Source organism: Mesorhizobium sp. M1307 (assembly GCF_040318155.1).
Classification (GTDB): domain Bacteria; phylum Pseudomonadota; class Alphaproteobacteria; order Rhizobiales; family Rhizobiaceae; genus Mesorhizobium.
The window spans coordinates 1-51308 of record NZ_JAMYLR010000041.1 but is presented as its reverse complement, the minus strand read 5'-3'; the positions used below and the strand labels follow the sequence as shown (position 1 = coordinate 51308).

Annotated in this window: 45 protein-coding genes and 1 pseudogene; 20 read left to right on the top strand and 26 right to left on the bottom strand. The window is 63.2% G+C overall.

Annotation, left to right across the window (positions count from 1 at the left end):
* Positions 1–281: 281 nt before the first annotated feature.
* The gene (locus tag NKH16_RS28590; RefSeq protein ID WP_352877481.1) at positions 282–1001 is read right to left on the bottom strand and encodes a helix-turn-helix domain-containing protein; all 720 of its coding nucleotides are present in this window, start codon (positions 999–1001) and stop codon (positions 282–284) included.
* A 259-nt stretch (positions 1002–1260) separates the two neighbouring features.
* Here NKH16_RS28590 and NKH16_RS28585 point away from each other — a divergent pair, with 259 nt between their 5' ends.
* Positions 1261–2619 (top strand): trimethylamine monooxygenase, encoded by a 1359-nt coding sequence (locus tag NKH16_RS28585; RefSeq protein WP_352877484.1) that lies wholly within the window; start codon positions 1261–1263, stop codon positions 2617–2619.
* Positions 2620–2645: 26 nt separating this feature from the next.
* On the opposite strand, the gene NKH16_RS28580 is transcribed toward NKH16_RS28585, so the two are convergent.
* A complete protein-coding gene (locus NKH16_RS28580; protein ID WP_352877487.1) occupies positions 2646–3983 on the bottom strand; it encodes an aminotransferase-like domain-containing protein in 1338 nt (445 codons plus the stop codon).
* A 109-nt stretch (positions 3984–4092) separates the two neighbouring features.
* On the opposite strand from NKH16_RS28580, the gene NKH16_RS28575 reads away from it, so the two are divergent.
* The 5 genes from NKH16_RS28575 (at position 4093) to NKH16_RS28555 (ending at position 8886) form a co-directional block, all read left to right on the top strand.
* The gene (locus NKH16_RS28575; protein WP_352877490.1) at positions 4093–5067 is read left to right on the top strand and encodes a substrate-binding domain-containing protein; all 975 of its coding nucleotides are present in this window, start codon (positions 4093–4095) and stop codon (positions 5065–5067) included.
* 72 nt (positions 5068–5139) lie between these two features.
* On the top strand, positions 5140–5970 hold the full coding sequence (locus NKH16_RS28570) for an ABC transporter substrate-binding protein (protein WP_502895024.1): 831 nt from the start codon (positions 5140–5142) through the stop codon (positions 5968–5970).
* Positions 5971–5978: 8 nt separating this feature from the next.
* Positions 5979–6899: an amino acid ABC transporter permease gene (locus tag NKH16_RS28565; RefSeq protein ID WP_352455187.1), complete on the top strand. Its 921-nt coding sequence runs from the start codon at positions 5979–5981 to the stop codon at positions 6897–6899.
* On the top strand, positions 6886–7659 hold the full coding sequence (locus NKH16_RS28560; protein ID WP_352835183.1) for an amino acid ABC transporter ATP-binding protein: 774 nt from the start codon (positions 6886–6888) through the stop codon (positions 7657–7659). Before NKH16_RS28565 ends, NKH16_RS28560 begins: the two co-directional genes overlap by 14 nt.
* 45 nt (positions 7660–7704) lie before the next feature.
* On the top strand, positions 7705–8886 hold the full coding sequence (locus NKH16_RS28555; protein ID WP_352455185.1) for a M20 aminoacylase family protein: 1182 nt from the start codon (positions 7705–7707) through the stop codon (positions 8884–8886).
* A 122-nt stretch (positions 8887–9008) separates the two neighbouring features.
* Here NKH16_RS28555 and NKH16_RS28550 read toward each other — a convergent pair whose 3' ends face one another.
* The 4 genes from NKH16_RS28550 to NKH16_RS28535 form a co-directional block, all read right to left on the bottom strand.
* Positions 9009–10571 carry a hypothetical protein gene (locus NKH16_RS28550; protein ID WP_352877500.1) on the bottom strand — a complete coding sequence of 521 codons (1563 nt, stop codon included), beginning with the start codon at positions 10569–10571 and terminating at the stop codon, positions 9009–9011.
* A 158-nt stretch (positions 10572–10729) separates the two neighbouring features.
* Positions 10730–12712, bottom strand: coding sequence for an ABC transporter permease (locus NKH16_RS28545; RefSeq protein ID WP_352903037.1), 1983 nt, complete (start codon positions 12710–12712; stop codon positions 10730–10732).
* Positions 12709–13785, bottom strand: coding sequence for a quaternary amine ABC transporter ATP-binding protein (locus NKH16_RS28540; RefSeq protein ID WP_352877503.1), 1077 nt, complete (start codon positions 13783–13785; stop codon positions 12709–12711). The genes NKH16_RS28545 and NKH16_RS28540 overlap by 4 nt, the downstream gene beginning before the upstream one ends.
* 74 nt (positions 13786–13859) lie before the next feature.
* Positions 13860–14831: an ABC transporter substrate-binding protein gene (locus NKH16_RS28535; protein WP_352877505.1), complete on the bottom strand. Its 972-nt coding sequence runs from the start codon at positions 14829–14831 to the stop codon at positions 13860–13862.
* Between the two features lie 399 nt (positions 14832–15230).
* Between NKH16_RS28535 and NKH16_RS28530 the strand changes: the two genes are divergently transcribed.
* Both NKH16_RS28530 and NKH16_RS28525 read left to right on the top strand, forming a co-directional pair.
* Positions 15231–15359: a hypothetical protein gene (locus tag NKH16_RS28530; RefSeq protein WP_352452539.1), complete on the top strand. Its 129-nt coding sequence runs from the start codon at positions 15231–15233 to the stop codon at positions 15357–15359.
* Between the two features lie 32 nt (positions 15360–15391).
* Positions 15392–16468 carry a D-alanine--D-alanine ligase family protein gene (locus NKH16_RS28525; protein ID WP_352452540.1) on the top strand — a complete coding sequence of 359 codons (1077 nt, stop codon included), beginning with the start codon at positions 15392–15394 and terminating at the stop codon, positions 16466–16468.
* A gap of 57 nt (positions 16469–16525) precedes the next feature.
* On the opposite strand, the gene NKH16_RS28520 is transcribed toward NKH16_RS28525, so the two are convergent.
* The 5 genes from NKH16_RS28520 to NKH16_RS28500 all read right to left on the bottom strand — a co-directional run bounded on the left by NKH16_RS28520 (position 16526) and on the right by NKH16_RS28500 (position 21824).
* Positions 16526–17311 (bottom strand): SDR family oxidoreductase, encoded by a 786-nt coding sequence (locus NKH16_RS28520; protein ID WP_352452541.1) that lies wholly within the window; start codon positions 17309–17311, stop codon positions 16526–16528.
* Positions 17312–17319: 8 nt separating this feature from the next.
* On the bottom strand, positions 17320–18084 hold the full coding sequence (locus tag NKH16_RS28515; protein ID WP_352877508.1) for an SDR family oxidoreductase: 765 nt from the start codon (positions 18082–18084) through the stop codon (positions 17320–17322).
* 125 nt (positions 18085–18209) lie between these two features.
* Entirely contained in the window at positions 18210–19718 is a 1509-nt protein-coding gene (locus tag NKH16_RS28510; RefSeq protein WP_352877511.1) for a sugar ABC transporter ATP-binding protein, read from the bottom strand.
* Between the two features lie 33 nt (positions 19719–19751).
* Positions 19752–20690: a sugar ABC transporter substrate-binding protein gene (locus NKH16_RS28505; RefSeq protein ID WP_352877513.1), complete on the bottom strand. Its 939-nt coding sequence runs from the start codon at positions 20688–20690 to the stop codon at positions 19752–19754.
* A 150-nt stretch (positions 20691–20840) separates the two neighbouring features.
* Positions 20841–21824 (bottom strand): ABC transporter permease, encoded by a 984-nt coding sequence (locus NKH16_RS28500; RefSeq protein WP_502895025.1) that lies wholly within the window; start codon positions 21822–21824, stop codon positions 20841–20843.
* Positions 21825–22132: 308 nt separating this feature from the next.
* Between NKH16_RS28500 and NKH16_RS28495 the strand changes: the two genes are divergently transcribed.
* A complete protein-coding gene (locus NKH16_RS28495; protein ID WP_031211026.1) occupies positions 22133–23095 on the top strand; it encodes a sugar-binding transcriptional regulator in 963 nt (320 codons plus the stop codon).
* Here NKH16_RS28495 and NKH16_RS28490 read toward each other — a convergent pair.
* The 4 genes from NKH16_RS28490 to NKH16_RS28475 all read right to left on the bottom strand — a co-directional run bounded on the left by NKH16_RS28490 (position 23092) and on the right by NKH16_RS28475 (position 28025).
* A complete protein-coding gene (locus NKH16_RS28490) occupies positions 23092–24585 on the bottom strand; it encodes a xylulokinase (RefSeq protein WP_352877519.1) in 1494 nt (497 codons plus the stop codon). The two genes, NKH16_RS28495 and NKH16_RS28490, sit on opposite strands and share 4 nt — an antisense overlap.
* A gap of 20 nt (positions 24586–24605) precedes the next feature.
* Positions 24606–25928 (bottom strand): NAD(P)H-dependent oxidoreductase, encoded by a 1323-nt coding sequence (locus NKH16_RS28485; protein WP_352877522.1) that lies wholly within the window; start codon positions 25926–25928, stop codon positions 24606–24608.
* Between the two features lie 214 nt (positions 25929–26142).
* On the bottom strand, positions 26143–27249 hold the full coding sequence (locus tag NKH16_RS28480; RefSeq protein WP_352877525.1) for a mandelate racemase/muconate lactonizing enzyme family protein: 1107 nt from the start codon (positions 27247–27249) through the stop codon (positions 26143–26145).
* Positions 27250–27299: 50 nt separating this feature from the next.
* Entirely contained in the window at positions 27300–28025 is a 726-nt protein-coding gene (locus NKH16_RS28475; protein ID WP_352877528.1) for a GntR family transcriptional regulator, read from the bottom strand.
* 252 nt (positions 28026–28277) lie between these two features.
* On the opposite strand from NKH16_RS28475, the gene NKH16_RS28470 reads away from it, so the two are divergent.
* A complete protein-coding gene (locus tag NKH16_RS28470; protein ID WP_352452550.1) occupies positions 28278–28898 on the top strand; it encodes a TetR/AcrR family transcriptional regulator in 621 nt (206 codons plus the stop codon).
* On the top strand, positions 28885–29358 hold the full coding sequence (locus NKH16_RS28465; protein ID WP_352452551.1) for a cupin domain-containing protein: 474 nt from the start codon (positions 28885–28887) through the stop codon (positions 29356–29358). Before NKH16_RS28470 ends, NKH16_RS28465 begins: the two co-directional genes overlap by 14 nt.
* Before the next feature lie 319 nt (positions 29359–29677).
* Here the strand turns inward: NKH16_RS28465 and NKH16_RS28460 are convergent, their stop codons facing one another.
* Genes NKH16_RS28460 through NKH16_RS28450 form a run of 3 tightly spaced genes read right to left on the bottom strand, consistent with a single transcriptional unit; the run spans position 29678 to position 34294 of the window.
* Positions 29678–30832, bottom strand: coding sequence for an efflux RND transporter periplasmic adaptor subunit (locus tag NKH16_RS28460; RefSeq protein WP_352540141.1), 1155 nt, complete (start codon positions 30830–30832; stop codon positions 29678–29680).
* Positions 30833–30848: 16 nt separating this feature from the next.
* Entirely contained in the window at positions 30849–34028 is a 3180-nt protein-coding gene (locus tag NKH16_RS28455; protein ID WP_352877533.1) for an efflux RND transporter permease subunit, read from the bottom strand.
* A complete protein-coding gene (locus tag NKH16_RS28450; protein ID WP_352452554.1) occupies positions 34022–34294 on the bottom strand; it encodes a hypothetical protein in 273 nt (90 codons plus the stop codon). The genes NKH16_RS28455 and NKH16_RS28450 overlap by 7 nt, the downstream gene beginning before the upstream one ends.
* A 253-nt stretch (positions 34295–34547) precedes the next feature.
* Here NKH16_RS28450 and NKH16_RS28445 point away from each other — a divergent pair, with 253 nt between their 5' ends.
* A complete protein-coding gene (locus tag NKH16_RS28445) occupies positions 34548–35129 on the top strand; it encodes a TetR/AcrR family transcriptional regulator (protein WP_031211029.1) in 582 nt (193 codons plus the stop codon).
* Positions 35130–35677: 548 nt separating this feature from the next.
* Here NKH16_RS28445 and NKH16_RS28440 read toward each other — a convergent pair.
* From NKH16_RS28440 to NKH16_RS28415, 6 genes and pseudogenes are all read right to left on the bottom strand, one after another.
* Positions 35678–36700, bottom strand: a complete 1023-nt coding sequence (locus NKH16_RS28440) for a LacI family DNA-binding transcriptional regulator (RefSeq protein ID WP_352877537.1) — start codon at positions 36698–36700, stop codon at positions 35678–35680.
* Positions 36701–36759: 59 nt separating this feature from the next.
* A complete protein-coding gene (locus NKH16_RS28435) occupies positions 36760–37554 on the bottom strand; it encodes an ATP-binding cassette domain-containing protein (protein ID WP_352569415.1) in 795 nt (264 codons plus the stop codon).
* A 3-nt stretch (positions 37555–37557) separates the two neighbouring features.
* Positions 37558–38544, bottom strand: coding sequence for an ABC transporter permease (locus NKH16_RS28430; RefSeq protein WP_352877540.1), 987 nt, complete (start codon positions 38542–38544; stop codon positions 37558–37560).
* A 107-nt stretch (positions 38545–38651) separates the two neighbouring features.
* The gene (locus NKH16_RS28425) at positions 38652–39584 is read right to left on the bottom strand and encodes a substrate-binding domain-containing protein (RefSeq protein WP_292659924.1); all 933 of its coding nucleotides are present in this window, start codon (positions 39582–39584) and stop codon (positions 38652–38654) included.
* Between the two features lie 251 nt (positions 39585–39835).
* Positions 39836–40620: pseudogene (locus NKH16_RS28420) on the bottom strand (SDR family oxidoreductase).
* Between the two features lie 78 nt (positions 40621–40698).
* On the bottom strand, positions 40699–41856 hold the full coding sequence (locus NKH16_RS28415; protein ID WP_352452558.1) for a fumarylacetoacetate hydrolase family protein: 1158 nt from the start codon (positions 41854–41856) through the stop codon (positions 40699–40701).
* Positions 41857–42081: 225 nt separating this feature from the next.
* On the opposite strand from NKH16_RS28415, the gene NKH16_RS28410 reads away from it, so the two are divergent.
* The 7 genes from NKH16_RS28410 (at position 42082) to NKH16_RS28380 (ending at position 49618) form a co-directional block, all read left to right on the top strand.
* On the top strand, positions 42082–43365 hold the full coding sequence (locus NKH16_RS28410) for an NAD(P)/FAD-dependent oxidoreductase (RefSeq protein WP_352743436.1): 1284 nt from the start codon (positions 42082–42084) through the stop codon (positions 43363–43365).
* Between the two features lie 84 nt (positions 43366–43449).
* Entirely contained in the window at positions 43450–44337 is an 888-nt protein-coding gene (locus NKH16_RS28405; protein ID WP_352903023.1) for an ABC transporter permease, read from the top strand.
* On the top strand, positions 44334–45212 hold the full coding sequence (locus NKH16_RS28400) for an ABC transporter permease (RefSeq protein ID WP_352903020.1): 879 nt from the start codon (positions 44334–44336) through the stop codon (positions 45210–45212). The genes NKH16_RS28405 and NKH16_RS28400 overlap by 4 nt, the downstream gene beginning before the upstream one ends.
* Complete coding sequence (locus NKH16_RS28395) at positions 45197–46267, top strand: ABC transporter substrate-binding protein (RefSeq protein ID WP_352835142.1); 1071 nt, start codon at positions 45197–45199, stop codon at positions 46265–46267. The genes NKH16_RS28400 and NKH16_RS28395 overlap by 16 nt, the downstream gene beginning before the upstream one ends.
* A 205-nt stretch (positions 46268–46472) precedes the next feature.
* Complete coding sequence (locus tag NKH16_RS28390; protein WP_023674050.1) at positions 46473–47081, top strand: cupin domain-containing protein; 609 nt, start codon at positions 46473–46475, stop codon at positions 47079–47081.
* On the top strand, positions 47071–48156 hold the full coding sequence (locus NKH16_RS28385) for an ABC transporter ATP-binding protein (RefSeq protein WP_352452562.1): 1086 nt from the start codon (positions 47071–47073) through the stop codon (positions 48154–48156). Before NKH16_RS28390 ends, NKH16_RS28385 begins: the two co-directional genes overlap by 11 nt.
* Positions 48157–48190: 34 nt before the next feature.
* On the top strand, positions 48191–49618 hold the full coding sequence (locus NKH16_RS28380; protein ID WP_352903016.1) for an aldehyde dehydrogenase family protein: 1428 nt from the start codon (positions 48191–48193) through the stop codon (positions 49616–49618).
* A 125-nt stretch (positions 49619–49743) separates the two neighbouring features.
* Here the strand turns inward: NKH16_RS28380 and NKH16_RS28375 are convergent, their stop codons facing one another.
* Together NKH16_RS28375 and NKH16_RS28370 are read right to left on the bottom strand one after the other, a co-directional pair.
* Positions 49744–50229, bottom strand: coding sequence for an SRPBCC family protein (locus NKH16_RS28375; RefSeq protein WP_502895022.1), 486 nt, complete (start codon positions 50227–50229; stop codon positions 49744–49746).
* Complete coding sequence (locus tag NKH16_RS28370) at positions 50226–50576, bottom strand: ArsR/SmtB family transcription factor (protein ID WP_352452564.1); 351 nt, start codon at positions 50574–50576, stop codon at positions 50226–50228. Before NKH16_RS28370 ends, NKH16_RS28375 begins: the two co-directional genes overlap by 4 nt.
* A gap of 155 nt (positions 50577–50731) precedes the next feature.
* On the opposite strand from NKH16_RS28370, the gene NKH16_RS28365 reads away from it, so the two are divergent.
* A complete protein-coding gene (locus NKH16_RS28365; RefSeq protein WP_352903013.1) occupies positions 50732–51085 on the top strand; it encodes an ArsC family reductase in 354 nt (117 codons plus the stop codon).
* Positions 51086–51308: the final 223 nt, after the last annotated feature.

Sequence of the window (51308 nt, the reverse complement as noted above, 5' to 3'; positions counted from 1 at the left end):
ATTGGTCATGGCACTTCCCCTTCCACGGGAATCGGTGATCGCAACGTCACCACCGTGCCATGGCCGCTCGCCCCTCAGAGCAAGCGCCGTTCTCTCTCCAAACCTTTTTGCAGAACCTTCAGCACACTATCGACATCCGCGATTAGCCTTGGACCCCACGCCTTCGTCATCCTAGGGCGAAGCAGGAGCGAAGCGACGTAGCGGAGACCCTAGGATCCATGCCGTTACCGTGGCCGTGGAGTGCAGCGATCCAGGATTGCTTGGGCGCCCTCATCTCCGGCTCACCCCGCGCTTTGCGGGTAGCAGATGATCGACAGATAGCGCATCGGCAGAACGCTCAGCACTTCCGGTCCGTGCGGCGCATCGGCGTCGAAGAACAGGCTGTCGCCGGGCTTCATCGGGTAGAGATTGCTGCCGTGCCGGTAAACCACCTCGCCCTCGAGCATATAGAGGAACTCCATGCCCTCGTGCTGGAAGGTCGGGAACACGTCGGAATCCTCGGTCAGCGTGATCAGATAGGGTTCGACGACGACGCCGCTGGTGTTGGAACCGATATGGCCGAGCAGATTGTACTGGTGGCCGGCGCGCGTGCCGCGGCGTTCGACGTCGAGGCCTTCGCCGGCCTTGACGAAGACGGCGCTGCGCTCTTCCTCGAAGCGGCGGAAGAAGGCGGTGACGGGAACGCCGAGTGCCCGCGACAGCGCCTGCAACGTGGTCAGCGATGGCGAGGTAATGCCGTTCTCGATCTTCGACAGCATGCCAAGCGAAATGTCGGTGGCGGCAGCCAGATCGGCGACGGTGATGCCGAGCTTCTTGCGGAAGGCCCGCACCTCGCGGCCGATGGCGACCTCCAGGACCTTTTCGCGGGTGTCGCGAATGGCGTGCGGGTTCTGGGTGAGCGGCGCGCGTATCTTGCGCGGATCGACTGCAGCGACCGACGGCTTGGCCTTGGCGGCGACGACGGCCGCAGCGGGCTTTAGACTGGATGCTTTTTTCGCCATGTTGCCACCCCGGACCTTGCCGATTCATTTCACTCACGGTGAACATATTCGGTGCCGATACAGAAGCGCAACTGCCACGGCAAGCCACCCGTGTCGAATTGCGCAATGTCTGGATTTCGCCCGAGCTACTGCGTCGCTTGGAAATCCAGCTGGGCGAAACGCGGTTTCGCGACAAGCCCTGTTGACAGCATCGAAGGGGCAATTACTGTCCTGTCAGTGAAATTTGTTTCGTTAGGGAAATGAGATCGGGAGGCCCGCAATGAAAGATCGTGTTGCCGTCATCGGAGCCGGGCCGTCCGGCATGGCCCAGCTCAGGGCCTTCAAGTCGGCCGCCGACAAGGGCGCCGACATTCCCGAAATCGTCTGCTTCGAAAAGCAGTCCGACTGGGGCGGCCTGTGGAACTACACCTGGCGCACCGGCCTCGACGAGCATGGCGACCCAGTGCACGGCTCGATGTACCGTTACCTCTGGTCGAACGGCCCGAAGGAATGCCTCGAATTCGCCGACTACACCTTCGAGGAGCATTTCGGCCGGCCGATCGGCTCCTATCCGCCGCGCGCCGTGCTGTGGGACTACATCAAGGGCCGCGTCGAAAAATCCGGCGTGCGCCAATGGGTGCGCTTCAACAGCCCGGTGCGCATGGTCACCTTCTCCGAAACGACAAAAAAATTCACCGTCACCGCGCATGACCGCACCAGCGACGTCACCTACTCGGAAGAGTTCGACCATGTCGTCGTCGCCTCGGGCCATTTCTCCGTGCCCAACGTTCCCTATTTCGAGGGCTTTTCGACCTTCAACGGCCGTATCCTGCACAGCCACGATTTCCGCGACGCCATGGAATTCAAGGGCAAGGACATTTTGATAATCGGCCGCTCCTATTCAGCCGAGGACATCGGCTCGCAATGCTACAAATACGGCGCCAGATCGATCACCTCCAGCTACCGCTCGAAGCCGATGGGCTTCAAATGGCCGGAGAACTGGAAGGAAGTGCCGCTTCTGCAGAAGGTCGTCGGCAAGACGGCGCATTTCAAGGACGGCAGCACCAAAGACGTCGACGCCATCATCCTGTGCACCGGCTACCTCCATTCCTTCCCGTTCCTCACCGAGGATTTGAAGCTGAAGACCGCCAACCGCATGTGGCCGGACGGGCTCTACGAGGGCGTCGTCTGGGAGAAAAACCCGAAGCTGTCCTATATCGGCATGCAGGACCAGTTCTACACCTTCAACATGTTCGACGCGCAGGCCTGGTTCGCCCGCGACGTCATCATTGGCCGCATCAATCTGCCCTCGGCCGAAGCCATGGCCGAGCACGGCCGGAAATGGCGGGCACGCGAGGAAACGCTTGAAGACGCCGAGCAGATGATTTGGTTCCAGGGCGACTACACCAAGGAGCTGATGGAGCAGACCGACTATCCAGGCTTCGACGTCGAGGCTGTCAATCAGACCTTCATGGAGTGGGAGCACCACAAGGCGCAAGACATTATGGGCTTCCGCGACCACGCCTACCGCTCGCTGATGACCGGCACGATGGCGCCGCTGCACCATACGCCGTGGCTGCAGGCGATGGACGATTCAATGGAAAGCTATCTCGAGATGAAGGGCGTGGCGGCGGAGTAGGCAGTCCGAACGGCGATTGACTTGCCTCAGACAACCTCCCGCGCCGGATCGGCTGCCAGCGCCAGGGAATTTGCGGCGTGCTCGAGGTACTCCTCGCTCAGGATGCTGGTCGCGACGCGCACGGCGCTGGTCTTTCCGGTCGAAAACTTCGCCCCGGCATGGACCGCGATACCATGTGCAGCCAGCGTGACCATCGCGTAAGGTTCCGAGGCAACCGGAATGAGGACGCTGAGCCCATGTCCGGCGTCGATATCGACATTGCGTTTGGCCAGTTCGCCAGCGAGCCGTTCGCGACGGCCGCGGTATACCTCCTTCGCCTGCTCCACCAGGGCGGCCGTGGCCGGGTCTTGCAGCAGCCAGGCGGTGGCTGCCTGCAGGATGCGGCTGGTCCATCCCGAGCTGAAGCTGCGGTAGGACTGGATCTGCTCGACGATCGTCGCCGATCCGGACAGCACGGCGAGCCGCAGGTCCGGGCCATGGGTCTTGGAATAGGACAGGATATGGACGACGCGATCGGGAAAACGCCGGCCAAGCGAGATGCGCGGCGCCGAGGCAATATCGCCGACGCCGTCATCTTCGACAATCAGCACGTCGGTGCCGGCGAGCAGGTCGCCGATGACTTCCAGCCGCGCCGACGACATGCAGGCGCCGGTAACCGAATGGACGCGCGGCTGGAACAGGAACGCGACGGGCCGCTGCCGCAGAGCGTTGGCAAGTGCATCCGGTAAGGGACCATCGCTGTCGCAGTCTACCGGGATGATCGGCACGTCGAGATCCTCGAGGATGTCGAGCAGGCGAAGCGCCGTCGGGTTCTCGATGGCCACCGGCGCCCCCGGCGGGACCAGCGCATGCAGCAAGGTGTAGATGGCGTTGTAACCGCCATTGGTGGCCAGGAACGCGCCGGGATCGTACGGCCATGACGGGCGCACTGCGGCCTCCAGCTCGGGCAGGATGCGCACCCGCTCGTAGCTGTTGAGCTTTTCGGCGCGCGCACCATGCGCCAGCGCGATGTCGAGCGGCGGCAAGAGCCTCACATCGGGCTCCGCGATCGCCAGGTTCAGAACATCCTGTCCGTAATTGCCGCCGCTCATGTGGCGCTCGGGCCGGGCGGCAAAGCGGTTGCCCATGATCCAGGTGCCGTTGCGTCCGCGGCCGCCGATGATCTTGTAGCGCCGCAACTCGCTCCACGCCTGCGAGACCGTCGCCGGGCTGACGCCAAGCACATAGGCCAGATCGCGCACCGGCGGAAGCTTTGCGCCGACAGGCAGCGCGCCGCTTCTGATCAGCGCACTGGTCTCGCGCGCGATGCCGCGCATCGTGCGGTCGCCAAGGCGATCAGCGAACCATCCTGCATCGAAATCCATCGGCACCCGCGACCATCAAAGCTAATGTTCAATAACATAATAACATTTGATCGGTCAAAAATAAACATTTACCAATCGCCGGTCAAACATAGCGTTGAAGTTCATGCCGATGCCCGTTTCCATCACTGTAGCCACCCGCGATTGGGACTATCTCACCCCTTTGGTGCTGGGTGACGTCACTTCGAGCCGCTTGTCGGTGAAGGTTGATCGCGTCGCCACGCTCATTCCGGACCTCGGTACCGATCCGAACTACGATGCGGCGGAGGTCTCATTCAGCCGTTATGTGTCGGCCATGGCTTCGGGCGTCGATACGGTGGTTGGATTACCGTGCTTCATCATGCGCGGCTTTCGCCATCGCTGCATCATAACGGTCGAGACCAGCCCGCTGGAACGGCTTTCCGACCTTGCCGGCAAACGCATCGGCGTGACCGGCTGGCGCGATTCCGGTAACACATGGACGCGCGCGGCGCTTCGCCGGGAAGGCGTCGGCGTCGAGGATGCCTATTGGTTCGCCGGCAGGCTGACATCGGGGCACCCGATCGCCGACCGCCTCGACGGATTCGGCAGGCCGGGGCGCATCGAAGCAGCACCAGGCGAGCGCCCGATGATGGAGCTGCTGTCGCAAGGCGAGCTCGACGCCGTTTTCACGCCCTTCATGCCGGACGGCTTTTTCGGCCCGGCTTCCGGCTTCCGGCAAGTGCTGCGCGATTTTCGCGCGGCCGAACGCGCCTATTTCGCCGACGTCGGCTATATCCCGGGCATGCATCTGGTCGCCGTCAAGGCCGCCCTGGTCAGGGAGCACCCCTGGCTGCCGCAGGAACTCGCCAGGCTGATCGACGAAAGCCAGCGCGTCTGGACGGCAAAGCGCCGAAAATATGCCGATACCTCGCCCTGGATCCTCGAGGAGCTGCTTCATGCGGGGCGCGACCTGCCTGCCTCCTGGAACGCCAGCGGCCTGCCGGCCAACCGGCGCATGATCGAGGATTTCGTCACCGAGCTCCATGCCCAGGGCATTCTGGCGGAACCGATTTCCGCCGAAGCCTTGTTTCCTTTCGAGGCCAGATCGCGGGCCACCGCAGCCTGACAACGCACAACGAAGAACACGAAGGAGAATGCCATGAGGACAATCAGCTTCATATTCGCCTCACTCGTCACCATGCTGGCGCAGGCCAGCTTTGCCCAGGATATCCAGAAGCAATCGGTGAACGAGGATTTGCGGGCCCGGCTGCCGGAAGAGATCCGCACGGCGGGAAAGATCACAGCCGTCAACAACGGCTCGTTCCCGCCCTATGAGATCGTCACCGGCACCGAACTGTCGGGGGCGACCAAGGACATTTCGGACGCCATCGGCCAGTTGCTCGGCATCGAGGTCGATCATGCCTCCGTCGCCGGCCTGCCGGCTTTGCTGAGCGGCATCAATGCCGGCCGTTATCAGTTCGCGATGGGGCCTGTCGGCGACTATCCCGACCGCCAGAAATCCAACGACTTCGTCGATTGGGTGCGCGAATACGTTGTCTTCGCCGTCGAGAAGGGCAACCCGCAAGGCATCACCTCGCTCGACACCGCGTGCGGGAAGCGCATCGCCGTCATGTCGGGTGGTTCGGCCGAAAAGGTCATCAAGCAGCAGGCGCAGAAATGCACCGAGGGCGGCAAGCCGGCCGTCGAGGTGCAATCCTTCACCGACCAGCCGAGCTCGATACTGGCCGTCCGGTCGAAACGCTCCGACGCATTCTTCTCCTCGCAGGCGCCGCTGACCTATTTCGTCGAGCAGGCGAAGGGCCAGCTGGAACTCGCCGGGGTCGGCCAGGCCAACGGCTTCAAGGACATCTATCAAGGCGCCGTCGTCAAGAAGGGCTCGCCGCTGGGCGGCGTGCTGCTCGACGCCTTCAATATCCTGATGAAGAACGGCACCTACGCCGCGGTCATGAAGAAGTGGGGCCTCGAGAAGAACATGATCGACGCGCCAGGCATCAACCAGGGCAAGTAGAGGCTGCCATGACCGACGCCACCGCTGCCTACGCGGCCGGGCTGCCGCGACGTCCCGACGACGCGCTGCGCGACGTCAAACGAGCCCACCGGCCGTTTCCGCTCGTCCGGCTGGCGCTCTGGGCGTTCACCGTCGCCGTGGCAGCCGGCTTCGCCTATATCGTCGCGGTCAACCCGAATTTCGGCTGGCCGGTCGTCGCCCAGTATTTCTTCGATCCGACGGTCATGCAGGGGCTTTCCGTAACGCTCGGCCTGACGGTGGTGGCGATGATCCTGGGTATCGTGCTCGGCCTGCTGCTCGCCATCGCGCGCATGTCGAACGACAGGCTGGCATCCCTTCTCTCCGGCCTGTTCATCTGGTTCTTCCGGGGAACGCCGCTGCTGGTGCAACTGATCCTGTGGTACAACCTTTCGACGCTGTTTCCGCGCATTTCCATCGGCTTCGCCAGTTGGAACACCAACGACCTGATCACGCCTTTGACGGCCGCCGTTCTTGGTCTGGCGCTGAACGAGGCCGCCTATATGGCCGAGATCATCCGTGGCGGGCTGCTGTCGGTGGACAAGGGACAGGCCGAAACGGCTGAAGCCTTCGGCATGACCCGCGCGCGGGCCTTGCGGCGCATCATCATCCCGCAGGCGATGCGGTCGATCGTGCCGCCGACCGGCAATCAGCTGATCAGCATGATCAAGGCGACGTCGCTTGTCAGCGTCATCGCCATGGCCGACCTGCTCTACTCGGTGCAGTCGATCTACAACCGCACCTTCGAAATCATTCCGCTGCTGATGGTTGCAGTGCTGTGGTACCTGCTGATCACCTCGGTCCTCAATGTCGCGCAAGGCGCGATCGAACGCCACTACAGCCGCGGCGACCGCGGCGCGCGCGAGAAGACCGCGACCGCCACCCTCGAGGCCGCCAATGAGCGCGCATGACATGCCCCTGGTCCGGGCGCGCAACGTTCACAAGGCCTTCGGCCCGCTCGAGGTGCTGAAGGGCATTGATCTGGACGTCGCGCCTGGCGAGGTGGTGGTCATTCTCGGACCGTCCGGCTCCGGAAAGTCGACCTTCCTGCGATGCATCAATCATCTCGAGGCGATCGACCAGGGGTCGATCGAGGTGGACGGCGAGCAGATCGGTTACCGGTTGCACGACGGCCGCCTCGACAAGCTTTCCGACCGGGCGATCGCCGCGCAGCGGCGCAAGATCGGCATGGTGTTCCAGCAGTTCAATCTCTATCCGCACATGACGACCCTGCAGAACGTCATCGAGGCTCCGGTCGGCGTTCACCGGGAGAACCGCAAGGAGGCGATCGGCTACGCCCGCGAACTGCTGACCCGTGTCGGTCTTGCCGACAAGATCGACGCCTATCCGCGCCAGCTTTCAGGCGGCCAGCAGCAGCGCGTCGCCATCGCCCGTGCGCTCGCCATCCGCCCGAAATTGATGCTCTTCGACGAGCCGACCTCGGCGCTCGATCCGGAACTGGTCGGCGAGGTGCTCGCCACCATGCGCGATCTCGCCAGGCAGGGCTTGACCATGATCGTGGTCACGCATGAGATCGGCTTCGCCCGCGAAGCGGCGGATCGGGTGGTGTTCATGGACGACGGTAATGTGATCGAGGCCGGGCCTCCGGACGAGGTTCTCGCCAAACCCAGGCACCCGCGCACGCGGGCTTTCTTGAGCCGTTTCATCTAAAAGCAAAGCCGGCGCGGCACCTGCTCGGCCGGCAAAGGACCTCCCATGCCAAAGACCTCCAACCAGTTCGCCGATATTTCCGACTTCGCCGACAAGGCCGCCGAGCTTGCAGCGGCCCGCCAGCACCTGCACGCGCATCCCGAGCTTTCATTCCAGGAGCACGAAACGGCTGCATACGTTGCCGAACGGCTCGAAAGCTGGGGCTATGAGGTGACGCGCAATGTCGGCGGGCTCGGCGTCGTCGGTCGCCTGCGCCAGGGCAGCGGCCGCAGCATCGCCATCCGTGCCGACATGGACGCCCTGCCGATCACCGAAGCTACCAATCTCCCTTATGCCAGCCAGGCCAGCGGCAAGATGCACGCCTGCGGTCATGACGGCCACACCACGATGCTGCTCGGCGCCGCCGAATACCTGGCGCGCACACGGCATTTCAACGGCACGGTGAACCTCATCTTCCAGCCGGCCGAGGAAGCCGGCAAGGGAAGCGGGGCGCAGGCGATGATCGCCGACGGCCTGTTCGAGCGCTTTCCCTGCGATGCGATATTCGGGCTGCACAACCACCCGGGCGCGCCGACGGGTTCGTTCCTGATGCGCGCCGGGCCGCTGATGGCGGCGAGCGATACCGTCACCATCAGGATCGCCGGGCGTGGCGGCCACGCCTCGCGTCCGCACCTGACGGTCGACCCGATCGTCGCTGCCGCCAACATCGTCATGACCCTGCAGACGGTTGTGTCGCGCAACGTCAACCCGATCGAGACGGCTGTCGTCACCGTCGGCACGATTCACGGAGGCACGGCCTCCAACGTCATCCCGGAACACGCCGAAATCACGCTGAGCGTCCGCTCCTTCTCTGCCGAGATCCGCGACACGCTCGAGCAGCGTATTCGCAATATCGCAGCACTTGTGGCGCAGGCGCATGGCGCAACGGTCGAGATCGATTACGAGCGCGGCTACCCGGTGGTGGTCAATTCCGAGCGCGAGACGTCCTTTGCGACAGACATCGCTGTCGAACTCGTCGGTCAGGACAAGGTGTCCGTCTGCCCATTGATCCCCGGCAGCGAAGACTTTTCTTATTTCCTCGAACACAAACCCGGTTGCTTCCTGCGCCTCGGAAACGGCGAGGATTCAGCCATCCTGCACAGCTCGAAATATGATTTCAACGACGGCAATCTGACCGTCGGCGCAGCGCTCTGGGCTCGTTTGACCGAGAGATTCCTGGCCGCCTGATCCATGACTGCGGCTGGGATTGTCGATCGGCCGGTCGAGCAGAATTTGGCGACCGGCCGCGCGACGATGCTCAACGAATTCTCACGCATTCCCCCTCTTCGAATGCGATAAGAGCTTCGCTTTCAGACAAACAAAAAGTCACTCGTCGTCAGCGGGCTTGTAAAGTTTGCGAGAGTAACTTGATCGACTCCTGCGGTAATGATGGTGTCGGTTCCACTTTGAGCAATTGTGAGATCATCGAACGATTGCACGCCCTCCACGCCACTAAATACAATGGTGTCGTCTTGGGTCTGGCTGAAATCGTAGATGGTGTTTTGGGTTCCGACCGTCATTGAACCATCGTCCTTGAATATGAATTGATCTCTGCCGCCCTGAGCCAGTTCGCTCAGTTGCCCGTCACCCCACATGTCGTTGACGACGGTGCAGCCGGGTGCCGCGCTCCCGGCGTACAGGGTATCGTTTCCGCCCAGAGCCGAACCGGACATTTGCAGAGCGTCGCCGCACAGGAAGTTGCGGACCTGGCCGCTTTCGCTGTTGTGGCCCCCGGTAAGAATGTCGTTGCCGCCCGTGGCGGACCCGGACATAGCGAATGCGTCGCCGTACAACTCGTTTAGAACATCCGGACCAGAGCTCCTGTCGCCACCAGTCAGGGAATCATTGCCGCCCACAGCGCTGCCGAGCATCGTGACCGCATCGCCATACCCCAAATTATGAGCGCCTTGCAGCACGGCCGTGTCGTCGCCACCGCGAGCGTGGTCGGACATGTTGGCGCCCGCGTCACCGTAGAAACTTATCTGGGACCCGCCAGCGCTCGTGAAGGTGTCGTTGCCGCCCTCGGCGAAACCGGAAAGATCACCGCCCGCATCGCCATAGAGAGTTTTGCTCAGAAGCGCCCCACCCGTATCCGTGTAATGGTCGTCGCCGCCCTGAGCATGGTCAGACATGTTGCCGCCGGCATCGCCGAAGAAAGTGTTGGTGGAAAAGAAGCTGCTCGTGAAGGTGTCGTTGCCGCCCTTGCTGTGGCCTGACATATCGCCGCCGGCATCGCCGTAGAAAGTGTTGAGCGAGTCGGTACGGCTCGTATAGCTGTCGTCGCCGCCCTGGGCATTGCCGGACATGTTGCTGCCGGAGTCACCGAAGAAGGTGTTCGTGGCCTGTCTGGAGCCCTGGAAGGTGTCGTTGCCGCCCTTGCTGTGATCCGACATTTCGCCGCCCGCATCACCGTAGAAGGTGTGGGTAGCTCCTTGTACAGTGCTGGTCAGGAAAGTGTCGTCCCCGCCCCGGGCATAGCCGAACATCTTGCCGCCGGCGTCACCGTAGAAGGTATCGACTACCTGCCTTGCCACTCCACTGTTGAAGGTATCGTTGCCGCCCCTGCTATGGTCCGACATATCGTCGCCCGCGTCACCAAAGGCAGTGGTGGTGGAGGATGACAGCCCCGTGGTGAAGGTATCGTCACCGCCCCGAGCAAAATTGAACAAGCTCCGAGCCGCGTCGCCGTAGAAGGTGTAGGTCGACGGTGCGGTTTCCGTAAAGGTGTCGTTGCCGCCTCTTGAGAAATCGAGCAGGCTGCCGCCAGCGTCGCCAGTCAAGATATTGGTATTCGGATCGCCTGTGAGGGCGTCATCGATACCCCGCTGATGATCTGCCAGATCACCGGTAGTAAAGGGAACGCGTTTAGACATTATCCGCTCTCCTGTTGAGCCTACCCGTCCCATGGCAGCCGTACGATGTGAGGCAAAAACGAGCAATAATCCCGAATGGCTATGTCTTTAGGCGTAGGGATCGGTGCCTCGTTAACGGCGCGCTTGGCGGCAGCTTCCTGAGGCCGTCCTATTCCGGACTATCCCAGCCTTGCCCGAGCCTTCGCCGTCCAGGCGTTGAACAGCCGGTCTGCGACGATGCCGATGAAGGCGATGGCCAGGCCGGCGACGATGCCGCGGCCGGAATCGGCCTTGGACAGGGCGATGAACACCTCCTGGCCGAGATCGCGCGTGCCGACCATGGCGCAGATGATGATCATCGCCAGCGCCATCAGGATGGTCTGGTTGACGCCGAGCATGATCTCGGGCAACGCCAGCGGCAGCTGCACGCGAAAGAAGGTCTGGCGCCTGGTGCAGCCCGAAACCTTCGCCGCCTCGATCAGCGCCGGCGGCACCTGCCGGATTCCGTGATTGGTGTAGCGGATCGCCGGCACCACGGCGAAGGCGACGGTGGCGATCATCGCGGTGACGTCGCCGACCCTGAACAGCATCACCACCGGAATGATGAAGCAGAACGACGGCAGCACCTGCAGCGTGTCGATGACCGGCGTGACGGTCTTTTCGAAGCGGTCGCTGCGCGATGCCATCAGCCCAATCGGGATGCCGATCAGGCAGGCGATAAAGGCCGAGATTCCGCACAAATAGACGGTCGCCATGGTCTTTTCCCAAAGTCCGGTGACGGCGCAGAACGCTGTCAAAGCCGCGACCAGGGCGGCGAGGCGCAAGCCGCCGAGCTGGTAGCCGGCAAGGCCGAGGAGACACACCGCGCCCAGCCACGGAAAACCCTCGCAGAAGGCGCGCACCGGGTTCAGCACGTTGAGGATAAGCGCCACGCGGAACGCTTCGATAGTGTCGAAGAAGTTGATGGTGATCCAGTTCACCGCCGCCTTCCACAAAGGCGCGGTGGTGAAGGTGATCGCTTTCGGCACCGCGGCGAACGCCGGCACGAACAGGCCGAGCAGCGTGGCGACGGCGAGGATGGCAACAGCCAGCGCCAGATTGGGATAGCGCCGCCAGAAACTGGTGCAGGCCTGGTGGCGGACATTGCCCTTGGCGTGATTGTGCGCGATCGCCTGGCTCAGCCGGTCGAGTGCAATTGCCAATGCGACAATGGCGAGGCCAGCTTCCATCGCCTCGCCGACCTTGAGTGCGCGCAACGCCAAAAGCACGTCATAGCCGAGCCCACCGGCACCGATCATCGAGGCGATGATCACCATGTTGAGCGCCAGCATGATGACCTGGTTGACGCCGACCATCAATGTCGGCCGCGCCGACGGCAACAGCACCCGCCACAGCTTCTGCCGTGCCGTGCAGCCGGCCATCTCGCTGAAATCGTCGATCTCCGACGGCACCCGCGACAGGCCGAGCATCGTCGCCCGCACCATTGGCGGCGTCGCGAAAATTGCCGTCGCGATCATTGCCGAGACCGGGCTGTTGCCGAACAGAAGCAGCATCGGGATCAGATAGGCGAAGGTCGGGATCGTCTGCATCAGATCGAGGGCAGGGGAGATCAACAACCTCTCCGCCCAAGGCTTGCGCCATGCCCAGATGCCGGCGAACAGCCCAGTGACAATGCAAAACGGCACGGCGATCGAGATCAAGCCCAGCGTCAGCATGGCGCTGGTCCACTGCCCGAACAGCGCGATGTAGAGAAAACAGCCGCCGGCCAGCGCACCCAGCTTCCAGCCGCCGGCGGCGCGTCCGGCAAGGTAGGCGGCAGCGCAGACGCCGACCCAGGACAGGCGCGGCAAGACGATCATATCCGCGCCATGGCCGATCTTGAAATTCTTGGCCAGAACAGCGAGCGCGAAATCGAGCGGCACGCCAAGCACCGCGGTGATCGAGCGGGTCAGCCAGGAGAAGTTCGACTTCACCCAGTTCATCAGCGCACCGACCCAGTCAGCGACAGGAACGATCGCGCCGGCCGGGTAATTGACCGCCCAGGGCAGGCTTTCCTGCAGCAGGAAGACAATAAGCACGGCGGCGAGCGCACAGGCCCAGATCGCCAGCCAGGTTTGAACCGGCCGGGGCCTCGCTGCGCTGGCGCTTGCCGTGACGGTCATGCGCCGGCCCCACGACGCTCGATGCCGGCGAGAAGATCGATCACCGCCTGCGGCGTGACTTCGCCGATCGGCTTGCCGGTGCCGTTGACCACCGCGAAGGGCTTGCCGGCAGAGACGATATCTGCCGAAAAACTTGATATCTTGGCATCCGGCGCGACCGTGCCGCCGTACTCGGCGCCGTCGCAGGCGCGCATCAGGCGGCGCGCCGAGATCACCTTGGCGCGATCGACATCGCGGGTGAATTCGGCGACATAGTCGGTCGCCGGGTTGACCACCAGCTCTTCCGGCGTGCCGATCTGGATGACCTCGCCGTCCTTCATGATGGCGATCCGGTCGGCCAGCCGGATGGCCTCGTCGAAATCATGGGTGATGAAGACGATGGTCTTGTGCAGCATGGTCTGCAGCCGCATCAGCTCGTCCTGCATCTCACGGCGGATCAGCGGATCGAGAGCCGAGAACGGCTCGTCGAGGAACCAGATTTCCGGCTTTGTGGCGAGGCTGCGGGCGATGCCGACACGCTGCTGCTGTCCGCCGGAAAGCTCGCGCGGATAGAAATGCTCGCGGCCGCGCAAGCCAACCAGCTCGATGACTTCACGGGCCCGCTTCTCGCGCGTCGGCCGGTCCTGCCCCTGGATGCCCAAGGGAAAGGCGATGTTCTCCAGTACGTTGAGATGCGGCAGCAAGGCAAAATTCTGGAACACCATGCCCATGCGATGGCGTCGCAGCTCGATCAGCGCGGCATCGGAAATCTTGAGCACGTCCTTGCCTTCAAACTCGACCTTGCCGTGGGTCGGCTCGATCAGCCGCGACATGCAGCGCACCAGCGTCGACTTGCCGGACCCCGAAAGTCCCATGATGATGAAGATCTCGCCCTGGCGGATTTCGAGATCGACGGCGCGCACCGCGCCAACCAGTCCGGCAGCGGCGATGTCCGCCAGGCTGGCCTTGCCGTCGCGCCGGCGGATGAAATCGGCCGCGTCCGCCCCGAACAGCTTCCAGACATTGCGACAGGCAAGCTTTGTCGGGCGGGCATCGTTGCCCGCTTTCGCCGCCTGTTCAATCGTATCGGTCATGCGATCGTCCTTCTGGAACACGGGATCGAGACCCGGCCACGGATGGCCGGGTCGTCGGATTTCCAGTCAGACGGTCACTCGGCCCAGGCTTTCCAGTCGGCTTCGTGGGCGGCGATCCAGGCGGCGACGACGTCTTCCGGCGTCTTGCCTTCGAGATCGATCTCGCCGCTCATCTTGTTGAGCTCGTCGGTATCGACCGTGTAGTTTTTCGCGACCTTGTAGGCGACCGGCCATTTGTCCTTCATGCCGGCCCAGGAATATTTCCAGATCTCGCCATGCGGCTTGCCGCAGTCATATTTCGCGTCGGGGTTCACGCCCCATTTCGGGTCGGTGTAGCACTCTGTCGTATAGTCGGGGAATTCGACCCATTCGCCCTTGTATTTGGCCGGCGCCCAATGCGGCGAATAGATCCACAGCATGATCGGCGCCTTGCGCTGATAGGCCGAGTCCAGTTCGGCGAACATCGCCGCATCGGTACCGGCATGGATGACGGTGAAGGGCAGTTTCAGCGCCTCGACGCGTTCGTCGTCAAAGCCTTCCCATGTCACGGGTCCGCCGAGATAACGCCCCTTCGGCGCGGTTTCGGCCGTCGAGAAGGCCTCGGCGCATTTCGGGTCTTTCAGCGCTTCCCAGTTCGGCAGGCCGGGGCATTTCTCTTTCATATATTCGGGAAACCACCATTCTTCCTTGGCCTTGGGTCCGAGCTTGCCGAGGCGTTCGGTCTGGCCCGTCGCGTCCGAGGCCTTCATCGCCTCGCCGGCCGTCGTGTCCCAGAATTCCAGGCCGACATCGATGTCGCCATTGGTCAGGCCGGTGGTCAGGCTGGAGAGATAGTCGGCGGTCGGATACTCGACGGTATAGCCGAGCTTTTCGAGGATGCCGCCGAGGATCTTGGCGTTCAGATTGACGCTGGTCCAATCGAACAGTGCGATCTTGATCGGGTCGTTGGATTCCGGCGCTGCCGCATAGGCCGAAGATGTCAGTGCGGCTGCGGCAAGTGTTAAGGCTCCCATTGAGAAATTCGAAATCATGCTCCGAAGTGACATGCTTGTTCTCCTGTCAAGCTCTGGTGGACGTTATCGTTCGTTCCCTTCTTGCGTCTTTTTTGATTGTGTTGGAAAAGCTTGTCGTTGCGCAAGGCCGTAGGCGCCACAATGCTGCCGAAGCGGATGCCGGCGCAAAACGGGGATGGTGCCCAAATTGGTGAAGATGTGGCGGGACCGGCCGCGTCATGACTGCCGAAGGATTGCTGCCGAAGCAGTCATCCACGGATCGATCGCCGGTCTTGAGGGGCACACCATCAAAGTCCCATGATCTCGGCTGTCGGCTCGGCAACTCGCCCAGAGCCACTTTCATGGGATGAAATTATATATACCAACGTTCACGTCGCGCAACGATTAACGCCGGTGCCAATTTCACGGCCCGTCTTTCTGCGGGACCCGTAGATGAGTTTGAAAAAAGCCAAGATTGCCGGTCATCCCGTGTGCGAGCCGCAAGGACAGGGTACCGACACAATGCAGCAGACCAAAATGCCTTACGTCTTCGCCAAACGCGGGATCGCCGCCGGCTTGTGACCTTTCAACACCAGATCATATCCGAGGCTTTCATGACCTCTTCCTTGAACAGACTGCGAATTGCCGTGCTCTTTGGCGGACGTTCCGCCGAACATGACGTTTCGGTGCTTTCAGCAACCAATGTCATGCGTGCGCTGCTGTCCGCCAAATACGATGCCCTCCCAATCTTCGTCACGAGCGAAGGACAGTGGCTGCTGAGCAGCTTCCAGGATGGTACGCTCGCAAAACCTGCGGCCGGCACGGAAGTTTGCCTGGTTCCGGGTGGGCGCGGACGGATGATGGCGATCCCGGCCGACGGCACGCCCTATGATCTGCCGAAGATCGACATCCTGTTTCCTGTCCTGCACGGCCCTCATGGCGAAGACGGCTCGGTACAGGGGGTGGCCGAGGTGGCTCGGGTGCCGCTCGCCGGCTGCGGCATCCTGGGTTCGGCAACCGCGCTGGACAAGGACATCGCCAAACGGCTCCTGGAAGCGGCGGGGCTGCCAATCGCGCGCTCAGTGACGATCCATGAAGGTGCGGCGCCCGCCCTCGCTGCACTGGAAAGCGAACTCGGCCTGCCGTTCTTCATCAAACCGGCGCGTCAGGGATCGTCTGTCGGCGTCGGAAAAGTCCATGCCAGCCAGGAATTCGATGGAGCGCTTGCTGAAGCCTTCCGGCACGATTGCAAGCTGTTGGCTGAGGAATTCATTCGTGGGCGCGAGATCGAATATAGCGTGTTGGAGGACCCGGGAGGCGACCTGTTCGTCTCGCGGCCAGGCGAGATCGTGCCGGCCGAAAGCCACGATTTCTACAGCTACGATGCCAAATACATCGACGAGAACGGCGCGGCGCTAAGAGTGCCGGCCGAACTGCCGCCGGAGGTCGAGGCAGCCATGCGGGACGTGGCCGCAAGGGCTTTCAGAGCCGTCGGCTGTGACGGGATGGCGCGCGTCGACTTTTTCCTGACACCGGACATGCAGTTCTTGGTCAATGAAATCAACACCATCCCCGGCTTCACCGATATCAGCATGTATTCCAAGGCAATGGCGGCGAGCGGCGTCAGCTATTCCGAAATCATCGACCGGCTCGTGGAGCATGGATTGGCACGGGCCGGCCGACCAGTCTGAACGCAGCGAGGCGGGCTTTCAGATCCCGGTGGATGGTACGTTGGCCCGCGCCGCCGCTCACGACATGATCAGGCCGCCATCGACATTGATGGTCTGGCCGGTGATGTAGGCCGCATCGTCGCTGGCCAGAAAGCTGACCAGGCCGGAGACATCTTCGCCGCTGCCGGCGCGGCCCATCGGGATGTTCTTCACCCATTCGGCCATCAGCTCGCCGGGCTTGTAGTCGCCCATCAACTTGCCCCATGCGGCATCGTTATAGGCCCACATATCGGTGTCGATGATGCCGGGGCAGATCGCGTTGACGGTGATCTTCTCCTTGGCCACTTCCTTGGCCAGGCTCTGGGTGACGCCGACGACGCCGAATTTCGAGGCCGCATAATGCGGCGTGTAGATAAAGCCCTGCCGCGCCTGGCCGGATGCGGTGTTGATCAGCCGGCCGCCGTCGCCATGCTTGCGAATGCGCGCGATCGCCTCTTGGCAGCACAGGAACACGCCCTTGGTGTTGACCGCCATCACCTTGTCCCATTCGGCCTCGGTCATCGCCTCGATCCTGGCGATGGTGATGACACCGGCATTCTGTACGGAGATGTCGACGCGGCCGAACTGTTGCTCGGCTAGGTCATAGAGGGCGACGACCTCGTCCTTTTTGGTCACGTCCATGCGCAGCGATGCGACCCTGGCGCCCGTAGCCTTGAGATCGGCGGCGACCTCTTCGACGCGCGGGTCGATGGCGCTGACGACGACCGCGGCACCTTCCGCCGCGAAGCGCCTGGCCATTGCCGCGCCAATGCCGCCGCTGGCGCCGGTGATGACCGCCGTTTTTCCTAGGAATCGCTTCTGCATCTTTTCTCCTACCAGCAGACAAAGCCGCCATCGACGATCAGGTCGATGCCGGTGACGAAACTCGCGGCGCGGCTGGCCAGGAACACGGTCGGGCCGACCATCTCTTCCGGCGCCGCCATGCGGCCCATCGGCGTGTCGCGCTCAAAGATCCTGACCTGGTCGGCGACCTCCGGCCGCTTGTTCATCGGCGTCAGCGTGTAGCCGGGGCTGACGACATTGACGCGCAGGCCGCGATTGGCCCATTCCATGGCGAGGCTTTTCGACATGTGGATCACCGCGGCCTTCGACGAATTGTAATGCGCCTGGGTCAGGCCGCGATTGACGATTGAGCCCGACATCGACGCGATGTTGATGATCGAGCCCTTGCGCCGCGTCAGCATGGCGCGGGCCTCGGCCTGGCAGGACAGGAACACGCCGCTGACATTGACGTCATAGAGCTTCTGCCATTTTTCCAGCGACAGCGTCTCTGCCGGCTCAGCTCCGGCGACGCCGGCATTGTTGACGGCGATGGTCAACGCGCCGAGTTCCATCTCCGTACGCTCTATCGCGGCCGCGAGATCGGTCTCTGAAGTCACTGTGCCGTTCAGCACCAGCGCCTTGCGGCCGAGTGCCGTGATCCGGTGCGCGGTCTCCTCCAGCCCGCCTTTCGAGGCGTGGCCGAAGCAGGCTATGTCGGCGCCGGCTTCGGCCAGCCCAATGGCGATTGCTTGCCCGATGCCGCTGCCGGCGCCTGTCACAAGTGCCACGTCACCATGAAGGTCGAATAATTTCATCGTCGGTCCCTCTGCTCCAACCGCCGTCCTCCGGAAATAAAGGGGCGCCAACTCTGTTGCTGGCGCCCCGCGCGGTCTGGTGCCCGGGAGGATACCACCTGCTGCGCTTTGTTTCGATGGGCGTCCTAGCTCGTGGCTAGTTCCATCACGGCGATATTGCTTGCTTCGCTGCGGTCGAGAATGCCGCGTTGCCGGCCGCGGCTCAGCACCAGCACGCGATGTGACAGGCCGAGCACTTCCTCGAGGTCGGAGCTCACCACCACCACCGCCATGCCGGAGCGGGCAAGGTCGGCGATGACATCATAGATCGCGGCGCGTGCACCGACGTCGATGCCGCGCGTCGGCTCGTCCAGGATGAATACCTTGGGCGGGCGCGACACCCATTTGGCGATGATCACCTTCTGCTGGTTGCCGCCTGAAAGCTTGCTGACCGCCTGGTTCGGCCGGCCCTTGACGCCGAGCCGGCGAATGCCGGCCTCGGCGAATTTCTGCACCGCCTTCGGGAACACCCAGCCATTCGGCGCGACATGGTCGAAATTGCCGATCGCCAGGTTCTCGCCGATCGTCTGGTCGAGCACCACGCCCTGCGTCTTGCGGTCTTCCGGTACCAGGACGACGCCGGCCTTGATCGCCGCCGCCGGGCCATTGAGATGCACCGGCTTGCCGGCGACGCGCACCGATCCCGATGAGATCGGATCGGCACCGGCGATCGCCCGCACCAGCTCCGTGCGTCCGGCGCCGATCAGCCCGGCAATGCCGAGGATTTCGCCGGCCCGCACTGAAAAGCTGACATTTTGAAAGCTGCGTTCCGGCGAGGACAGGTTCTCGACCTCGAGCAGCGTGTCGTTGCCCGGCGCCGATATCGTAGGGAACATCCGCTCGACACTGCGGCCGACCATTTGTTCGACGACGGTGCGCACCGGAATGTCGGCGCGCTCGTGCCGGGCGACGATGCGCCCGTCGCGCATCACCACCACGCGATCAGCGATCTGGGCGATCTCGTCCAGCCGGTGGCTGATATAGATGAAGGACATGCCTTCCGCCTTGAGCTTGCGGATCTGCTGGAACAGGAGCTCCGTTTCCTCGCCGCCAAGGGCGGCCGTCGGTTCGTCGAAGATCAGCAGCTCGGCATTGAGCGTCAGCGCCTTGGCGATCTCGACCTGCTGCTGGGCGGCGATACGCAGCGTGCGCACCTTGCGCTCGGGCGAGACATCGAGGCCGAGGCGCTTCAACTGGGCCGATGCCCGTGCATTCATTGCCGCGCGGTCGATGCGGCCGCCACGCATCGGCAGGCGGCCGACATAGACATTTTCGGCGACCGACAGATCGGGCAAGAGCTTCAGCTCCTGGTGGATCATGCCGATGCCGGCGTCGATCGCCGCGGCAGGATTGGCGGGGGAATAAGGGTTCCCCCGCCAGGTGATGGTGCCAGCATCGGGTTTGGTCGACCCGGCGATGATGTTCGAGACGGTGGACTTGCCGGCGCCGTTTTCGCCAAGCAGCGCCACGACCTCGCCCGGCCGCACCTCGAAGCTCGCATCGGCCAGGACCTGCACCGGCCCGTAGCTTTTGCAGAGGCCGCTGACGACGAGCCCGTTATTGGGGCTGTGCGTGTGGCGAGGATCGGTGGACATCGTTGCGCTCGTCGACTGCCGGACTGGTCTCAATCAGGGATGCTTGGCGATGAACTGCTCGACATTGTCCTTGGTGGTCAGCGTCGCATCCTGCAGCTGTTCGGCGGGAATGGTCTCGCCGGCCACTAGCTTGATTGCTGCATCGACGGCGAGCCGGCCCATGCCCTGGGTTTGCTGCGTCGCGGTCACGTCGAAGACGCCGTCCTTCAGTGCCTTGAGCGCCGCCACATCGCCGTCGAAGCCGGCAACCCAGACCTTGTGGCCGGGATTGGCGACCTTGACCGCCTGCGCCGCACCGAGCGCCAGCGCGTCGGCCTGGCCGATGACGATCGACACGTCGGGGTGCGACTGCAACAGATCCTGCGTCAGCTTGAAGCCTTCGTCCTGGTGCCAGCCTTCGCTCCACAATTCTCCGACAACCTTGATGTCGGGATAGCCTTTCAGCGCTTCGCCGCAGCCCTTCGAGCGGTCGACTTCGGGCGTCGTGCCCTTCTGGCCGTGGATGATGATCAGCTCGCCCTTGCCGGCGGCCTGCTTGGCGATGTAGTCGCAAACCGCCTTGGCCGATGCCACGCTGTTGGTTGCGATGAAGGTATCGCCGGGCGCGCCATCGGCGTTGCGGTCGACATTGACGACTGGGATGCCGGCAGCCTTGGCGGTCCTGGTCGGCACGGTGGCGGCGGTGGCGCCGGCTGGAATATAGATCAGCGCATCGATGTTCTGCGTGATCAGGTCCTGCACCTGGCTGACCTGGGTCGCCGAATCGCCCTTGGCGTCGACGGTAACGACCTCGATGCCCTTTTCCTTGCCGTAGGCTTCGACGGACTGCTTGATCTGGTTGAAGAAGTCGGCCTGCAGATTAGCGACGGCGAGGCCGAGCTTTTTGGCCTCCTTGGCCGAGGCCATGTCGGACAGGCCAAGCAGCGGGATGACGGCCGCGGCGGCAAGCAGCAATGAACGTTTGGTCAGCATGTTTATTCCTCCGTTGATGTTCAATCTGTCCTGCCCGCGCATCGCGGCGCCCCTTGGCCGAACAACTCCCAGTTTCGGATCACCGATCCGTTTTCGCCCGAATATCGGGGCGAATCTCATTGAGCCCAATTCTTCATTGTGCCCCATTCTTCATTGTGCTCGGCGCCGCCAAGTGTCGGTGGCCACCGCCAGCGCGATCACCACGCCGATAACCACTTGCTGGATGAAGGGCGAGACACCGAGCAGGTTCAGCCCGTTGCGCAGCACGCCGATGATGAGGACGCCGATGGCTGTGCCGCCGATCGAACCGACGCCGCCCGACAGGCTGGCGCCGCCGATCACCACCGCCGCGATGGTGTCGAGTTCGTAGCCAAGGCCGGAGCTCGGCTGGACGGAATCGAGTCGGGCGGCAAGCACGATGCCGGCGAGACCGGCCAGCACGGCGCAGATCGCATAGACCCAGTTTGTCAGCGACTTGACTGGTATGCCGGACAGCCGGGCGACTTCGGCGCTGCCGCCGATTGCGTACAGGCTACGGCCGGTAGCGCGATAATTCAGGAAGATCGCGAAAATGACGGCAAGCACGATCATCAGCCCGACGGTGACCGAGAGGAAGCCGAAATGGCGGATGATCGACAGGCTGGTGAACCAGTCGGGAAAGCCGACGATCTGCGAGCCGTCGGTGATCATATTGGCGAGGCCGCGCGCCACCGACATCATCGCCAACGTGGCGATGAAGGGCGGCAGCTTGGTGACCGTCACCAGCAGGCCCGAAACCAGCCCGCAAAGGCCGGCGACGACGAGGGCTGCGGCGATGCCGGCCGGCAGGCCGAGATTGAGATAGTCCGGATGGGCGACGAAGCCCATCACCATGGAAGCCAGCGCCAGCACCGAGCCGACGGACAGGTCGATGCCGCCGATCAGGATGACCAGCGTCATGCCGATCGCCATGATGCCGAGCACAGTGACCTGGTCGAGCACGTTTAGGATGTTGCGGATGGTCAGGAAGGTGTCGGTGGTCAGCGAGAGCGCCAGGCACAGCAGAACCAGCCCGATCAGCGGACCCAGGGTTCCGGTAAAGACAGCCGAAAACCTTGCGCCCGCCGTAGCCTGCGCACCAGAGCCTGCCTTCAACTCGCCTGCCTTCACATTGCTTGCGTCGTTGCTCACAGCCACTTTGTCTCCTCCACAGCAATCCGGCGCTGCATCACCGGGCCACTTTGTTCACCAGGCCCCTCCCTGTGAACAATTTATCTTTAACATGCAATTTTGTTCAGCTAAACTGTTCGTCGGAAAATTGTCAAGGCCTGCCGCTTCATTCGACGACGGGTTTGCGCTGTCCGCCGGTTTGCCTTACGCAAGGTCTCGGAAATCTTGGGCATTTCGAAGTCGCCGGATTGGAATATCATGAGCAGAGCCGGCGGCTGCGGCAAGGCAAACAGATGACGATCGTAGAGAACGAAAGAGCCTCGCGCTTCCCCGACGCCGAACTCAAGGCCCGCGCCGCCTGGCACTATTATGTCGAGGGTCTTACACAGGAGCGGATTTCCGAAATTCTCGGCGTCGGCCGCATCAAGGTGCACCGCATTCTCTCCGCCGCCCGCGAAGAGGGTGTCGTCCAGTTTCGCATCCGCGACAGCGTCGTCGAATGCGTGATTTTGGAGGAAAGCCTCAAGCAGCGGTTCGGGCTCAGCCAGGCTGTTGTGGTGCCGTCGGCGGCCGACCGAAGCAACGCGCCGCTGATGATCGGCCACGCCGCCGCCGCCTACCTGGCCGACCATGTGAATGCCGGCGATGTCATCGCACTGGGCTGGGGGCGGACACTGAAATTCGCCATCAATGAATTGCCGCGGCGGCCCATCGCCAGGACGACGGTGGTTTCGATGCTTGGCGGCCTCACCCATGCCCAGCCGCTCAACCCGACAGAAAGCGCCTGGGATTTCGCCGAAAAGATCGGTGCGGAGTGCTTCCTGCTGCCGGTGCCGGTCTATGCCGACAGGCCGGAGCAGCGCGACGCTTTCATGAGCCAGCGCAGCGTTCAGGACGTCGTCTTCCGTGCACGCCGGGCAAACATCGCCGTGCTCAGCGTCGGCTCGTTTTCCAACGACAGCCCGATCGCCAATTACGGCTTCATCAAGCCAAGCGAACTCGAGGAATTGCAGGCGGCCGGTGCCGTCGGCGATATTCTGTGTCATTTCATCGACGCCGAGGGCCGCCCGGTCGACCACGAGGTCAACCGCCGCGTCTGCGCCTATCCGCTGCAGGATCTGTCGGATATCCCGAGCATCATCCTGGTATCGGGAGGCAGCGAGAAGGTAGCGGTAATGCGGGCTGCGCTCGCCAACACCAAGGTATCGGTTCTGATCACCGACGAAGACGCGGCCAAGGGCCTGCTCAATCGCTAGATTTCGCCGAGAGCGCTGAGGCGGGTGTGGATGTCGCGCGTCGCCTGATAAAGGTCGCGGTAGATTTCCTTGCGGCTGCGATAGGCGGCGACAAGCCCGTCGACCGGATCGACATGCCTGGTGGGAGCGGCAGCCATTACCTCTGCTGCGGCTTCCGGCGAGGCAAACCAGCCGACAGCCGCTGCCGCCAGCATGGCAGCGCCGAGTGCGGCGGCTTCGTTGACCGGCGAAACCGAGAGCGGCCGCTCGAGCACGCTTGCCATAATCTGCATTAGCAGCGCGCAATTGGTGCCGCCGCCGGCGGCAATCATCGCCGCCGGTCCGCCGGCCTGGGCTTCCATGGCCTTGGTGGCGACGGCCTGCTCGAAGGCGATGCCTTCCAGGACAGCGCGGAAGAGATGCTCCGGCCGGTGATCGAGCGACAGGCCGACAATGGCGCCGCGCGCCGCACCGTCCCAATACGGGCTCATGACGCCGGCCCAATAGGGCATGATGAGCAGGCCCTCGCTGCCCGCGGCAACATCCAGCGCCACTTTCTCCAGCGCTGCCGCCGAGGGCGAACCGGTGGTTCGCACGATCCAGTCGACCAGCTGCATGCCCGAGCGCAGCACGGTCTCCAGCATGAAACCGGAGCCGGTCGGCGAGACCAGCGTGCGAAAGGCGTCCGAGGTTTTCACCTTGCCGGAATAGCAGCCGCTGACCACGCCGGAGCCGAGCGAGAGATAGCTCTTGCCCTCGCCGTAGACGCCCATGCCGAGGCCCATCGCCTGGCCGTCCCCAGCGCCGGCAACGACCGGCGTGCCGGCCCTCAGGCCGGTCAGCTGCGCTATGCTTGCGGAAAGACTGCCGCAGACCACGCCTGGCGCGACCAGCTCGGGCAATTGCTCCATCTGCAGTCCGGCGGCCGCAACGAGGCGGGGGTGCCAGGTACCTTTCTCGACATCGAGCAGTCCGAGCGGATCCGCACTTGCGGTGCTGGTGACCAATCGCCCGGTCAGCCGCTGGACGAAGAAACCGTGCACGTCGACCAGTGCCGCTGCCTGGCGAAGCACTTGCGGCTGGTGCTCGGCAAGCCAGGCAATGGCGTAGAGCGCCGGCGTCGGGTCCGGCGGCTTGCCGCTCCAGTCGCGGATCGCCTCGCGGCCGAGTTCGGCCGAAAGCCTGATAACCTGCGGCCGGGCGCGCTCGTCGAGCCACAGGATCGCCGGCATGAGTGCTTTGCCGGCGCTGTCCACCAGCGTGAAGGTCTCTCGCTGGTGAGCGATGCAGATCGCCGCCACCCGCGTAGCGCCGACCGCCTCGGTGATCTGCCTCAATGCGCCAAGCAGCGCCGTCCACCAATGTTCGGCGTCCTGCTCGAAATGGCCGGGCTTCGGATTTGAAAGCGGGTACGGCTCGCGCGCCTGGAACAGCTCCTCGCCGTCGCGCGCGAAGGCAATCGCCTTCACGGCCGTGGTCGAGGCGTCGATCCCGATTACGACATCGTCCATCAGGCGGAGGTCCGGCGGGGTCAGGCTGCGTTTGTAACGAACCGTCCGTCCGACTGGTCGAGACGGCGGCGGATCTGGGTTATCACCATCGAATCGTCGGGTACACAATTTTCATAGGTCAGGAAGTCGCCGGTCTTGAGCGGCTTGACCACCTTGGCGCGTTCGGCAAGGCCGAGCGGCAGGGCGCCGCGGGCGCGCGCATCCCCCCAGGTCATGGCGAAGCCGCGATAGTCGTTCTCGCCGATCATGCGGAGAGATTGGCCCACACCAAGATCGCTCTTGGCGACCGCCACCGCCTCGGCGACCGGATGGTCGAGCGGCTCCATGTCGGCCCGCTTGTAGACCACGGCGCGCGCCGCCGACAGCGGCACTTCCAGGCTGGTCAGATGATAGGGCCGGAAGATCGTGAAATAGGGGCCCTTGCCGACCTTGAGGTCGATCATGCGCTCCAGCACACGCGGATGCCGGGTCTCGATGATGCAGAACACGCCGGGCGCCACACCCTTGCCGATCGAGTAATCGACCACGCCCTTGCGGTGCAGCACGCCGCCATCCTCGCGCGGGCAAAGCACGCTGGCCAACTCCTCCAGCGTCGCGGTCGGGCCGTGCATGCCCGGCACATCGGGCACCAGCCCGGTCGCATTGGCGATCGCCACCATCTCGATCGCCGTCTTCGAGCCGTCGACGAATTCGACCAGCATGCGCGCATTCATGTTGCGCTCGGCCGCCTCCTTCTCGTAGTCGGCCGGCATGGCGTCGATCTTCAGCGGATTGTTCTTGCCCTTGCCGGCGGCGATGATGTTGAAGCCGAGGCTTTTGGCAAAGCCGATGATCTCCAGCGTGCAGGCGGGCTCGTCGCCGGCGGCACCGGTATAGACGACGCCGGCCTTGCGTGCCTCCTCCTTGAGGAAGCGGCCGATGGTGATGTCGGCCTCGACATTGAGCATGACGATGTGCTTGCCGTTCTTCATCACTTCCAGCGCGAACAGCGTGCCGATATTGGGATTGCCCGTCGCGTCGATGATGACGTCGATCCGGCCGGCCGCCGCCAGCGCATGCAAATCTTCGGTCACCGCGATCTTGCCGGCCTCGATGGCGCGGTCGATCGCGGCGGCATTGCCGGCCTGGACGATGTCGGAACGGTCATGGCCAGCGAGCAGCGCCGCGTCGATCGCTGCCTGCGGCCTGACTTCGGAAATGGCGCCGATCCGCATGCCCGGCATCAGCGCGACCTGGACGACGATGTCGGTGCCCATCTGTCCGGCGCCGGCAAGCCCGATGGTGATCGGCCCCTGCTGTTCAGCGCGCTGCAGAAGTTCCGCTGCAAATTGCGGATGGGACATGTCGCTTCCTCCAGTTCCTGACGCGCCGCAGCGTCCAAATCAACGTTTTGAACATTTCTATTTGCAAATGAAAAATATTTCAACCGGCAATTGGGCATTGTCGCTCTGCAATCGGCCGAAGACGATTGGATGAGCGGTCAATCCACACGGCCGTGCCTCCGCAGTCAGAAGGACGCGGCATATTCAGGTTGATTGGGTGCAGCCTTGTTGCAGCTCAGCTGCCGATTTCGAAGAAGGGCGCACCAAGCAGGCCGGGAACGACATCGATGCCGAGGCCCGGCCCATCCGGAATGCCCATACGGCTGCCCGAAACCGGCGGCATGTTGGATGCAGTGCGCACCGTCACCCATTCGTGAAAGGCGATGGCGTGCAGCCGGCGCTCCTCCGGCGTCGACAGCGACAGATGCGCCATCGCCGATGTGTCGATCTCGGCGCCGCCAGTGTCTTCGACCGTGATCATGAAGCCGAGGTCGACGGCAAGGTCGCGGATCTGGCGCGTCTTGGTAATGCCGCCGAGGCGCGAGATCTTCAGCGTCAGCCCGTCGGCGGCGCCCTTGCGGTGGATGTCGAGCATATCGTCCAGCGAGGCGACGGATTCGTCGAGCACCATCGGCTTGTCGAGCGAGCGGCGCACCGACAGGCATTCGTCGATGGTCGTGCAGGGCTGCTCGAACGTGTAGTCGATGGTGCGCGTCGCATCCACGAACTGGCGCGCCTGGTAAGGGGTCCAGCCGGCATTAGCGTCGCAGAAGATGACGGTGCCCTTCGGCACCGCGGCGGCAACGGCTGTGACGCGTTCGATGTCGTCATGGACGTTGCCGCCGACCTTGACCTGCAGCCGGTGAAATCCTTCCCCGACGATGCGCTTGGCGAGCGCGGCCATCGCGTCGACCGTGCCGTGGGTGACGACCTTGTAGAGTTCCGCCGTCTCGCTCTCGCGGCCGCCAAGCAACGTGACCAGCGGCACGTCGGCGGCGCGCGCCGCGAGATCCGAGCATGCCATGTCGAGCGCCGACTTGACGTAGGGATGGCCCTTGAACACCGTGTCCATCAGCCTGTTGATACTGGCAAGCCCGCGTGGGTCATGGCCAATGAGATGCGGCGCGATCTCGACGACGCCGGCGCGAGTACCCGAAGCGAAGGCAGGCGAATAGAAATTGCCAAGCGGCGCCATCTCGCCCCAGCCGGTGAGCCCGCTATCGGCGATGACGGCGACGATCATCGCGTCGAACGCATCGGCGACACGCCCCTTGGACATGCGGTAGGGCCCGTCCACGAAGGGCTGCACGACATGATATGCCTTGATGGTTTTGATCTGCACGTTTTCTGTCCGTTGTCTGTGTTCCGGGATGTCCGTCAAATTTGTCGGGCTCAGCCGCCTTTAAGTCGGCCGGCACGATCGGCGCCGGCGCCCTTTGAGCCGCGCTGTTCCAGCCCGCGCGCATAGGCGAGCAGTTCCTCGAAATCCAAATCGATATGCTCCTTGGCATGGCGCTGGGCGGCGGGCATGTCGGTGCCCTTGAGCAGCCGCACATAGGTCTCGTGAGCATCTTCGGCAGGCACCGGCTCGTTGCGCGCCCGCTGGTGCAGCGCGAAATACATCTGCAACCGGCTGGTCAGCCGCTGCCAGGTCTCCAGCAGCACCGAATTGTCGGCCCATTCATGGATCAGGCCATGCAGTTGCAGCGCCGTTTCGATCTGCCGCGTCGTGTCCAGGTCGCGCGTCGCCTGCTTCACCGCCGCATGACGCCGGTCGAGTTCGTCGAAGAAGCGCTGGTCGCGAAGCGGCCAGGTCCGCGCGATGGCGAACTCGTCGAGCACCTTGTTGAGCGAATAGGCATCGTCGATGTCCTTGGCGGTAACGTCGACGACGAAGGTTCCGGCGTAGGGGATGCTGGTCAGGATGCCTTCCTGCACCAGTTCGCGCATTGCCTCGCGCAGCGGCGCGCGGCTCACCCGCATCTGCTCGGAAATCCTGAGTTCGTTGAGCTTCTGCCCCGGTTCCAGCCGGCCGGTCAGGATCGCCCGCCTCAGCAGCGCGACGATCTCGGCGCGTCTTGTCGTGTCGGCGATCGGACTGAAATCCAGCGTTGCCATTCCGGCTGCTCCAGGGAACCGAAAGCAAGACAAGCAGATTGTCGACAATCTAACAAGAGCTGGATTCTCGATCCTGGAGACATTGGCGCCCCTCCGGCCGCAGCCAGCCTGGCCATGCAAGCCGACCAGGTCCCGGCCGCTGAGCGTCAGCTGGCCTCTCGCAGCGCGAAACGGCCTGGTGCGTAGCCTTCGCAATGTCCATTGACGACTGGGAAGGTTTGTGTCACTAGCAGTGACATGAATTCACAAACGATGACTCAGAAATACGAGAGCCCGCTGCGGGCAGAGCAGGCGCAGGCCACGCGCGAGCGCATCCTCGCGTCCATTCGAACGATTCTGGAGCAAAATCCGTACAGCCTCCTTGGCTTCGATGAGGTTGCCGAGGTTTCGGGCGTAAACCGACGGACCATCTTCCGCCATTTCCCGACGAAGGAAGCGCTTTTGGAAGCCTTTTGGGCCAGCACCAATGCCTCGCTGGGAGTGCGGTTCTGGCCTGAGCGGGAGCAGGATCTGATCGATCTTCCTCCCGACCTTTTCGCCTCGTTGGACGCAATCGAAGGCGTAGTCAGAGCCTCGCATGCGAGCGCTACCGGGCGCGAGATGCGCCTGCAAGCCAATGGTGAGCGGCAACGTGCCTTTCAGAGCAGCCTTTCGCAAGTCGCAAACGGAATGGACCCGAAGGCGGCGCGCCAGCTTGAGGCCGTGATCCAGCTCCTGTTCAGCGCCACTGCCTGGCAGACGATGAAAGACTACTGGGGTCTTACCGGCCGTGAGGCCGGAGAGGCAGCCGCCTGGGCAATTCGCGCCTTGCTCAATGCGGCAAAATCGCAGCAAGGCGCTGTTCGAAAGGAAAAAGCAAGTGACTTGGGATAAGACCAAAGCGACGGTCCATCCGGCCGATTCGGTTCAAGGCTTCTGGGTGATGGGCGATCAGGTCGCTGTCCGGGCAAAGCTCGCTGGGACGGCACTCAACGTGATCGACGTCACGGTACCTCCTGGAAGCGGCACGCCGCCCCACACGCATCCTTCCGCGGAAATTTTCCGCATTCTCGAGGGCACCCTCACGATATGGACAATGATCGATGGGGTCGCGCAAGAATATGAGGTGGAACCCGGTGATGTCGTCACCATTCCGGGCAACGCGCCCCATGGCTATCGCAATGCTGGTCCCGTGCCGGTTATTTTCATGGCGATCGTCGACGACGAGATGATCGCATTCTTCGAAGAGGCTGCATCCAAGGACGCGCCCTCCGGCCCGCCGACCGCTGGCATGATTAACCGCGTGATCGAGCTTACCGGACGCCACGGGATCCGGATCCTGCAGGCGGCCTGACCGGCGAAACCGTTGCGCCAGGATTTGACCTGGAAGACGGTGCCTTATGCCGCCTAAATCCAGCAGTCCATCCATCCAGGTCGAAGCGGGCGTTCGCGCGAGTGATACGTGTAGCCGCGACAAGCCGTCGGCTGGATGGATGCCTCGTTTGCTGATCCACAAACTGCCTTCACAGTTGGAGAGCGCCTCTATGCTGCCATCGTCGCCAGAGCCGCCGTTCGCACTACGGCTTGAATCGGCCGTGTCGAAAACATCAGCAAAAACGGCGCCCTTGGCGTGGGAGCCGAGGGCGCCGCGGGACCGGACCTGATGGGGGTTATCAGGTGGCCGGTTTCTCGGGCAGCGGCGAGATCGGCATTCCCGGGCCGATCTTCTGCAGATTCCCGGTAATCACCCGGTCGCCTTCGGCCACACCGCTCAAGATGGCGACCTGATCGCCATTGGTCGGTCCGAGCGAAACGATACGCTGGTCGACCGTGTTGTCCTTGCCGACGACATAGAGATATTTGCCGAGCTGGCCTGAGCCGAGTGCCGTCTGCGGTACCATCAGCGCATCGGGCTGCTCTTTGACGTGCAGCCGGACGCGGACATATTGGCCGGGCAGCAGCGTGAACTTGCCGTTGCCGACCGTCGCCCGTGCCGTGATCGTGCCGGTCGATCGATCGATCGTGTTGTCCATGAAGGTAAGATTGCCCTTCTGGCGCGGTTCCGTTTCACCGGGAAGCAGGACGTCGACACTGATCGGTCCCGCGGCGCGGGCTTCCTCGATCTGTGTCAGGTCCGTTTCGCTCGGATTGAAGGTGACGTAGATCGGATCGAGCTGCACCAGCGAATTGAGCACCGTGCCGGCAACGCTGACCAGCGTTCCAACGGAAGCCTGGCTGCGACCGATACGTCCCGCAAACGGGGCACGGATTTCGGTGTAGCTCAAATTGAGCTCGGCGGTCCGCAAGGCGGCCTGGTTCACGGCGAGCGAGGCCTGAGCCTCACGCAAGGTGCTGGTGCGCTGGTCGAACACGTCCTTGGCGAGATAGCCGCTCTTGGCGAGCTCGCTGCCGCGCCCGAGATTGGAGCGCGCATAGTCGAGTGTTGCCGTGTCGCGCTGGATAAGCGCCTTCGCCTGCTCGAGGGCAGCCTGGAAATCCTCCGGCGCGATCTTGTAGAGAAGGTCGCCCTTCGCAACGTCGCTGCCGTCGGTGGCGACCTGCTCCTGCAGATAGCCCGGCACGCGCGCCTGCAGCGTGATGCTGCGGATCGGCTCCACCCGGGCGGCGTAGTCGAGATAGATCGGGATCGTCTTCTTGACGACGCTCACCACCGGCACCGGCATGACAAAGGCTTCCGGCTTGGGGGTTGCCGCCCCGGCTGTGCCGGCGTTGAGGCTGAGGCTGCCCATGTCGAGCAGGTGAACGCTCGCCACCGAAATGGCCCCAAGGGCGACGGCCGTTCCCAGCGCGATTTTCCATTTACGCATGATCAATTCTCCAGTCCTATTCAGCCGCTTCGGCCAATGGCTCGAAGGCGGGTTCGGCAGTTGGTTGTTCGGTCGCTTCGGAAACCGGTTCGCTCTCGCTGCGGCGCTCGCGCAGCTGCTCGATCACCGCATAGAAGACCGGCACGAACACCAGCGACAGGATCGTCGCCGCGACCATGCCGCCAAAGACGGTGGTGCCGATCGACTGCCGGCTCGCCGCACCTGCACCTGTAGCGAACATCAGCGGCAGCACGCCGAGGATGAAGGCGAAGGCGGTCATCAGGATCGGTCGCAGCCGAAGCCGCGCCGCTTCCATCGCGGCGTCGACGATGCTGAGGCCTTCTTCGCGCCGGCGCCGGGCAAACTCGACGATCAGAATCGCGTTCTTGGCCGCCAGTCCGATCAGCATGACGAAGCCTATCTGCGAATAGACGTCGATCTGCATGCCGCGCAGCCACAGCACGACGAATGCACCGAACAGTGCGAGCGGCACCGCCAGCAGCACCATGAACGGCATCGCCCAGCTCTCATATTGCGCGGCGAGGATCAGGAAGACGAAGACGATCGCGAGACCAAAGACGACGGATGCGATCGATCCTGCCTTGAGCTCCTGATAGGTGATGCCGGTCCATTCGTAGCCGAAATCTCTCGGCAATGCCGTGGCAGCGGCACGTTCCATTGCCGCCACCGCCTGGCCGGACGAAAAGCCGGGCGCGGCGCCGCCATTGATCAGGGCCGACGCATTGTTGTTGTAATGTGGCACGGTCTCGGGGCCGACGACGGGCACAAGCTTGCCCAGCGTGCTCAGCGGCACCATGCCACCCGACGCATTGCGGACATAGAGCCGCGAAATGTCGGCCGGACCGGCGCGAGAATCCTTGTCGGCCTGGATGGTCACCCGGAAGGTGCGGCCGAACAGGTTGAAATCGTTCACATAGAGCGAGCCGAGATATATCTGCAGCGTATTGAACACGTCCGGCAGGTTGAGCCCGAGCAGCTTCGCCTTGGCGCGATCGAGATCGTAGTTGAACTGCGGCGTGGAGGTCGAGAACGACGAGAACAATTGCTGTGGGTTGAGCTCCGGCTGCTTGCGCGCCTCGGCAATCACGGCTTGCGTCGCATCGTTGAGCGCCACGCTGCCGCGGCCGGTCAGGTCCTCGACCTGGAACTCGAAGCCCCCGGTGGTGCCAATGCCCGGGATCGACGGCGGGTCGAAGCTCAGCGCAAAAGCCTCTGGAATTTGCAGCAGCTTGTTGCGCACGTCGGCGACGAGCTTAGACGCGCTCTGATCGGGGCCGCGTTCGTCCCATGGCTTCAGGATAGCGAATTCGACCGCCGAATTCGACTGCGCGGCACTGGTCAGGAAGTTCAAGCCGCTGATCGAGCCGACGATGTCGACGCCGGGCGTGTTCTGCAGGATGTCGCGTGCCTTTTGCGCCACCGCGTCGGTGCGTTCCAGCGAGGCCCCGTCGGGGAGCTGGATGACGACGAAGAAATAGCCCTGGTCCTCGACCGGAAGGAAGGTCGAGGGCAGGCGCTGCCAGACGAAATAGGTCGCGACAAGTCCGGCCGCGAACACGCCAAGCATGATCCAGCGCAGGCGGATGAGAATGCGCACACCATTCGCATAGGCATGCGCCAGCCGTTCGAAGCCCATGTTGAACCAGCGGAACAGCACGAACTGTGTTTCCGGCCGGTGGCGCAGGAAGGCGGCGCTGAGCGACGGGGTAAGCGTCAGCGAGACGAAGGCCGAGATGCCGAAGGAGATCGCCACAGTCAGGGCGAACTGGTTGTAGAGCCGGCCGGACACGCCGGGAATGAAGGCAACCGGCACGAACACAGCCATCAGCACGGCGGTCGTGGCGATGATCGGGCCGGTAACCTCCGCCATCGCGGTACGCGTGGCAGCCAGCGGTTTGAGGCCGGCCTCAAGTTGGCGTTCGACATTCTCGACGACGACGATGGCGTCGTCGACGACGAGGCCTATCGCCAGCACCATGCCGAGCAGGCTGAGCATGTTCAGCGAGAAGCCAAGCATATGCATGACGGCCAGCGTCGCCACCAGCGACACCGGAATTGCGATCGTCGGGATGATCGTGGTGCGCCAGCTTTGCAGGAAGATGAACACCACGGCGACGACCAGGACCAGCGCCTCGCCGAGCGTGATCAGCACGTCGTGCATCGAGGCCGAAACGAAACGTGTCGTATCGTAATGTATGGCGTAGCTGACGCCCTTCGGGAAACGGGCCGACAGCTCCTGCATCTTGTCCTTGACGCGCTGCTGCAGATCGAGCGCGTTGGAGCCCGGCATCTGGTAGACCGCGAGCACCACCGTCGGGTCCTTGCCGAAGAAGGCCGACGACGAATATTGCAGCGCGCCGAGCTCGATGCGCGCAACATCGCGCAGCCTGACCAGCGAGCCGTTGGCGGTATTGGCCCGCACGACGATGTCGCCGAACTCCTTGGGATCGCTCAGCCTGCCGACGGCGTTGACCTGCATCTCGAAGGCGGTGCCGGCCGGAGCCGGCGACTGCCCGATCTTGCCGGCCGCCACCTGGACGTTCTGCTCGGCGACGGCGTTCTGCACGTCGACGGCAGTAATGCCGAGATTGGCGAGCTTGTCGGGGTCGAGCCAGATGCGCATCGAATAGCGCCGCTCGCCGAAGATCTGCACGTCGCCGACGCCGGGCAGGCGCTTCAGCGGATCGACCACCTGCAGATAGGCGAGGTTGCTCAGCGCGACCGGGTTGACGGAACCGTCCGGCGAGGTGAGGTCGACGATCAGGACGAAGTTCGGGTTCTGCTTCTTGATCGTCACGCCGCCCTGATTGACGATGGCCGGCAACGAGGAAGCCGCCTGCGAAACGCGGTTCTGGACGTCGACGGCCGCCGTGCTCAGATCGTAGCCGACGTCGAAGGTGATGGTGATCGTCGAGGAGCCGTCATTGGAGCTCGACGACGACATATAGGTCATCCCCTGGACGCCGTTGATCTGCTGTTCGAGCGGCGTCGTCACCGTGTCGGCGACGACCTGCGCGCTGGCGCCCGGGTAGTGGGCGCTGACCACGACCTGGGGCGGCGTGATGTCGGGAAACTGCGAGACGGGCAGGAGGAAATAACAGATCCCTCCGGCGAGCACCATGATGATGGCGATCGCCGACGCAAAGATCGGACGATGAATGAAGAAGTTTACCATGATATGCACGCCTCGCCCGATGCTCTGGCCCGGCCAAAGGCCCTGGCCACCCTGGAAAGCCGCCGGCTGCGTGTTGAGCCGGAATCTTCGAGAAAGCCGAAATCTTCAAGGCGGCGCGGCGCATTGCGGCGCTCGGCCTGTTCGTCCGCCAGCGCACGCAGCATCGCCTCGAAGGACCGCGGGTCGACGCGGTCGGCCTTCATCAGCATGCGGATCATCGGATCCTTCACGACTTCATCGATCGTCAGATCATTGCGCTGCGACATCGAAGCGGCTCCTGGTTTTTGGTGATCCGCGGTAAGCCGCGGATCGGGTGTTTTCTTGCTCGCCGGCCGAGGCCGTAAGGTGCGGTTCGTCCCCTTGCCGATCGGGGCGGGGCTGATGGCCGGCACTTGCGAGTTTGACATGATGCAATGCGGGTGTTACAGGTAAGTAACATCTCTAACGTTACAGACCGGTAACACCCTAGTCAAGAGGTGCACCGAGGGAATTTCGGGAAACGCAATCACGGAGGTTTTGATGACAGACGGTGTTGTGGAGCGTGTTCGCCCCCGGGACAGGATCCTGGAGACGGCACGGGACATGTTTCACAAGCATGGCATTCGCGGCGTCGGCATCGACGCCATTACCGAGGCCGCCGGCACCAACAAGATGACGCTCTACCGGCATTTCGAGTCCAAGGACGATCTGATCATTGAATGTCTGCGGGCGACCGCCTGCAGCGCCAACGCGATGTGGGAAAAGTTCGAGGCCGAGAATCCGGGCGACAAGCTGGCGCAGCTGCATGCCTGGGTCCGGATGGCGGCCGATTGCCTGATGTCGGACCGTCGCGGTTGCGACATGGCCAACGCCGCCATCGAGCTGAGCGAGGCCGATCATCCGGCAAGGCAAGTGATCAAGGAACTCAAGGAAGCCCAGCGCGAGCGGCTGGTCTCGCTGTGTCGCGATGCCGGCATCGGACAGGCCGAGCTTCTCGCCGATACGCTGTCGCTGTTGCTCGAGGGCGCCCGCGTCAGCCTGCAAAGCGTTGGCGCCGAGGGCCCGAGCGCGCAGTTCGTCCGCATGGCGGAAGGCCTGATCACGTCTTTCAGGGCCAGATAGTCTCGCAAGCGGCGAAACGATACGTGGCGTTTCGATTGCGGGCCGCGCCGCCGGGTGATGTCTCGTCCCATCGCGATGTGCCATCTCGCGTCTCCTGTGCCGATCCTCCGCACCATGGCCGGCGCGGCGTTGTTTGCTGGTCGTGAGGCAGGATAGGGCCGCCGGCGAACCGGTGAGAGTGACAAGTGTGACAGGATTCTGCCCGACAAAGCCGCGGCGGTCGCAGCGAAGCTCATCGATCCGCGGATCAGCAAACGTGTCCGGTGCTGTCCCGACCGCAAGCATTGGCCGCTATCCCGGAGCCGGAACAAAAAAGCCCGCTGCCGGGAGGAGGTGGCAGCGGGCTCGATTTCGAATACGGCACGGGAGGAGGTGTACCGCACTCAGCGTCGGCATCGCATCTGGGAGGAGTAGATGGCCGACACCTGCGAAACTATCGATTGCCCAATGATTCGGCAACCACAAAAGTTGCATAGGTGATGTGCAGATTTGCGGTATCAGCCGCATTTTAACGATCGAGGCCCGAGCGACCATCGCCTCGCGCGACATCACTGCACCGGGACATTTTCCTTGAAGATCAGGCGCGGCTCGATGAATTTCCGCGTCAGATAGGGCGCCGACGAGGCGATCGAGCCGAGCAGGCGAATGACCGACTGTTCGGCGATCAGCCGCGCATTCTGGTCGATCACGACGTCGAGCAGATCGTCGACCAGATAGCCACGCGTCTCGCGCGTCAGATCATGGCAGATGAACACCGGCTTCGTCTGCGGCCTGACTTCGAGCAATGCTTTTGCCACGCCCGAGCGCCCGGCGCCGATACAATAGATGCCGAGCAGCTCCGGCTCGTTGTGCAGCGCCTTCATGGTCGCGGTATAACTGACCTCCGGCTCATCGTTGATCTCCACGGCGCTGGTGACGGTTAGGTTGGGGAACTCCTCGCCGAGCACGGAGCGAAAGCCCATCTCGCGTTCCTCGTGGCCGCGGTAGGAGCGTGAACCGACGACCATCGCCAGATGGCCCTGGCGGCCGCCGAGGAACCGTCCCATCAGCAGCGCCGCGGTGCGGCCGGCCACCCGGTTGTCGATACCGACATAGGCCGAGCGGGGCGCGCCCGGAACATCGGACACCAGTGTGACCAGGCGGATGCCGGCCTCGACGATCTCGCGCAAGATGTTGCGCGTTCTCGGGTGATCGATGGCGATGACGCCGACGCCGTTCGCCTTGAGCGAGAGGTTTTCGACGGCCGCCTGCAAGGCGCTCGGCGAGATGCCGGCGAGCTTGTGGATGCGGGAGGAGGCGACCAGCGGCAGGCGCGCCGCATAATCCTCGATGTGCCTGGCCAGATCGGCCATGAAGGCATTGCTGCCGATCGGCAGGAAGAATTCGAGATGCGCCGGCCGCGAGGGCAACGCGACCTGGTCGACGACCGGCAGATAGCCGAGCTGCTTGGCCGCCTCCATCACGCGCTGCCGGTTGGCGGCACTGGCTCCCGCCCGGTTGTTGAGCACACGGTCGACCGTCGCGGTCGACAGGCCGCAGCTCCTGGCAATATCCGAAACGGTGGCTTTCATGTCGCAACCATGTGGCGATGCGATCCAGTGCCTCGACGATCAGGCCGACCCCCGGCTGCTCAGCTGGGCCGTTGCGTGCCCTCGACCAGCGCGTCATGGATCTCCTTGTCCGACATGCCGGTGATGACGCGTTCGACTTCGGCGACGCTGGTCTTCTTCGGGTCGATATCGTCGGCGACCACCTTACCGCGGCGCATGACGACGATGCGGTCGACCACCTGGAAGACATGATGGATGTTGTGGGCGATGAAGATGCAGGAATGGCCGGAATCGCGGGCACTGCGCACGAAGCTCAGCACGCCTTGCGTTTCGGCGACGCCGAGATTGTTGGTCGGCTCGTCGAGGATGATGAGATCGCTGTCGAAATGCATGGCGCGCGCAATCGCCACCGCCTGCCGCTCGCCGCCGGAGAGCGAGCCGATCGGCGTCGTCGGCGGGATGTTCTTCGAGATGCCGACCTGCTTGAGCAGGTCGCGGGCAACCACGTTCATCGCCTCCTGGTCCATGCGGTTGAGGAAACGCGGCGGCTTGATCGGCTCGCGTCCGAGGAACAGGTTGCGGGCGATCGACAGCTGCGTCACCAGCGCCGAGTCCTGGTAGATCGTCTCGATGCCATGCGCGATGGCGTCGCTGGTACTGCGCAAATTCACCTTCTTGCCGCGGATGAAGATGTCGCCGCTGGTCAGCGGGACCGCGCCCGACAGCACTTTGATCAGCGTCGACTTGCCGGCGCCGTTGTCGCCGAGCAGGCCGACGATCTCCCTTTCGTTGACATGGAAATTGGCATCAACCAGCGCCTGCACGCGGCCATAGGACTTGCGGATATTTTCCATGCGGACAAGCGGTTCGGCCATGGTTCAAGTCCCTGCCTGATGCCGGCGTTCCAGCCATGAATGGAGCGCCATCATGCCGAGGATGATGGCGCCGATGAAAATATTATAGGCAAGGCCGGGCACGCCGATCAGCACTATGCCGTTGCGCATCACGCGCAGGATCAGGATACCGAGCACCGTGCCGATGATTGTGCCGCGCCCGCCGGTCAGCGCCGTGCCGCCGATCACAACCATGGCGATGACTTCGAGCTCGTAGCCGGTGCCGCTGTTGGGGTTGGCCGCCGAGGTGCGCAGCGAGCTGATGACGCCGGCAAGCGAGGCCAGGATCGACGACAGGATGAACAGGCCGATCTTGACGCCGCTGACGTTGACGCCGCGCGCCCTTGCAGCACTCGGGTTGCCGCCGGCCGCCTGGATCCAGTTGCCGGTCCGGCTCTGCGTCAGCACGTAGCCGAGCGCGAATGCGGCGGCGATGAACCAGAACAGCGACATATAGATCCGGAACGGCCCGATGAAGAAATCGCCGACCAGCGCTTCCGCCAGCCAGCTGCCCTCGGCGCTCCAGGTCCGCTGCGGAAACCCGTTGGTGACGAACAAAGCGGTGCCGCGCACCACCAGCAGCATGCCCAGCGTCACCAGGAAGGACGGGATCTTGAGCTGCGTCACGAACCAGCCATTGACCAGCCCGATAAACGCAGCGACCACCAGCGCGATGACGAAGGCGGCTTCGAGCGAGACGACGCCGCTGTTGAATAACGTCCACATCAGGACCGGCGAGAAGCCGAACACCGAGCCGACCGAGAGGTCGAATTCGCCTGATGTCATCAACAGCGTCATCGCCAGCGCGATCAGCCCGAGCTCAACCGTGAAGGCCAGCGTGTTCGAGATGTTCTGCGGCGACAGGAAGTCGTGGTTGATGCCCCAGAACACAGCGATCTCGACGACGAGCAGCACGAACGGCCCGAACTCGGGCCGCGCGATCGAGCGTTGGATAAGAGAACGATTTTCCACCTTGGACCCGCGATAGGATTGGATTTGGCCGAGACCGCAACCGGCTTCGGCGGAATGATGAGACAGTCACGGCCGCCGAAGCGGCCGTGACCAACTCGATCGCGGATTTATTTGCCGGACAGGATCTTGTCGTAGACTGCCGCGGTGTCCTTCTCGTAGAGCGCGCCGGTGATCACGTCGAAGCCGGGCGGAATACCGCTCGCCGCCATGTTGGCGAGCGAGAGCGCGACGTAGCTGGTCGCCTGCGGATCCTGCCACTGGCCGGCATTGACGTAGCCGTTCAGCACTTCCTGGGTGGTGTCGAGCGAGTTGCCCCAGCCGACGACTGGGATTTCGCCCGGCTTGACGCCGACCTGGTCGAACACCCGCTTGATCGAACCGGTTACAAGGTCGCCGAGGCCGATAACCGCCTTGACCTTGGCTCTGTTGGCGGTGAGGTAATCGACCATGCGGTTGATCACTTCGGCCTGGTCGAGCGTCGCTTCGGTGATTTCGTAGGTGATGCCGAGCGGCTCGAACACGCTCTTGATGCCTTCCTCTTCCTGGACGCCATAGGTGGCGCCGGGAATTTCGACCGGCATCCAGACGAAGTCGCCCTTCTTCACCAGGCCCTTGTCGACCAAATACTGAGCCCAATGCTTGCCGAAGGTGACGTTGTCGCCGCCGACATAGGCGTTGAAGTCCGCCTTTGGGTCGGGCGTGTTGAAGTTGATGATCGGGATGTTCGCCGCCCGCGCTTCCTTGACGATCTCGACAAGGCTGCCCGGATCGGGGCTGGTCGTGGTGATGCCGTCGGCCTTGGCGGCGATTGCGGCGCGAACAGCCTCCTGCTGCGACGCCACGTCGCCATTGTGGAACGACGTGTTGACGGTGTTGCCGGTGTCCGCCGCCCATTGCTTGGCGCCGGCAAGGAAGTATGTCCAGACCGGATCGGCCGGGCCGCCATGCGAAATCCAGTAGAACGTCTTGGCCTGTGCCGCGGCCGGAATGGCCAGGGCCACCACCAAGCCAAGTACAAGCAGTCTTAGCCTCGTCAGCATTTGATTTCCTCCCATTTGAACCGAACTCCTCCTCCGACGACGATCACCGCGAAAAGCCGTGCGCGGCCAAAACGGTGGTCGCATTTTGCCAGCGTCGACCTGGGCGCATTAGAGCATTCCCTTTTTCGATCGATGGCAAGCCTCGATTGCCAATGGACGTTGGCGCAAGGCACCGCGCCATCAGCAATCCCATCAGATTGCATCAGTTTGGCTGATATTTTCCAGGCGGGCGACGATCGGCCTTGCGACCGTCATGCAATGCTGCGCGGCGGCGCGCCGAGCACGGATTGCTCTAGGTCGATAAGCGTCCCGGTCATCAGCCCGGAGGCGTCGCTGAGCAGGAACAGCGTTAGCTGGGCGACTTCGTCCATGGTCAGCAATCGACCAAGCGGCAGGCCGGCGGCGGCGATCTTTGCCCAGTTTTCGCCCTTGCCCAGCGTGCTCGCCTGCATCTCTTGTTCGGCCGGCGTCGCTACCCAGCCCATGTTGATGCCGTTGACGCGGATGCGATCGGAAAGATGCGCGTTGGCAATGTTTCTGGTCAGCGTCGAAAGCGCGCCCTTGGTTGCGGAATAGATGGCAAGGTCCGGCGCACCGCAATGCGCATTCACCGAACGATGGCGCCCGCCGCCCGCCGTGTCTTCATGTCGGCTACGGCCCCCTGCATGAGGAAGAACGGCGCGCGCGCATTGACGGAAAACAACCTGTCCCAGTCGTCGATTGTGCCAGTTTCCAGCGAGGCCCGGTCGGTGAGGGCCGCGGCGTTCACCAGACAATCGATGCGGCCGAGTCTTTTGATCGCTTCCGCCATGACAGCTGCAGGCGCGGCCGGATCTCCAAGGTCGGCCTGGATGAAGACGACGGGCCGGCTTGGTCGTGAAAGCTCTTCGGCGATGCGTCTGCCACGCTCGGCATTGCGGCCGACAATGGCGATCCCTTCGCCGCCGTCGGCTGAGGCCAGCCGGGCGATGGTCTCGCCAAGTCCTTGCGTTCCGCCGGTAACGACAAGGGTCTTGCCCTCAAGAGCGACGATCAATGGACTCTCCCGAATGCCGACGAGCAGGTAATTTCCAATCAGAGAATTCTAGAATCTATCGGATGTTAGGCTGCGGGACTAGATGAGGTCGGCCCTTGCGAGGTCACGCATCAGGTGGCTGGCGCCGTAGGTCCAGTGTGGGCAGTCGGGCGACAGCCGCACGCGGTTGACCAAGGCGCCGAATTTCTCCGACGATATGGTGACGATGTCGCCGACCTTGTGGGTAAAGCCCTTGCCTGTTTCGCCCCGATCCTTCGACGGCACGAACATCGTGCCGAGATAGAGCGCCAGCCCGTCCGGGTATTGGTGATGTGGCCCCATGGCGGCGGCGACCAACTCTTCCGGCGAGCGGCTGATCTCGGCCATCGAACTGGCGCCCTCCAGCGAGAACCCATCCTCGCCTTCGACTTTCAACCGTACGATCGCCTGCTTCACGTCGCCAATGGAAAATGTCTCATCGAACAGCCGGATAAAGGGGCCAAGTGCTGCCGAAGCGTTGTTGTCCTTGGCTTTGCCGAGCAGCAGCGCCGAGCGCCCCTCGACGTCGCGCAGATTGACGTCGTTGCCGATCGTCGCCCCGACAATCCTGCCGCTGCTGGCGGCAATCATGGCGATCTCCGGCTCCGGATTGTTCCATGTCGAAACCGGATGCAGGCCGACATCGGCGCCGAAGCCGACCGAGGCCATCGGCTGGCACTTGGTGAAGATCTCGGCATCGGGGCCGATGCCGACTTCCAGATATTGCGACCAGGCGCCGCGCGCAATCAGCTTGGCCTTGATCTCCATCGCTTCCGGCGAGCCGGGCTTGAGCTTCGACAGATCGTGGCCGATCAGCCCGGCGATGTCGGCGCGAATGGCGTCGGCCTTTTCCGCCGAACCGCGCGCCTGCTCCTCGATCACCCGTTCGAGCAGGCTGACGACAAAGGTGACGCCAGATGCCTTGATCGCCTGCAGGTCGACGGGGGACAGCAGATACGGTTTCCCCGGATCGCGCGCTGTCTCGAAACTGTTAGCGGCAATGGCATCGAGCGGGCCGATCGGCCGCCCCTTGGCCGAGCGGACGTGCCCCGCCGGATCCGGCAATTCGCAAACGTCGCGCACGGTCGGCGCCACATTTGACGTGATGTCGAAGACCGTGCCGTCACGCACCGTGACCACCAGCGGATGGGAAGCATCGCTCGCCCGGGCGCGGCCCACGAAGAGGCCTTCGGCGGGCAAATGTGTGGCGTTCGTCATGGCTTACATTTCCTGTTGTCTTGTCCTTCGGCCGCGGCACTTTCAACAAATTCCCGCCAAAGGTCTATCCCGCTTGCAGGGCGAGCTTTGTCAATTCTTTCAAGCGGTCTTCGCATCGCTGGACCTTGATCGAGCCTGACGTGCGCCAACGGCGACGGAAAACGCTCTTTCAAAATAATGAAACCGTCGCTAGGGTTTTCACCTACTGAAATCTCCAGGTGACGCTTGCCCGTACGGTTTTCCGATCCAATCTGGCAGAAGCCGCGGACAGCCACCGCGTTCCAGTCGCTTTTTCCCGCCGGCCAATGCGTCGATGTCGTTATCGTCGGCGGCGGTATCATGGGGCTGTCGACAGCCTTGCACGCTGCCCGGTTCGGCCTTGCTGTCCAGGTGCTGGAGGCCGGCGAAATTGGCAATGGCGCATCCGGCCTGAACGGCGGTCAGGTCATTCCCGGCCTGAAATACGATCCGGATTGGCTGCTGGAGCATTTTGGTCTCGAACGCGGCGAAGCGCTCGTCAACTTTGCCGCCTCGACCGCTGACACCGTCTTCGAATTGATCCGCGACGAAAGACTGGCGGTGCCGTTCGTCCGCAATGGCTGGATCCAGGCCGCGCATACCGAGACCGCGCTGAAAGCGGCGGCGAACCGGGATCGGCAGTGGCGCGCCCGCGGCGCCGATGTCCGGCTGCTGAGCGGGACGGAGATCGCGACGATGACCGGCGCGCAAGGCTATCTCGGCGGCTGGCTCGATCGCCGCGCCGGTGTCATCGATCCGCTCGCCTACACGTCGGAACTGGCGCGCGTCGCTGCAGCGGCGGGCGTAAAGATCGCCGAGCGCCAGAACGTGATGCAGATCAGCAAGAATGCTGGCATTTGGTACGTTTCTACGGAAAGCGGCGCCGAACTCAAGGCCAAGGCGATTGTCCTGGCGACCAACGCCTATACCGGCGGCCTGCTTCCCGGCCTCACCGAGACGATCGTCCCGCTGCATTCCTTCCAGATCGCGACAGCACCGCTATCGTCCAATCTCGCGGCGGCTATCCTGCCGGAAGGGCAGGCAGTGTCGGATTCGCGCCGCATCCTCGTCTATTATCGCAAGAGTGCCGACGGCCGGCTGGTGCTCGGCGGGCGCGGCCGCATGGCTTTGCCGAACGGCCCGGCCGACTGGGCGCATCTGGAGCGCGCGCTGCTGCGGCTTTATCCGGCGCTGTCAGACATTGCCATTGAAAAGCGCTGGTTCGGCCGGGTGGCAATGACGCCGGACCATCTCCCGCATATCCACGAGCCAGAGAAGGGTCTGCTGGCGGTCGTCGGTTGCCAGGGCCGCGGCATCGGCCTGATGACCGCGCTTGGCGAGCGCATCGCCTCCTACCTGTCGAGCGGCGACACCAGGCAATTGCCGTTCCCGGTCTCGCCGATCCGGCCGATTCCGTTTCATGCGTTTCGGCAGGTCGGCGTCGCCGCGACCATCGCCTGGTACCGGATGCTGGACGCGTTCGAACGCTGACGTTCATGCCCAAGCATGAAACAGCTTGACAATTTCACAAACATGAAAAAAGCTTAATCGATTTCAAATTTCGATGGACAGCTGATGTCGACCATCATCGTAACGCAGTCGCTGCCGGAAACCCGGTCTTCGCCGGCCTTCCGCTTCGTCATGCTGCTGCCCGGCGGGCTGGTCACCTTCTTGCTGATCCTTTTCGCCCTTGGCCTGGTGTTCTTTCTCGCCTTTCGCGGCAATGACGGCTCGCTGCTGGGGGCTGGATTCACCCTTGCGAATTTCGTCACTGTGGCCACCGATCCGCTGTACTGGACGGTGACGCTGCGCTCGCTGGGTATCGCCGGCCTGGTGACGCTGGCAACCGTCGTCACCGCCTATCCCGTTGCCTACTATCTGGCTTTCCATGCCGGGCGGCGGCGCGGGCTGCTGTTGTTCCTGCTGACCCTGCCGTTCTGGACCAGCTATCTCCTGCGCGTCTTCGCCTGGAAGATCGTGCTTGCCTATAATGGCGTGCTGAACTCGGCGCTGATCGAAAGCGGCATCTGGTCGGAGCCGACATTGGCGCTCTTGAATACGCCGGCAGCGGTCGTCGTCACGCTTGCCCACGCTTATGCGCCGTTCGCCATCCTGCCCATCTATGTGGCGCTGGACACGATCCCGAAATCGCTGCTCGAAGCTGCTTCCGATCTCGGCGCAAAACCGTTCACCAGCTTCCGTCGCATCGTGCTGCCTAATTCGATGCCGGGCGTGCTGGCGGCTGCTCTCGTCGTCTTCGTGCCGACCGTCGGCGATTATGTGACGCCGGCGCTGGTCGGCGGCCCTGCCAGTACAATGATCGGCACACTGATCCAGGCCGAGTTCGGCAAGGCCAATGACTGGCCGTTCGGCGCCGCACTCGCCGTCGCCGTCATGCTGGTCATTCTCGCCGTGGTGCTGGTGGTGCGCTTCGCCGACCGGCGATACGGCAGCCGCACATGAACACGGCGCGCCTGGACGCAAAGCAAGGCGGCGGCTGGCTCGGAGCCTACGTCCTTGCCTATCTGGTGTTCCTGTATCTGCCGATATTGCTGATCCCGCTGTTTTCATTCAACAATTCGATCCAGGCGGTATTTCCGCTGCAAGGCTTCACGCTGGAATGGTACGGCACGCTGGTCGGCAATTCGGCGCTGTCCGGTGCGCTTGCCACCAGCCTCGTCATCGGCGCCATTGCCGCCACCGGCGCAACACTCTGCGGCATCACCGTGTCCTATATGGACCTCTACGGCCGCTCGCCGCTGGCCGCCACGATCAGTGCCATTGCGCGGCTGCCGATCCTGATCCCCGGCGTCATCGTCGGCATCTCGCTGTTGATCCTGGTCAATCTCGCCGGTTTCGGGCCGTCGCGCATTGCCATTGTGCTCGGCCATGTATTGGTGGCGCTGCCGACGACGGTGGTGGTCATGCGCAGCCGCTTCGCCGCCATCCCGAAGACCATCCGCGAGGCAGCGCTCGACCTCGGCGCCTCGGACTGGACGACCTTCAGACGGGTGATGCTGCCGCTCAGCCTGCCCGCCATTATTTCGGCGTTCATGCTGGCCTTCCTGACCTCGTTCGACGAGTTCATCGTCGCCTTCTTCCTCGCGGGCACCGAGCCGACGCTGCCGCTTTATATCTGGAGCCAGCTGCGCTTCCCGAAATCGCTGCCGACCGTCATGGCGCTCGGCACGGCGATCCTGGCCGTGTCGTTCGTCATCGCCGCACTCGCCGAAATCCTGCGCCATCGCGGGCTTGCCGCCACCCGGCGGCCAGCGCCCGCCAGCCTGTCAAAACCAGAAGAAACCGAAAGAGGAGAACTGCAATGGCATTCGACTTGAAATCGATAACGACAAAGACAGCGAAAACCGGATTGGCCGCCTTCGCGCTGGCGCTTGCATCGACTGTCGCCTTTGCCGGCGACAAGCTGCAATATTTCACCTGGTCGGGTTACGAGCTGCCCGACTTCAACAAGAGCTTCCTCGCCGCGCACCCTGATGGCGTCGAAGCCTCGATGTTTGGCGACGACGATGACGCCTTCACCAAGGTCAAGGCCGGCTTCCGCCCCGATATCGCGCACCCTTGCTATGACAAGGTGGCGCGCTGGAACAAGGAAGGCCTGCTGCAGCCGATCGACACCAAGCGCATCAAGAACTGGGATTCGATCTTCCCGGTCTTCAAGAACCTGCCCGACCTGCAGGCCGGCGACGGCAAGGTCTGGATGGTGCCGTGGGACTGGGGCAATACCTCGATCCTCTACCGCACCGATCTGGTGAAGAACCCGGAAGCCAGCTGGAACCTGCTCTGGGACAAGCAATATGCCGGGCGCATGGCGACCATCGATGCCGTCCACGACACACCGGTGGTGGCGGCCCTTCTGGCCGGCGTCAATCCATTCGACATGACACCGGAACAGATGGACAAGGTGGCGGAAAAACTGCGCGAGCAGCGCCCGCTGCTCTCGAACTACACCACCGACATGACCTCGGTCGAACAGGCACTGGCGAGCGGCCAGCTGGTCGCGGCCATGACCTGGAACGCCTCGGCCACCTCGCTGAAGAAGCAGGGCGTGCCTGTAGAGTTCATGAAGCCGAAGGAAGGCATGCTGACCTGGGCTTGCGGCTTCGTCATGCTCAAGGACGCCAAGAACGTCGATCTTGCTTATGATTTCATCAACAGCCGGCTGGAAACGGATTCCGGAAAGTATCTGATCCAGGCCTACGGCTATGGCAGCTCGACCAGCTCGGCTTTCGCCGCCGTGCCAAAGGAGGAGTTGGAGAAACTGCAGCTGCCTTCCGATCCCGAGGTGATGCTGAAGACCACGATCTTCACCGGGCCGATGAAACAGAATGACGAACTCGCCAAGATGTTCGAGAAGGTCAAGGCAGGCGGCTGAGTTCGCTCTTCCTTCTCCCCTTGTGGGAGAAGGTGGATTGGCGCGCAGCGCCAAGACGGTTGAGGGGTGTTGGAAGGAATGAGGCGTTGGTGTTTTCTGGAACACCCCTCATCCGACCGAGCTTCGCTCGGCCACCTTCTCCCACAAGGGGGAGAAGGGAAGACCACGCGGCGCCGGCCAAAAATACTGTAACAAGGACGAACGAATGGACATGCTGGACGAAGCGGCTGAGAAGCCGAAGGACGACGCCGACGTCAGGGTCGGCCGGCGCGTGCGGGCGCTCAGGCTAGAACGCAATCTCTCGCTGGCCGAACTTGCCGCCAAAGCCGGTGTCTCGATAGGTGCGCTAAGCCAGATCGAGCGCGGCATGTCGTCATTGCGGGTCCGCGTGATCTGGCCGCTTGCCGCCGCCCTCGACATCGAGCCATCGGCGCTGATCGCCGACGGCAATGATGTCGGCAACGATCTTTATTGTGTGCGCGCCAACAGCCGGCGGCAGATCCCGGTCAAGTCGGAAGGCATCGCCAAGGCGCTGCTGTCGCCGCCGGCCGCCACGCTGACCGGCATGCTGGTGACCGTGGAAGCCGGTGGTGGCACCGCCGAAGCCTACGCTCATGCCGGCCATGAATTCGGCTTCGTCCTGTCCGGTGAGGTCGAGCTGGTGGTCGATTCGACCAGATATGGGCTGAAGGCCGGCGACAGCTTCGCCTTCAAGAGCACGTTGCTGCATGCCTTCCGCAATCCGGGCAGCGAGCGCTGCCAGATCCTGTGGGTCAACACCACCAAACCGTCCGAGGTTCGCGATGGCGCCTGATCCGCTCGTCCGGCTGGACAAGGTCTCCAAGATTTTCCCCGGCGGCATCATCGGGCTCGACGCCGTCGATCTCGATATTTCGCGCGGCGAGTTCCTGACCCTGCTCGGACCGTCCGGCTGCGGCAAGACCACCAGCCTGCGGGTCATCGCCGGATTCGAGAGCCCGTCGAACGGCAAGGTCCTGCTCGAAGGCCGCGACATCACGGCGCTCAGGCCCTTCGACCGTCCTGTCAATACCGTGTTCCAGGACTACGCGCTGTTCCCACACATGAACGTTGCCGAAAATGTCGGCTTCGGCCTGTCGCTGCGCAAGCTCTCCGGTGCCGAACAGGCAAAGCGCGTCGGCGCAGCGCTCGCCATGGTCGACCTTGCCGAGAAGCTCGGCGCCCGCGTGTCCGAATTGTCGGGTGGCCAGCGCCAGCGCGTCGCGCTTGCCCGCGCCATCGTCTGCGAGCCGCGTGTGCTGCTGCTCGACGAGCCGCTGTCGGCGCTCGACGCGCATCTGCGCGAGCAGATGCAGGTCGAACTGAAGCGGCTGCAGTCGCGGCTTGGCACCACTTTCGTCATGGTCACGCACGACCAGACCGAGGCGCTGTCGATCTCAGACCGCATTGTCGTCATGAACAAGGGCCGCATAGAGCAGATTGCGCCGCCGGCGACCCTTTACGACCGCCCCGCCACCAAATTCGTCGCCAGCTTCATCGGCACCATGAACCTTCTGCAGTCGCGCTTTGTCGGCCGTGACGGCGAGCGCTTGCGGTTCATCGCCGGCGCTCTGCCGCTGGAAGCGATTTCGGATAAAGGCGAGCTGCCTGGCGAGGGCACGGTGCGCACCATTGGCGTGCGTCCGGAGGACCTTTTGGCCACGACCGAGGCGGCGGCCGGTACTGCACCGGTGCGGGTGAACAGCATCGTCTTTCACGGCCGCACCTTGCGCCTTCATGCAGAGTTGGGGCAGGGGACACAGGTGGTGATCGACGCGCCGCGCCGGACAGAGGGTTTTCAATTCAGCGTCGGCGACGTGGCGCATATCAGCCTGCGCCGTGGTGCCAACTGCCCTATGCTGCCTAGCTAGTCTCACTCATTTCCAGAAAACCGGAGCACGGCCCATGAGCAATCATCTCAATTTTTTCATCGGCGGCAAATGGGTCGGCCCCGTGGTTCCGGCAACGCTGGATGTGATCGATCCGTCCACTGAAGAGGCCTACACCAAAATCTCGGTCGGCTCGAAAGCCGATGTCGACAAGGCCGTGGCTGCAGCCAAGGCGGCATTCCCGGCCTTTTCGCAAACGAACAAGGCCGAGCGCCTGAAGCTGCTGAAGCGTATCCTCGAAGTCTACAATGAGCGCTACGAGGACATCGCCCAGGCGGTCAGCCAGGAAATGGGTGCGCCGATCAGGTGGGCGCGCGAGGCGCAGGCCTGGGCGGGCAGGGCGCACATGGAAGCCACTATCAAGGCGCTGGAGGATTACGAATTCAGCGAGAAGCGCGGCACCACCATGGTGGTCAAGGAGCCGATCGGCGTCTGCGCGCTGATTACACCGTGGAACTGGCCGCTCAACCAGATAGTCTGCAAGGTGGCGCCGGCCATCGCCGCCGGCTGCACCGTCGTTTTAAAGCCTTCCGAAATCGCGCCGATCAGCGGCATCATCTTTTCCGAGGTGATGGACGCCGCCGGCACGCCGAAGGGCGTCTACAATATGGTGAATGGCACCGGTCCGGATGTCGGCCAGGTCATGGCTGGCCATCCCGATGTCGACATGGTCTCGTTCACCGGATCGACCCGGGCCGGCATCATCGTCGCCAAGACGGCGGCCGAGACGGTAAAGCGCGTCGCGCAGGAGCTGGGCGGCAAATCGGCCAACATCGTGCTGCCCGACGCTGACTTCGAGACGGCGGTGCGCAAGGGTGTCAACGCCTGCTTCGGCAATAGCGGCCAGTCTTGCGATGCACCGACCCGCATGCTGGTACCGGCCGCCCGTCACGACGAGGCGCTGACGATCGCCAGGAAGGCCGCCGAACGGCACAAGGTCGGCGACCCGCGCTCGGAGGAGACCAAGCTCGGGCCGGTGGTCAGCAACGTCCAGTTCGACAAGATCCAGCGGTTGATCGAGGCCGGTATCGCCGAGGGTGCGACGCTGGTCACCGGCGGCCCCGGCCGGCCTGAACACCTCAACCGTGGCTATTATGTGCGACCGACCGTTTTCGGCCACGTCAGGCCTGGCATGACCATCGAGAAGGAGGAGATTTTCGGGCCGGTCCTGTCGGTCATCTCCTACGATGACGATGATGATGCGGTGAAGATCGCCAACGACACCGTCTATGGCCTGGCTGCCTATGTCCAGTCCGGGGATATCGACCACGCCCGCAAGATTGCCAGCCGCCTGCGTGCCGGGCAGGTGTCGATCAACTATCCGGAATGGGATACGTTTGCGCCCTTCGGCGGCTACAAGCAGTCCGGCAACGGCCGCGAATATGCCGACTGGGCCATCCACGATTTCCTCGAGATCAAGGGCATCATCGGCTACGGCGCCTGAGCGTTCAACATTGGCATTACGCCAACCGTCAAGTTTGTTGCGAGCGTTGGTGCCTCGGCATCGGCGTTCGGTTGAACGGCCACGACGGCTCCGTGGCCGCAATGTGAGTGCGAAGCAGGGTCGCCTCAGATCGTCTTGAGATAGCCGGCCAACTGATCCGCCACCGTGCCCCAGCCGTCGTGGAAGCCCATCTCCTCGTGGCTGTTGCGCGTGGCTTCGTCGCGGTGGATGGCGGTGGCGGTGTAGCGCGTCGTCTCGCCATGCGATTGCAGCGATATGACGGCTGTGATGAATGGGTCGCCTGACGGCCGGTAGCCTGGCAGCAGCGCATCGGTCCACACCAGCCGCTCGTCCTGGACGATATCGAGGTAGCAGCAACGCCTATCGTTGACCTCCTTGCCGTCGGGCGACTGCATGCGGGTGCGGAACAGGCCGCCGGGCCGCAGGTCGATCTCGCAATCGGTGATGATCCACGGCTTCGGCGTGAACCATTGGCTGACATGCTCGGGTCTCGTCAGGGCCATCCACAGCAGTTCTCGCGGCGCCTCGATCGTCCGTTCGAGCACGAGGTCGAGCTTCGGATCGGGTTGGAACAACGGCACCATATTCATCTGTCTGTCTCCTTGAGTTTCAGCACGTAATCGTCGAACTGGTCGAGACGGCGCTCCCACAGCGCACGCTGCTCGGCCAACCAGTTTTCCGCGAGCTTCAACGGCTCCGGCGCGAGCCGGTAGGTCCTGACGCGGCCGGCCTTTTCCGAATGCACCAGCCCGCTGCCTTCCAGAACCCTGAGGTGCTCGATGAAGGATGGCAGGGCCATCTCGAACGGCTGGGCAAGCTCGCTGACCGAGGCGGGGCTTCGGTTCAGTCGCTCGACCACGCGTCGCCGGGTCGGATCGGCGAGCGCCCGGAAAATGCCGTCAATGGGCGGGGGGCTTTCGGTCTGCAGGCCCGTCATGGTCGTTTCCTTGCCTCAAATTAGCTCGGGAAATAGTTAGGAAGATTCCTTACTATTGGCAAGCGCGAAAATCGCAGACGGCCGGCGAGGCCGCTGGAAAACCGAGAGGCGCGGTTTTAGGGTGCCGTCAGATTCGACTGGTCCGAGGACGCGTTTTGACGATCACCATGTACGGCATCACCAATTGCGATACGGTCAAGAAGGCGCGTTCCTGGCTGGCGAGCCACGATGTTGCCTATCGCTTTCACGACTACAGGGCAGACGGGCTTGAAGCGGATCGGCTGGACGGCTGGTCAGGCAAGGTCGGCTGGGAAATCCTGCTCAACAAGGCGAGCACAACGTTCCGTGAACTGTCGGACGAGGACAGACTGGGCCTGGACGAGAAGAAGGCCAAGGCGCTGATGCTGGCCAAACCGACGATGATCAAGCGTCCGGTGCTGGAACTTGGCGACAGGGTTCTCGTCGGGTTCAAGCCCGATGTTTATCAGCAGGCGGTGAGTGGGAAGTAGAACCGACCCGCCGCGATCCGTCGCGCCCCCCTCTGTCCTGCCGGACATCTCCCCCTCTGGTGGGGAGATTGGATGTCACTTCGGCTTTTGCTAGTCTCCAAAGAAGGGCGCTTTCGGCGAAGCTGCCAATCTCCCCCCTGTTTGGACCGGAGACATCGCGAACAGGTGTGCGAGGACATCGCGAACAGTTTGGCGCGCTTTGCGCCGGGAGGTTCGGGATGCC

Bases quoted from the DNA above. Each gene is read 5' to 3' on its own strand.
- NKH16_RS28590 (WP_352877481.1), bottom strand. From the start codon at position 1,001: ATGGCGAAAAAAGCATCCAGTCTAAAGCCCGCTGCGGCCGTCGTCGCC.
- NKH16_RS28585 (WP_352877484.1), top strand. From the start codon at position 1,261: ATGAAAGATCGTGTTGCCGTCATCGGAGCCGGGCCGTCCGGCATGGCC.
- NKH16_RS28580 (WP_352877487.1), bottom strand. From the start codon at position 3,983: ATGGATTTCGATGCAGGATGGTTCGCTGATCGCCTTGGCGACCGCACG.
- NKH16_RS28575 (WP_352877490.1), top strand. From the start codon at position 4,093: ATGCCCGTTTCCATCACTGTAGCCACCCGCGATTGGGACTATCTCACC.
- NKH16_RS28570 (WP_502895024.1), top strand. From the start codon at position 5,140: ATGCTGGCGCAGGCCAGCTTTGCCCAGGATATCCAGAAGCAATCGGTG.
- NKH16_RS28565 (WP_352455187.1), top strand. From the start codon at position 5,979: ATGACCGACGCCACCGCTGCCTACGCGGCCGGGCTGCCGCGACGTCCC.
- NKH16_RS28560 (WP_352835183.1), top strand. From the start codon at position 6,886: ATGAGCGCGCATGACATGCCCCTGGTCCGGGCGCGCAACGTTCACAAG.
- NKH16_RS28555 (WP_352455185.1), top strand. From the start codon at position 7,705: ATGCCAAAGACCTCCAACCAGTTCGCCGATATTTCCGACTTCGCCGAC.
- NKH16_RS28550 (WP_352877500.1), bottom strand. From the start codon at position 10,571: ATGTCTAAACGCGTTCCCTTTACTACCGGTGATCTGGCAGATCATCAG.
- NKH16_RS28545 (WP_352903037.1), bottom strand. From the start codon at position 12,712: ATGACCGTCACGGCAAGCGCCAGCGCAGCGAGGCCCCGGCCGGTTCAA.
- NKH16_RS28540 (WP_352877503.1), bottom strand. From the start codon at position 13,785: ATGACCGATACGATTGAACAGGCGGCGAAAGCGGGCAACGATGCCCGC.
- NKH16_RS28535 (WP_352877505.1), bottom strand. From the start codon at position 14,831: ATGTCACTTCGGAGCATGATTTCGAATTTCTCAATGGGAGCCTTAACA.
- NKH16_RS28530 (WP_352452539.1), top strand. From the start codon at position 15,231: ATGAGTTTGAAAAAAGCCAAGATTGCCGGTCATCCCGTGTGCGAGCCG.
- NKH16_RS28525 (WP_352452540.1), top strand. From the start codon at position 15,392: ATGACCTCTTCCTTGAACAGACTGCGAATTGCCGTGCTCTTTGGCGGA.
- NKH16_RS28520 (WP_352452541.1), bottom strand. From the start codon at position 17,311: ATGCAGAAGCGATTCCTAGGAAAAACGGCGGTCATCACCGGCGCCAGC.
- NKH16_RS28515 (WP_352877508.1), bottom strand. From the start codon at position 18,084: ATGAAATTATTCGACCTTCATGGTGACGTGGCACTTGTGACAGGCGCC.
- NKH16_RS28510 (WP_352877511.1), bottom strand. From the start codon at position 19,718: ATGTCCACCGATCCTCGCCACACGCACAGCCCCAATAACGGGCTCGTC.
- NKH16_RS28505 (WP_352877513.1), bottom strand. From the start codon at position 20,690: ATGCTGACCAAACGTTCATTGCTGCTTGCCGCCGCGGCCGTCATCCCG.
- NKH16_RS28495 (WP_031211026.1), top strand. From the start codon at position 22,133: ATGACGATCGTAGAGAACGAAAGAGCCTCGCGCTTCCCCGACGCCGAA.
- NKH16_RS28490 (WP_352877519.1), bottom strand. From the start codon at position 24,585: ATGGACGATGTCGTAATCGGGATCGACGCCTCGACCACGGCCGTGAAG.
- NKH16_RS28485 (WP_352877522.1), bottom strand. From the start codon at position 25,928: ATGTCCCATCCGCAATTTGCAGCGGAACTTCTGCAGCGCGCTGAACAG.
- NKH16_RS28475 (WP_352877528.1), bottom strand. From the start codon at position 28,025: ATGGCAACGCTGGATTTCAGTCCGATCGCCGACACGACAAGACGCGCC.
- NKH16_RS28470 (WP_352452550.1), top strand. From the start codon at position 28,278: ATGACTCAGAAATACGAGAGCCCGCTGCGGGCAGAGCAGGCGCAGGCC.
- NKH16_RS28460 (WP_352540141.1), bottom strand. From the start codon at position 30,832: ATGCGTAAATGGAAAATCGCGCTGGGAACGGCCGTCGCCCTTGGGGCC.
- NKH16_RS28455 (WP_352877533.1), bottom strand. From the start codon at position 34,028: ATGGTAAACTTCTTCATTCATCGTCCGATCTTTGCGTCGGCGATCGCC.
- NKH16_RS28450 (WP_352452554.1), bottom strand. From the start codon at position 34,294: ATGTCGCAGCGCAATGATCTGACGATCGATGAAGTCGTGAAGGATCCG.
- NKH16_RS28445 (WP_031211029.1), top strand. From the start codon at position 34,548: ATGACAGACGGTGTTGTGGAGCGTGTTCGCCCCCGGGACAGGATCCTG.
- NKH16_RS28440 (WP_352877537.1), bottom strand. From the start codon at position 36,700: ATGAAAGCCACCGTTTCGGATATTGCCAGGAGCTGCGGCCTGTCGACC.
- NKH16_RS28435 (WP_352569415.1), bottom strand. From the start codon at position 37,554: ATGGCCGAACCGCTTGTCCGCATGGAAAATATCCGCAAGTCCTATGGC.
- NKH16_RS28425 (WP_292659924.1), bottom strand. From the start codon at position 39,584: ATGCTGACGAGGCTAAGACTGCTTGTACTTGGCTTGGTGGTGGCCCTG.
- NKH16_RS28415 (WP_352452558.1), bottom strand. From the start codon at position 41,856: ATGACGAACGCCACACATTTGCCCGCCGAAGGCCTCTTCGTGGGCCGC.
- NKH16_RS28405 (WP_352903023.1), top strand. From the start codon at position 43,450: ATGTCGACCATCATCGTAACGCAGTCGCTGCCGGAAACCCGGTCTTCG.
- NKH16_RS28400 (WP_352903020.1), top strand. From the start codon at position 44,334: ATGAACACGGCGCGCCTGGACGCAAAGCAAGGCGGCGGCTGGCTCGGA.
- NKH16_RS28395 (WP_352835142.1), top strand. From the start codon at position 45,197: ATGGCATTCGACTTGAAATCGATAACGACAAAGACAGCGAAAACCGGA.
- NKH16_RS28390 (WP_023674050.1), top strand. From the start codon at position 46,473: ATGGACATGCTGGACGAAGCGGCTGAGAAGCCGAAGGACGACGCCGAC.
- NKH16_RS28385 (WP_352452562.1), top strand. From the start codon at position 47,071: ATGGCGCCTGATCCGCTCGTCCGGCTGGACAAGGTCTCCAAGATTTTC.
- NKH16_RS28380 (WP_352903016.1), top strand. From the start codon at position 48,191: ATGAGCAATCATCTCAATTTTTTCATCGGCGGCAAATGGGTCGGCCCC.
- NKH16_RS28375 (WP_502895022.1), bottom strand. From the start codon at position 50,229: ATGAATATGGTGCCGTTGTTCCAACCCGATCCGAAGCTCGACCTCGTG.
- NKH16_RS28370 (WP_352452564.1), bottom strand. From the start codon at position 50,576: ATGACGGGCCTGCAGACCGAAAGCCCCCCGCCCATTGACGGCATTTTC.